Raw genomic sequence first — 42,332 nt, forward strand, 5'->3', positions numbered from 1 at the left:
ATGCAGGTGTAATGCGGACAACTTAACGGTACATGGGCTAACCTAAATATCGAGTCGATAAATCCTTGAAGCGCTCTCAATGGCCTAGAAAAAACTCGTTTCACCATGAGTGCTGTCGTGATAGCTAAATCACTGAACCGACGCGGCCTCCCGCGCTTATTCTGTTTACTTTGCGCCCACCCGCTTATTGCTTCTTCATCAATCCAAAAGGTCAGAGAGCCACGGTTAATGAGTGATTGGTTGTTTTATAACGAGGCTTGGGCATAGAGCTACGAGGAGGGTGGAGGTAGCTGATCAGATCGTAGGTTCTTGATTTAGCTACATTGAATTACGCAACAAAGCCTTATCGACCACAGCTCCACCCCAGGCACTGATTTATTTTACCTTTCACTTTTCGATGACTTTGCTCAACTATATTGTTCAGATATTTAATTTGACACACTTCAATCAAGTTGAGTATTTTTCCCATCAGCCAGAGTTGAACATTGACATTATGCAACGCTAACGCGTTGGCACCACTCTTATCGCTAACCACTTTTCCTGGTAAACCATTATAGCAGATTGCCTTGGTAAAGAAGGCGCGAGCCGCTTTCTCATCACGGCGTTTGCAGAGTGAAAAATCAATGAAATGACCGTGCTTCTAACGACTCGAGAGTAATATTTCCACTGACCTTTGACGTTAATGTACGTCTCGTCCATTCACCACGAAGAAGCGACTGGCTTCTTTATTTACGTGCCTGGTGCTCAAGCAGGGGAGCGTATTTAATGACCCAACGGTTCAATGTTGAGTGGTCAACACTGAGGCCGCGCTTAGCTAACAGCTCTTCAATTTCATGGTAGCTCAGTTTGTAGGAAATATAGTAACGAACGGACTGCAGTATGATCAGAACCTACCACCCTTGTTCGCGACAAACCCCCTAGGAGAAGGCAATGCCAACCTCACTTGAGAAGAAGAGATTTGAGTTCCATAATAAGATCGTTTGCGGGATAATTATCGATTAAAGAACAAAAGTCTTCTTCTAATTGAAGATATTTAAAAGCACGATGTCTCAAATTCCGTCTATCTTCTTCACCAAGCCACTTACTTTGGATAAAGGTACACTTTAATTCCAGCTTTAGGTCATCCATATGCTGTCCTTCTTGCCCAGTTAAAGTTTGATATTCCTCTTGTCAGCATCAGCAACTTTTTTAATTTTGACTTTAAATCCAACAGGCGACATGGTGAACGCGAACTGTTCGAACACATCTTCAGGAGCTTGCTGAGGCTCTAACGTAAATTCATTAAATAAAGAATGAAACGCCAATTTTATTTCCATAATAGCGAGTGAACGACCCGGACAAAGCCTTGCCCCCCCGCCAAATGGTTGAAGGTTCGAAAATGACGCCCCTTTTTTATTTATCCAACGATTAGGATCGAACGACATTGGATCTTCAAACAAATCGGGATCAAAACCGTTAGCATGCAGTATTACGAAAACAGGCGTGCCTTTTTTTATGTCAAAATCACCAAGATAAGTATCTTTTGTCGACTCTAGGTAAAGCTGAGGAGCCACAGGTTTAAGGCGCATCGCTTCATACATAATTGCTGTCATGTAGGGAACCCGAGGGATCGGCCACTCTAATACAGAAGCTTCTCCCAGATCAGCCAGTTCACTTTGTAAAGCTTGCTCGCTACCTTGGTTTCCACTCACAAGAAACGCCATCCAAGCAAGAGTGTTTGCTGTGGTATCTTCCCCTGCTAATAACAGAGTAATGGCGTTCGCTAGAATATCTCGATCAGTCAGTGATGTATCCAATTCTTGTTCCAGCAGCATTATTTGAAGCATATTTTCTGGCGACTCTCTAAGTTCAGGACACTCAGCCAAACGCGTGCGCTGCTTATCAATACAAGTCGACACAAAATGACCGATCTCTTCTAAACTTGCATCGAACTGAGTATCTTTCTTGGTTTTGAAAAATCGCCATAAAGGAATAGGAGACTTAGAGCGCTGGCTAATCACAGGAAAGACATGTCGTAAACTTTCTCCAAGAGGAGTGTCTGATTGCTCAATCGAATTAAAGTCTTCACCAAAAGCCAACAATGATGTGACATCTACTGTGTATTTTTTGAATTCGCTAACTAAATCAACGACAGTTCCTGATTCTGATAACTTTTCAAAGTGCTTTCTTAAACGTTCGGTAATCACACTTAACTTAGGGTAAAAATGTTTAAGGTGGCTAGGCTGGAACATAGGCTCAGTCAACTTTCTCTGATGTTTCCAACGATCACCTTCTGCAGAAAAAATACCGTTAAGCCCTGCTTCTTCAAACACACTTTCAATGCTTTTCAAACGGCGAAAGTCATCTGGCCTCGATTTTAAAATCGCCTTAATCTGAGAGGGTTCAGAGAGAACCATTACATCCTTCATTCCCAGTTTCAAACGAAAATAAGCACCATATTCATTCACCCAAGACAGCATCTGTTGATGAACATTGGGTTTCTTCAAATAACTCACATGCCCCAAAATCCCCGATTTAGGAGGCATTGGAAGCTGTTCAATTTTCTGCATTTGTATTACCTTAACTTGATCTGAATGCTATGAATAGGAGGTGCTGAGAGCGGCTTAGCATGCTTGTTATCGTAATACGAAACTTTGGTTGTGATACAACGCTAGCGCGTGTAAACAATGTGAGTACCGTATTGTGTGAACTAAAGAACTCTTGTCGCTCAGAGCGAGTGACTGCGGTGTCGGTAGATCTTATAGATAGATTGGATACCGATTGGCAGCATAGTAAAGATACCAATAAGCATCACACTTCCATAAATGTCTTTTGAGCTAAAAATTTCGCCATGCAAAGTGGCGACATCAAGGTTGTCTTTGAACAAGAAGCAAAGGATGTATTTTGACATTATGGTAACGTAAATGATTGAGGGCAGGTATAAGTAACCATGGGGCGGGATTTGCTTCAAATGTACTTTATCGTTGTAGCACCATAATGAGAAAGGCAAATAAAAGGTAAATACGCATAAAAACCACCCAAAGAAATTACTTAACGGAACGCCAAAATACACACCACGATCGGTCCAGACCCACAGCGATTTGATGAGCGAATTCACAGGATCCATAACGACATCCCATGAAACCATTACAAATGAGGCAGTAAGAGAGATGATGATTGCTTTACTTTTCGTTTGTATCGGTTTATCAAACTGATTAAGAAGGATGGTTGATATAAACCAAGAGACATAACCCAAACTGAAGTAGGTCGGCATGATTGCTAATGGGACGTCAAATATTTTAATTCCTAGTCGGTCAGAATAATAATAGTGACCGAAAGGAAATCCACTTGAAATACTAACGCTTTCGTAGAAAACACTGACAACGAAGACTAATAGAAAGAAACATGACATTTTCTTTATACCGCAATAGACACTACCGTGTAATATTGCAAACGGGAACAAAATTAGTGGAGTAAATACGCTCGATATATGTAAGTCGGTATAACCTCGAAGAAATGAATAAACAATATAAATAATGGTGATTGCAAGCAAGAATAAAGGTGCTCTAGGCTTCATATACTACTCTTATTTTTGAAACTAAAAGTCATGATAACGATTAGGCAAGATGAATAATAGTGCTAATCAATTGATATCAAATAGACGATAATAATAAAGCGGGGCAGAATATCATGAAAAGTTTGTTGCCTGGTCTAATCAGTGGCTTTGATGTAATGTGATCTGTACCATTAATACGGTTGTGTCGCAAAGTTATGACGAAGTACAAGTGTACAGATCTTCAGATGCAATTAGGCTGCTAGGGCGTAAAATTGCTCCCAAGCAGATAAGCCTTCAGGATTATCGAGCTGTTCACTTTTAATTATCGACCACAGTTCCACGCCTGCCAGGGTGGAACTAGCTCCCTCATCTGATTTCCCATCAGCCAGAGTTAAACATTGACATTATGTAACGCTAACGCGTTGGCACCACTCTTATCGCTAACCACTTTTCCTAGTAAACCCTTATAGCAGATTGCCTTGGCAAAGAAGGCGCGAGCCGTTTTCTCATCACGGCGTTTTCAGAGTAAAAAATCAATGAAATGACCGTGCTTCTCAACGACTCGATAGTAATATTTCCACTGACATTTGACGTTAATGTATGTCTCGTCCATTCGCCACGCAGACGCGACTGGCTTCTTTATTTACGTGCCTGGTGCTCAAGCAGGGGAGCGTATTTAATGATCCAACGGTTCAATGTTGAGTGGTCAACACTGATGCCGTGCTCAGCTAACACCTCTTTAATTTCACGGTAGCTCAGCTTGTAGGAAACATAGTAACGAACGGACTGTAGTCTGATCTCAGAAGGAAAGTGACGGCCAGTAAACTTAATAGTCATAATGTTAAAGCTGAAGAATGTTGAGGGGTGATCATAACCTACCCCCTTGTTTGCGACACAACCCCTGTTTCTTGTGATTAAAATTTGCCGCCACTATATCGCCATTCGGGTACTGGAAGTAAGCATAACTCCATGATTTTTCGTTACATTAAGTTAGCTTTGAGATTATAGGTTATAACTGAAATTTAAAAGAGAATAGAAATAAAAAGGAACACTAAATAGTGTTCCTTTTTTGGTTTTAGTGATTGGCATTTTATGCGTTAACTATTTGGATCAATGTCCGGTAACCCATCGATATCGTTGTGGTGGTGGTGCTCATCATCTTGGTTATGGTTGATGTTTGCATCATGGTGTTCCAGCGCGTCTGACATATCCAAGTGCGCTTGGTCATGTGTTGCTGCATCTGGTTGGTCGACTTGTGCAAGTACGATATCCATATCCGCAGGTTGATCGTGAACCGTTGTCGATGTCGCATCGGGTTTAATGCCCAATGCATCCAGATAAGCGGCTGCACCATGGTGACTGCTTTTCTGATCGGGTTCTTGATGGGTCTGCTGGGTTAAATCTAGATTGCTATCATCGCTTAGTGTGACCGTAAAGTCGGCTTGCGAAGCCATGTCTGGCTCGTCATGTTGAACAGGAGGCGGTGGCGGTGGAGCAGGGTGCGATGTATGGACTAAAGGTGTGATCGTCATATCAATCACTTCAGTTCCAACTGTCAGCTTTCCACTATTTCCTGGCCCATGACTGAGTATCTGGATGTTCACATGGGCGACCACTTCATCTTGATTTGACCCTTGTAATGCTACTTCAAATTTATCTTCGTGTTGACCGATACCTGAAGCGCTGCCATGTGGGCCCGTATGAACCTGAGCTTGCTCTTGGTAATGTAAGTGGCCGGTTTGAGGGTCAATGGTTAATGTTCCATATTGCCCATGGTGGCTGGTGACATATTGTCCATTAGGTAAATGGATTCGCCAACCGCTTTGTGCTGTTGGTACCGGAGTTAACGATGGTAATAGTGGTGGCACCCCAAGTGTGCCAGACACTTGGTGGCTTCCCGATGGCGGTCTGACAATAATTGGTTCAGGAATAGCGCTTGCAGCAAAACCTTGGCTACCTGCGGTATTACCGTGTTCGTCAGTCATTGTTGCTTGTACATTAGAACCCGGATGAACTTCAATTTGTATTCCGTGCTGTAGAGTATGAGCATCTAATACATGATCCTGACCGTTAACGACAAGATGCTCACCGATTTTGGCATCACCAGGAGGCGTAACGGTTGCAGTGATCGTGTTTGCTTGTCCTCGGGCGATTTCAGCTTTGCTGTATAAGTTGTCTGCCCCTGCGTTTTCAAAGGTAATCGTAGGAACGCTAACCTGTGTATCGACTTGGTAAGTAACATCTGCAGTGGCATGAGCGCTATTACCTGCGCTATCTGTTACCGCTACTGATGCCTCTATTTTTTGGTCAGCATCGGCAATGAGTTCACTTCCAGGTACGGCAATTGAATAGTGTCCTTTTGCATCGACCACGCCAGTATGCTGTGTCCCATTTACATCTAAAGTCACAATGTCGCCTGCATTATAATCGCCAGAAACGGATCCGGTGATGTCAATGGAGCTGTTGGATTCTTGAGCATTAATCACATTGTCGGCGGTAATTGGGTCTGTTTGAATACCGACGTGTACTTGTGTATCTATATGGACGGAAAGAAGCGAAGATATTGTTGATAGCCCAGATGAAGGAGTTAATGCCTTAGCGGATAGATTATGATTGCCATCGGTTAAGCTATCGACCACTACGCTATATTGACCTGAAGCATTAGATACCGCATGTCCAATAGGTTTTGAACCATCGTATATCGTCACTTGAGAATATGGAATATCGGTGTGTCCGGTAATTGTTGGAGTGGCATCATTAGTCAGATTGTCAGTGTTAGACGAACCTGAATCACTTGTTGACGCGAGATCCAGAGTAACGGTGTTCGTTGGCGCGACGTTAGTGCCTGAAGGCAAGGTTGGTTGCGTCGTAGTTACCACAGGTTGGTGCAGAACAGTCGTCGAGGTGACTAAGCTACCCGTTGGTGACATGGTGACATGTCCCGAGGCATCAAAGGTGATGAATTTCGAATCTTCCGTATGGCCGTCACTGACTTTTACTTCGAATACATCGACACCATGATAGGAGTTGGTGGCAGAGTTATAACTCATTCCTGTGATAGACGTATTTGGTGTGTAGACGTAGTCACCAGTATTTGGATCGACGGACAGTGAACCGAATTGCCCTGTTGAACTGACAATAGAGAAGGTATGAGAGTCAGTAACATCTACATCAGTCTCTGTTAATGTACCTGCTGTTGATGATGTTTGGTTAACGCCGAGAATCGGTGCGTCATTGGTTCCGGTAATGGTAACCACGATATCATGGTGCGTGCCATCTGCAGATTGAACCGTGATGGTTTCAGTGTCTGTCTGACCTTCGCCAAGCTGTTGAACGATTGGGTGTTTGTTGTAAAGGTCGTAAGTCCAGTGACCATTACTATCAATGTGTGCATGCCCATAACCTTTACTTCCTACTATCCCAGCACCACCTTGAACGGCAATAAAGCCTGTAGTTCCATCTGGATCGCTAGATGTCAACGTACCTGACGCTTGAAGTGTCATGTCTTCTTGAGCTACCCCTGTGGAATCGCCTCCGAATGTTGCTGGGTCGGCGGCATTAGCAATGTTAATGAATATTGACCCTTCTTTTGAATCAGCTTGGCCATCGTTTGCGGTAAATTGCACCGCACCCAGCCCGCTGACACCAGAACTAAAATAGTTGTGAGTTGGGGTGAAGATGAGTGATGAAACGTCGGAGGCGCTGACGTCATCACCAACATTCACTGTGGCGCCATTCAGCGATAACACGCCATGAGCGACATTGGTAATCGTGATGTGGTTTAACGCATCTCCATCAATATCAGAATATTTAAAGTCTGCGGTGGTGAACGCATGAGGCTTATCTTCTAAAGAACTAATAAAACTCGATCCAACGATAGGTGCATCATTGACTGCATTGACATCCACTACCATCGTTGCGCTTGCCGAATTTTTATGGCCATCATTCGCAGTAAATGTAAATTGCGCATAGTTGGCGCCGTTTTCATTATTGCTCGGCGTGAAAGTTAAATGGCCTGCGTCTAAGTCAGCCTTGCTGATTTGCTGGTTGGCGGTTACGGCGTTACCGTTTAAAAGTAATAATCCATGACTCGGTAAGCTGCTAATAGTCACGAACTGTAACGCATCGCCATCTTGATCACTGTAACCAAATTCACTGGTCGTAATGGTTCTGGTGATGTCTTCATTTGTAGAAACGGTTTGCCCTGTCACCGTTGGCGCATGTTGTAGAGGAGGGGTGACTTCAATAGAGAGAGAGTTTTGAGAAGAGTCTCCTATTGGGTTACCGCCATCATCGCCGACGCGATAAACCATACTTGGCACTTTACCTGTAAAGCCAGCTTCCGGGGTGAAGGTATAATGACCATTCGCTTCGATCGCGAGTGTACCGATACCGGCCATAGTATGTGGTTGCCCCGGCCTTACCGCGACATAACCTGACACCGGGTCTTTTATTTGAATATCTTGCAACACCAGATGTGCGTTGGAATCGGTGTCTGTTGCTGCACCACTCAATCCTTGATCCGTCCCAGAGCCAGTAAGTAGATTCCCTTCAACTGGACCACTATGTTGAACACCAGAATCACTGAGGCTGTGTAGAACAGGATCATCGGTGGTCCCATTAATCGTGACGGTTATTGAATGCTTGGTACCGTCTTTTGATGTGACTTCAATGCTATCTGTGAGTGTTTGTCCATTGTCTAAGTCTTGAATCTGCGTACTCTTGTTGTCTGCTTTATAAACCCATGTCCCAGTACTAGTGATGTCGAAATGACCATAGGTTCCATCCAGAGATATTTTCGGTTGCCCCTTAAGATCTAATGCAGCTTCGCCATGACCATCAGCGTCAGATACAATCAGGTGCCCATGGCAAGAAAGGGCATCTGGAATAGTTGCTGACCCCGTGATATGCGCGTTGTGGTGAATGTTTGTATCTTCTTTTATGCTGCTGGAGTCACCGGCAAATGTGGCGGCATCATTAACTGCTGCAAGGGTTGTGATTGCTCCTGTATGAGTCGTTCCGCCATGCGCATCTGTGACGTCATAGCTAAAATGAACTTGGCCGTTATAGTCTTTGGTTGGAGTAAAAGTGTAGGTGCCGTCTTTGTTATCGACTACAGAGCCGTGATCGACTAACAGATTCTCAATGGAAAGCTTACCTGCGTCATTGGCATCCACGTCGACAGTATTGGCTAATAAATCAGCTTTGGTGAAAGTAAGAGCTGTATCTTCTGTGCCTGTGGAAAGTGTTACTTCAGAACTGATATAAGGTCTATCATTATCACCATGAATGGTAATGACTATGTCTTGCGCAGTACCATCTTTAGAATAAATGGTAATCGTATCTGTTAATTCTTGCCCATCGCCTAATTGATCGATCTTTGTGGCTATGTTTTGTTGGTTACTACCAACGGTAACCTTATAATGCCAATTACCATCGGCATTTAGTATTAATTGACCATAAGTGCCATGGTAGGAGTAGCCTATGCCTTTTGTATCAAATTGTGCTTCGCCAGTGTCTGGGTCAATAATCTCTAACTTGCCATCAGTATATAAAGGGTCATTGGTTAATTTAGCCATCCCAAGCTGTGCGTAGTTTGGTGACCGATCATGATAGGTACCATGCCCTTCATCGACATCGCCCGTTGTCGTTCCAGTGATTACTGCTGTGTCACCAACTGCATCAATATGAAGAGTGTTAGTAGCCTCTTGTGAGTCATCATGCCCATCGTTAACAGTATATTTAAACTGAACATCGCCATTAAAATCTTGCGCAGGAACGAACTGAAGTTTACTGATGTCAGCTGTAGGGATGTGTTGCCCCGCTGTAACATCGTGTCCATCAAGCACAAATTTACCTTGTGTTGCTGGTGGTAGATCTGTGATTGCAACTGAATGTAGCGTATCGCCACTATCAACATCCGTAAATCCAAACTGACTCGCTTGCATTTGATAATGCGTGTCTTCAGTGCCGTTACTTAACGCAACTTGGGTAACGGTTGGCGCATCATTGGTGCCTACAACGTCTATGTGCAACTCGTATGCCGTTCCATCATAACTATGAACACGGTAGATAACGGTTTCAGTTTGCCCTTGAGCAAGGTGTTGCAAATTGGCATTATTAACGCTGTACCCCCAATTGCCCATGCTATCAATACGTAACATGCCACCAAACGGATCGTGAACTGCTGATTCACCAAACTGGCTGTATTGGAATTTATTCTCCCCGCTATCTGGATCCACAACTTGTAGTCTTCCATTCGCGAGCTCAGTTGTAACCCCTGCATTGTGGCTGCTGTGTGAACCATCTTCAGTGACGTGGTCAGTTGTTACTTCTGAAATGATGGCGCCGTCTGGGGTAGCGGTGAGTGTGGTAGACGCCCCTGTATGAGTCGTTCCGCCATGCGCATCTGTCACATCATAGCTAAAATGAACTTGGCCGTTATAGTCTTTGGTTGGAGTAAAAGTGTAGGTGCCGTCTTTGTTATCGACTACAGAGCCGTGATCGACTAACAGATTCTCAATGGAAAGCTTACCTGCGTCATTGGCATCCACGTCTATAGTGTTTGCTAAGAGTTCGGTGGCCGTGATGGTTTGCGCGAGGTCTTCTTTACCGCTGTTGAGCTGCACTTCTGAAGAGCAGTATGGACGGTCGTTGTCGCCATGAATGGTGATAACAATATCATGAGTGGTACCGTCTTTACTTTGTATCGTTATCGTATCAGTGAGAGTCTCATTTGCACCAAGTTGATCAATCGTCGATCCTACATTTGTTGTTAATCCACCATTTACATCAGCAGTGCCGGTCGCAACACCATAAAACCATTTACCATCTGTATTAAGAATCAAATGGCCATAATTTCCATGATAGGTATAACCAATACCTTTAGAATCAAAACTATTCTCGCCGGTATCTGGATCGATGATTGTTAGTTGCCCCTCAACATGAATCATACTATTAGTTAAATGCGCCATACCTGATTGGGCAAAGTCTGGCGACATATCAGGGTTTCTGTTTTCATAAACATCGCCAGTATCCACACCTGATATAACGGCTTTATCTCCCACCGCATCAATATGAAATGTGTTGGTAGCCTCTTGTGAGTCAACATGCCCATCGTTAACAGTATATTTAAACTGAACATCGCCATTAAAATCTTGCGCAGGAACGAACTGAAGCTTACTGATGTCAGCTGTAGGGATGTGTTGCCCCGCTGTAACATCGTGTCCATCAAGCACAAACTTACCTTGTGTTGCTGGTGGTAGATCTGTGATTGCTATGGAATGTAGCGTATCGCCTGTGTCGATATCACTGAATCCAAACTGACTAGATTGCATTTGGTAATGTGTATCTTCAGTGCCATGTGCAAGTGTCGTCGCAGTTATGGTCGGTTGATCATTGGTGCCTGTCACCGTTATTGTTATATCGTGAGCAGTGTGGTCTGCAGAATAAACACGATATACAACTTTTTCTACCTCACCTTCAGCTAATGATTGCAAGCGACTATTGGCGACTTCATATCCCCAAGCGCCACTTGGTGTAATGCGTAAAAAACCACCAAAGGGATCGTGAATCGCCTGTTCTCCTAATAACAGATTGACCTGAAAATGGTCTTGCCCTGCATCAGGATCTGTCACACTCAGCAAACCCGATGCAACGACAGGCTGTAATGAACTGTGACCCACATTATGATCTTCAATAATCGTTCCGGTATCACTACCGCTTATAACCGCTTTATCAGCAACTGCACTTAAACTGCTGGTAGCTCCAGTATGAGTGACACCGCCATGTGCATCTTTGACATCATAGGTGAAATGAACTTTACCGTTATAGTCTTTTTCTGGTGTGAAAGTGTATGTACCATTTTGGTTATCTAAAATCGAGCCGTGATCTGGATGAAGGTTTGCTACTGTAAGCAGTCCAGAGTCATTTTTATCGACATCTATTGAATTTTGTAACAGTTGTGCAGCTGTAATGGTTTGTCTCGTATCTTCAGTACCTGCGTTGAGTTGTACTTCTGAAGAGCAATAAGGCCTGTCGTTACTACCATTGATAGTGATGACTATATTATGTGGTGTTCCATCTTTTGTGTGAACGGTGATAGTGTCTGTGAGTGTTTCACCCTCACCTAACTTATCGATAGCGGAGCCTCTGGTCGTGGGCCTTCCACCAATGTGACTGAGACTTCCAGCATCGGCAAAGTAATTCCAATCTCCATTGGGATTTAAAATTAAGTCACCATATGTACCGTGATAGTTATACCCCACATTATCAGCAAAGCCAGACTGACCAGAGTCAGGATCAACCACAGATAAATGTCCATTAGCGTTCAGAGTACTAACTCGAAGTGTCGCCATACCTGGTTGAGCATGATCTGGTGACATATTATCTCCAGCCGCTTTCTCAGTGACACTTGCAGTATCTACTCCACCGACCACAGCATTATCATTAGTGCCGTTCACCGTAATGGTGACTTGATGAGGTGTGCCATCGGCTGAATGAACGGTAATGGTATCAGTAGCGGTTGCGCCATTACCTAACGCTTGAACTGCTGGGTTAGTGTTATCTAAGTCGTAGGTCCAAGCGCCATTATCTGTTAGATGTAATGTACCTAAGGAGCCTTGGATATCAGTATTAGCAAAGTGTGCTTCACCGCTATCGGTATCAGTAATGGTTAATGTGCCAGTAGTTTGTAGTTGTGTCTCTTCTGTTACTGCGCCAGCACTTGCACCGCCAATTACAGCCGTATCATTGGTGCCATTTACTGTGATAGTCACTTGATGTGGCGTGCCATCAGCAGAATGAACAGTGATGGTATCGGTAGCGGTTGCTCCTTTGCCTAGCGCTTGAACGTTAGGGTTTGTATTGTCAAGAGCGTACGTCCAAGAACCAGAATCTGTCAGGTGCAGCGTCCCCATGTTGCCTACGATATCTGTGTTGGAGAAGTGTGCTTCGCCGGTATCTACGTCAGTGACAGTCAACGTACCAGAGGTTTGAAGTTGAGATTCTTCAGTCACTGCACCAGAGTTTGTACCGCCAAAGATGGCCTTGTCGTTAGTGCCATTAACCGTAATAGTAATTTGATGCGGCGTACCATCTGCTGAGTTGACAGTAATAGTATCAGTCGCTGTCGCGCCTTTACCTAAGGCTTGAACTTGTGGATTCGTATTATCTAAATCGTAAGTCCAAGTGCCGGTATCAGTTAAATGTAAAGTGCCTAATGTGCCTGCAATATCAGTGTTGGAGAAGTGTGCTTCACCAGTATCTACGTCAGTGACAGTCAGTGTACCTGACGTCTGAAGTTGAGATTCTTCAGTCACTGCACCAGAGTTTGTACCGCCAATGATGGCCTTGTCGTTAGTGCCATTAACCGTAATAGTAATTTGATGTGGTGTGCCGTCAGCAGAATGAACAGTAATGGTATCGGTAGCGGTTGTTCCTTTACCTAACGCTTGAACGGTTGGGTTGGTGTTATCTAAGTCGTAAGTCCATGTCCCCGAATTAGTGAGGTGTAAGGTGCCTAAAGTCCCAGCAATATCGGTATTGGAGAAGTGTGCTTGACCGGCATCAACATCAGTCACAGTCAGTGAGCCAGAGGTTTGAAGTTGAGATTCTTCGGTGACCGCGCCAGCACTTGTTCCGCTTATCACGGCTTTGTCATTGGTACCATTAATAGTAATTTTGATCGTCGACGGTGTGCCATCAATAGACGATACAGTGAAGGTCTCTTCGACCTTATCGCCGACATTCAATTGGTTAAACGCGCTGTTGGCGGTGAATGTCCAATGCCCATTAGCATCAATAGTCAGGTCGCCGTTGGTGCCAGTAAGCGAATCGGGTGTGAAAGTGTTATCTGGGTTATCCACGTCAGTACTGGTTAGTGTGCCTGAGGTGGTTACCGCTTTGTCGGTTTCATAGATGGCAACGGTCGCACTGCTGACAGTAGCTGCGTCATTAGTGCCATTTACTGTGATAGTCACTTGATGCGGCGTGCCATCAGCAGAATGAACGGTGATGGTATCAGTAGCTGTCGAGCCCTTACCTAATGCTTGAACGGTCGGGTTAGTGTTATCAAGATCGTACGTCCAAGAACCAGTATCGGTCAGATGAAGCGTACCAAACGAGCCTGCAATATCGGTACTTCCTGTGGATGAAGTAGCGAAGTGCGCTTCACCGGTATCCACATCCGTAACAGTCAGTATGCCCGAGGTCTGAAGTTGGGACTCTTCGGTTACCGCGCCGGCACTGGTTCCACTTATCACGGCTTTATCATTGGTGCCGTTAACGGTAATTGCAATTTGATGAGGAGTGCCGTCGGCGGAGTGGATGGTTATGATGTCTGTTGTCGCAGAGCCTTGACCAAGAGCCTGAACTTGTGGATTTTTATTATCTAGATCGTAGGTCCAATCGCCATTGTCTTTAAGGTGTAAAGTACCCAGTGTCCCCTTGAGGTCGGAATTAGAAAAATGCGCCTCTTTTGAGTCGATATCGGTGATGTTGAGTTGGCCTGAAACCGTTAGGTCTTTATCTTCAGTAACTTGGCTTGAGCCATTACTTGTCCCGATAGCGAAAAACGAACTTGGTGAATTTGCTGTACTACTCGTGATTACTGCATGGTCGTTGGTGCCATTGATCGTAACCATAACTTGATGCGCTGTACCATCAGCTGAGTGAACAGTGACGATGTCTGTCGCAGTTGAGCCTTGGCCAAGTCTTTGAACTACTGGGTTATTGTTGTCTAAACTGTATGTCCACGCACCGTCTTTGGTGATGCTTAGCGTACCGAAATTACTAGTCACTTGTGAGGCTTGAAAGTGGTCCTCTCCAAGATCAGAGTCCGTGACCGAAAGCTGCCCTTGAACTTGTGTCGTTAAATCTTCAGTTAACGTGCCAGCATCCACACCCGTAATTACTGCATTGTCGTCGTTCCCGCCAATCGTCATATCGATGGTTTGCGGTGTGCCATCTTTGGTGTGAATTGTGAAACTTTCATGCAGTGAAGTGGCTGCGGTTAAAGCTTGAACATTAGAGAGCGAGTTATCAACTTGATACTGCCAATGTCCATCAGCATCGATAGTTAATGAACCATATTTACCTGAGATAACTTCCGGTGTAACCGAACTTTCATTTTGGTCAGGGTCTATGACATCGATTTTGCCGTTCGCATGTAACAAGCCTTGTGAATCAATATTGTGATCTTCTGTTACGACACCTGTTAAGTCTCCAGAAATACTTGGCGTGTCTTGCTTACCTGTTACCGGTATCTGAACAATGATGCTCGAGCCATTAGATAGGTGTAACGCAAAATGGTCAGTACCTGGTTGGTGCTGATTTAACAGGATGTATTGAGGAGAATTTGGATTCAATACGAATGTGTATTGACCATTTGCATCAACATGAAGCTCTCCGTACGTACCTTTTATGACTTCTGGCATAAAGGTGACGGGTAAAGCGGGCGTCGTAGGCGCATTCGAATGAATCGGCTGACCGTTACTTCCTGAGGAGATAGTCGGCATCGATACCGAAGGAATGTAATGGACTTGCGGGTGAGAAAGCGTCGATAAATGATGAGAAGGAACCAAGTGAGAGCTCGAACCATGGGCGGCATGACTTGCACTTAAGGTGGAGTTTACGTCGCTGTCGCTCGTCTGAGCTTCTTGGAGAGCAACCGCTGATGAGTCCGCCTTGTTATGGTCACCGGTGACATCTTTTTCGGTCACGTTATTTGCGGTTACTTGATCTGCTGCGTCGCTGGAATTGTCTATACTTTCTGCAGCAGCGTGTTTAGCCAATGATGGCAAAATCATCATGAGTGACTGAAAAAGTGGGATATTCACTTTTAGATGTGAATGCAGTCTGCGCTTCTTTTTTTGTGTTGGTTTCTTTTGTTCTAGCTTGTTACTTTTCTTATTTTTGATTTCTGTATTTTTCTTGTTTGCTTCGACGTTTTTTTTGTTAGCCATTTTTATCATCCGTGAATCGTGGTTGCACTGTCTTAAGTAAAATACACAGATAGAGGTTTCGCTAGCTAATTGGATAATTTTTAAAGAAAAAACTGCAAAGTCGAAGAATTATCTCATTTTGATGAAAGAGAGGATGAATACTTTTTCAACGGTCAGGTAAATATCGGCACAATGGCATTGACCTTACCCTAAGGGGAACGTTTATAGTTGCGTTGTAAATTCAAAGGTAAACTATGACAAACACATTCCGAAAAACTTGGATTATTGTTTTCAGCATCATTGCGATGTTGATGTCTAGCTATGCCTCAAGCTCCTCAGCCTTGATGACTGAAGTAATGATGATGGAAATGGGGTCGAGCAAGTCGGCTTGTTACCACAGCGATACTTCGGTTAATGATTCAATGGCAGGGTGTCATGTGATGAGTGAAGAAGTACACGCTGAAGACTCTAACATGAGTGCCCATGCTTTGATGGCTCAATTCGATATGTCTTCAATGAGCGAAGACGGCAGTCCGATGATGGGTAACCATTGTTCGAGTGCCGATTGCTGTGCCTCAATGTGTTCTGCAAGTCCCTATCCAATCCAGGCTGTTCAAGCCGTTGATCAACTTTCCTTTTCATTAGCTCGTTTTCAATCGGTCACGATTGGCCAGAAAGTCGCACGCGCTCAATCTTTGCTACGCCCACCTTCCGCATAAATCTATATCTAAAAATACAGCTCTATCAGTTAGATAAACCTGATAAGCCATTCTTTTTTATGCGCTAATTAGCGCTAGATATGGACATTCACTGTGAATATGAAACCAACAACCTCTGTGTTTGTCATGAACACGAGCTTAGTGGTTGCTGCTGCCTTGCCCATAGCCTTGTTTTCAATTGCTACGCTCGCGGCTACCACGGCGTCAGCTTCAAATGCTCAATACATTTCAGCACATGATCAAGCAAGCTCGACGCAGCAACTCAATACACTGATTGAGATTGCTTTAAGCGAAGATGGAAATCGCAAACAGTACTTTGCTCAGTCTCAAGCGATGCGAGAAACGGGCATTGCCAGCTCGACCTTAATGGACCCAAAATTGAAAGTTGGATTTGGCGGTTTGCCTGTCGATAGCTTTCAATTTGACGAAGACCCGATGACCAATATATCGGTAGGGCTGATGCAGCAGTTTGAGCGTGGCGATACGCTTAACCTTCAACAGAAAAAGGCAGGCCAACAGGCAGATGCTTTAGCTTTGCAGGTGCAAGCAAGAGAATTGACGGTTGCGAATAGCATGACGCAGCTTTGGCTTGAGTTAGGTTATCAGCAAAAGGCTGAGTCGGTGATACGTCAAAATCGTCGTTTGTTGGTTGAGCTTGAAAACTATGTACAAACCAATTACTCGATTGGTAAAAGTGAAGCGCAAGATCTGCTTAATGCTCAGCTCCAAGTGAGCAAGCTTGATGAGAAACTTCAGGCAAACCAGCAGGTTCAGCGTCGTCTAATCTCTCAGCTTTCTGAATGGTTGGGTTCTGATTGGCTAGGCTCTCAGGTTCTTGATTCTCAGGGCACACTGAATGCAACTAACCAAATCGATTGGTCGTTGTTGGAAAGCAAATTAGCGACCAATATCGATTCATCCAAGCACTACCAGCTACTGACTGACCATCCTTTGGTTAAGATCTCCGATGTCAGTATTTCCTCCAATCAAACTCAGGTTGAGTTAGCAGAGCAAGCTTATACGCCACAGTTTGGGGTCGAAGTGATGTATGCACACCGTCAAGCCAACAACATGGCGGGTGAACCTGCTTCTGATCTGGTGAGTGCTTATCTGACAGTCGACATCCCGCTGTTTACAGGGAACCGACAAGATAAAAACTTATCGGCTGCTCAGTATCAAGTTGGTGCGGCTAAATCTCAAAAAGACACCTTACTTTCCCAAATGAACGCACAAGTGAACGCATTGCTGGTGGACAGATCAAATCTGATCCAGCGATTAGAGCGCTATCAAACGTCTTTGCTTCCTCAAACCGCAGCACGAATCAGTGCGGTTGAGAGGGGCTATCAAAACAATACCGCTCAGTTTAACGATGTCATTTTAGCAACGACCGATGAGTTGGTGCTTAAGTTAGAGCAACAACGTTTGATCACCGATCTCAACATCGTTAACAGCAAACTGGCGGCGTTAGTCAGTGGCTTTGAATACCAAGTAAACCAACCACAACTCAACTCAAGCGCAACTAAACACATAGCCAATCAATAAGGGAATAGACAATGAGTACAGTAAAAGTAGCAACAATCGCTTTATTGGTCGGTGGTGCATTGGGTTTTAGTGTGAATCACTTTGTCGTTGGGTCAGCACATAACATGTCAGCAATGGCAACGAGTACAGGCGCCGAAGTAAGTAAACAAACCAAGGATGAACCTCTGTATTGGGTTGCGCCGATGGACCCAAATTATCAGCGAGACAAGCCGGGTCAGTCACCTATGGGGATGGATTTAATCCCTGTTTACGCGGATGACTCAAGTGGTGTTAAAGATGAGCCCGGTACCGTGTTCATTGATTCGTCGGTAGAAAATAATCTGGGTGTCAAAACAGCGAAAGTTAAGTTCGAAGCGCTATCACCGCGCATTGAAACGGTTGGCTACGTGGCATTTGATGAAAGTGCGCTATGGCAAACCAACGTGCGTGTTTCTGGTTGGGTGGAAAAACTCTCTATCAACGCTGTGGGTGAGAAGGTAAACAAAGGTGATGTGCTTTTCACACTCTATTCTCCAGAGCTTGTTAAAGCACAAGAAGAGTTGATCAGTGCTTATAAAACGGGTCGTCAAGGTTTGATCAAGGGCTCGACTGAACGCTTAATTACCTTGGGTGTTGATAAGACTCAAATCCGCGCTATTACGCGTAAAGGCAAAGCCTCACAAACCATTGAAGTCAAAGCGCCAGCCGATGGTGTCATCGCAAGCCTGAATATCCGAGAAGGTGGTTATCTTTCACCTGCACAAGCGGTGATCAGTGCTGGTCCATTAGGCGAAGTATGGGTTGATGCTGAGGTGTTTGAGCGTCAAGCGCACTGGATCTCGTCAGGCAGCAATGCGGTGATGACGCTAGATGCCATTCCTGGCAAAGAGTGGTTGGGTAATGTCGATTACGTGTACCCAATCCTTGACCCAAAAACTCGAACCTTACGCGTTCGTTTGAAGTTCTCCAATCCAAATGGCGAGCTTAAGCCAAATATGTTTGCCAATATTGCGCTGAAACCCATTAGTGATGAAGCGGTTCTTACTATCCCAAGATCTTCGGTTATTCACTCCGGTGGTATGACTCGAGTGGTGATGTCAGAAGGTTCTGGCAAGTATCGCTCTGCTCGTATTGAGGTTGGTCGTGAAGCTGGCGAAAAAATAGAGGTGCTTCAAGGGCTAGAGCAAGGTGAGAACATTGTCACTTCTGCGCACTTCATGTTGGATTCTGAATCGAGCCAATCTGCTGATCTGTCACGAATCAATGGTTTTGAAGAAGAAGCCGAAACCGTATGGGCAAACGGTGAAATTTCCGATGTTATGCAAGGCAGCCGTATGGTGACGATTAACCATCAGCCAGTTCCTGAATGGGATTGGCCGGGCATGGTGATGAACTTCACCTTTGCGGAAGGCTTAGACATGAGTGACGTGCAACGTGGTAAGGCAATTGACTTTGAGATGAGAAAGACAGAGTCAGGGCAGTACGAGGTTGTGGATTACAAGGTCAACAAACACAAAATCGCTGGCGAAGTTTGGGTAACGGGTGACATCACCATGTTGATGGCAGATTTTGGCATGATCACCGCAAAACATCAGCCTGTCCCTGAGTGGAATTGGAAAGCGGGTGAAATGAATTTCCAAGCCAGTGATGAGCTTGATTTATCTGAGTTTGCCGAGGGTCAAACCATTCGGTTTCTAGTGGCGAAGCAGGGTTCTGATTATGTACTCAAATCTCTCGAACCGACGAATAGCACGGGTGAGGGCGAACTATGATCAATGCAATCATTCGCTGGTCTATTAGCAACCGCTTTTTAGTGCTGGTTGCCACTGTAGCCATCGTATTTGGCGGCTTATACAGCGTAAAGAATACACCGGTCGATGCTATTCCTGATCTGTCTGATGTTCAGGTAATTATCAAAACCAGTTATCCGGGGCAAGCGCCACAAGTGGTTGAGGATCAGGTGACTTATCCATTGACCACCGCCATGTTAGCCGTACCGGGTGCTGAAACGGTTCGTGGTTACTCGTTCTTTGGTGATTCCTATGTCTATATCATCTTCAATGACGATACTGATATGTACTGGGCACGTTCACGAGTGTTGGAGTACCTAAGCCAAGTTGCACCTAACTTACCTTCGAGTGCTAAGCCAACACTAGGGCCAGATGCAACCGGTGTGGGCTGGGTTTACAGCTACGTGTTGCAAGATAAAACTGGTCAGCACGACTTAGCGGAACTTCGTAGTTTGCAAGATTGGTTCTTGAAGTATGAGTTGCAAACCGTAGAAGGCGTGTCTGAAGTGGCGACCGTTGGCGGCATGGTGAAGCAGTACCAAGTACAGATTGATCCTGCCAAGTTACGTGCTTATGACCTAACGCTTCAGCAAGTCAACAAGGCAATCCAAGATGGTAATCAAGAAACAGGGGCGTCTGTTGTTGAGATTGCCGAAGCCGAGCATATGGTTCGTACAACCGGTTACCTCACAAGCATTGAAGACATTCAATCTCTGCCGCTAAAAGTGACCGACAAAGGTACTCCGTTGCTATTAGGTGACATTGCTGACATTAATCTTGGCCCGCAAATGCGTCGTGGTATCTCGGAGCTCAACGGTGAGGGTGAAGCGGTTGGCGGCGTTATCGTGATGCGCTTTGGTGAAAATGCCAGTGAAGTGATCGACTCGGTGAAATCCAAGCTCGCTGAACTGCAAGCTGGCTTGCCTGATGGTGTCGAGATTGTCGCGACTTATGACCGCTCTACTTTGATTGATTCAGCCGTTGAAAACCTTTGGAAGAAGCTGGCTGAAGAGTTCATCGTGGTCGCCGTCGTGTGTGCGCTGTTCTTGTTCCATATCCGCTCATCACTGGTTATCGCACTAAGTCTGCCTGTTGGTATTTTAGGTGCATTCATTGTGATGCATTGGCAGGGTATTAACGCCAATATCATGTCTCTTGGCGGGATCGCGATTGCGATTGGCGCCATGGTGGATGGTGCCATCGTGATGATCGAGAACGTTCATAAACACATTGAACGGACTCCGCTCACTGACAAAAACCGTTGGCAGGTGATTGGTAAGGCAGCAGAAGAAGTCGGCGCACCACTGTTCTTCTCCCTGATTATCATTACCTTGAGTTTTGTGCCTGTGTTCGCGCTAGAAGGGCAAGAGGGCAAGATGTTCTCGCCACTTGCGTTTACCAAGACGTATGCGATGGCGGCAGCGGCGGGTTTGGCTATCACGCTGGTGCCTGTGCTAATGGGTTACTTCATTCGCGGTAACGTGCTACCTGAACACAAAAACCCAGTAAACCGCAGCCTAGTGGCGATGTACAAACCGCTTCTGAACCTCAGCCTAAAATATCCAAAGGTGATGATTGTTATTGCACTTGGCTTAATGGCGTCTGCTTATTACCCAACCAGTAAGCTTGGCAGCGAGTTCATCCCTCCTTTGGACGAAGGGGATTTGATGTACATGCCAACCACGTATCCGGGCATCTCAATAGGTAAGGCTCGTGAGTTGTTGCAACAAACCAACAAGCTCATCAAAACCATTCCAGAAGTCGAAACCACGTGGGGCAAAATTGGTCGAGCAGAGACGGCAACCGATCCTGCGCCACTGACCATGATTGAAACGGTTATTCAGCTTAAACCGCGAGAACAGTGGCGTGACGGTGTCACTACGGAGTCTCTGCGTAAAGAGTTTGATGATCTGATTCAATTCCCCGGTTTGACCAACGCTTGGGTCATGCCAATCAAAACACGTATCGACATGTTGGCGACGGGTATTAAAACGCCAATTGGTATCAAAATCGCAGGCCCAGATCTGAGCGTGATTGAGGATATTGGCTCTCAACTTGAACCCATCCTCAATAGCGTGAGTGGTACTGCTTCTGTCTACGCTGAGCGTGTTGCGGGTGGTCGTTATGTGACGATAGACATCAAACGTCGTTCTGCTGCGCGATATGGCTTGAGCATTAAAGAAGTGCAACATGTTATTTCGACTGCGGTTGGTGGCATGAACGTGGGCGAAACCGTTGAGGGGCTAGAGCGTTACCCAATCAATGTCCGTTATCCGCAAAGCTATCGTGATTCTGTCGTTAAGTTGCAGAACCTGCCGTTAGTGACACCAAACGGAGCGCGAATTGCTTTGTCTGATGTTGCAGACATTCGCTATGAAGATGGACCGCCAATGATTAAGACGGAGAACGCGCGTCCTAATGGTTGGGTGTTCGTTGACATCGAAGGTCGCGACCTTGGTTCTTATGTGGCAGAGGCGCAAAAAATCGTTACAGATCAAATCGTCTTGCCTGCCGGATATTCACTGGCATGGTCTGGTCAATACGAATACATGGAGCGCGCCAAAGAACGTTTAAGTGTCGTTGTGCCAATTACCATCGCCATCATCATGTTATTGCTCTACCTCAGCTTCCGCCGTGTCGGTGAGGTGATGATGATTATGCTGACATTGCCACTCGCGATGGTTGGTGGCCTATGGCTGATGCATGTCCTCAATTACAACTTCTCGATTGCGGTGGGTGTGGGCTTTATCGCCCTTGCCGGGGTAGCTGTTGAGATAGGCGTCATTATGTTGGTCTACCTAAATCAAGCATGGCACTACAAAAAATTGGATGCGGAGCAGAACCAGCAAGCACTTCAGAGTGAAGACTTAACGGATGCGATTCGTGAGGGTGCAGGACTGCGTGTTCGCCCAGTGATGATGACAGTACTTACGGTGATTATTGGCCTCATTCCAATTATGTATGGCGAGGGTACGGGCTCTGAAGTGATGCAGCGAATTGCCGCGCCGATGATAGGCGGAATGGCGTCTGCACTGTTGCTTACCCTACTGGTGTTGCCTGCAATCTTTAAGCTCTGGAAACAGCGTGAGATTACGCATAACCAAAACGAGACAAACAAATAACTTATTGATTATTAGCCCTTACTTGCCAAAAAAGAGTGAGTAAGGGCGCACCACATGAACATGTGAAACTAACAAAAAAACAGAATTAAGCTAAGGAACGATCATGAAAAAGACACTTATTGCGATTGCACTGATGTTAACTACTGCAACGGCTTTTACTGAAATGGACCATTCGAATATGGACCACTCAAATATGGATCACTCGATGATGAAGAGTGGAGAGATGAATCATTCAAAAATGGATCACAGCATGATGAAGGATGGAAAGATGGACCATTCGAAGATGATGAATATGGATGGAATGATGAATATGGAAGGCATGTCTGAAGTGGGTATGCCTGCGACAGGCGCAAAGCCGGATAAAGTGGTTCATGTTCTGTTAAGTGACGATATGAAAATCACATTTAAGAACAAGGTTGATATTGAGCCGAACGACGTGGTGCAGTTCGTTGTGATGAACACGGGCAAGATTGATCACGAATTCTCGATTGGTTCTGCTTCAGAGCAATTAGAGCTCCGTGAAATGATGAAAAACATGGGTAATCACGCTCATGACTCGGGTAGCACAGTGACAGTTAAGCCGGGCAAAGCGAAGCAATTGTTGTGGCATTTCCATGGTGATAATAACGTAGAGTTCGCGTGCAATATTCCTGGTCACGCTGAAGCGGGTATGGCGAAGTCGATAACGCTTTAGGCATTATCTAATAGAGCTAGAAATAGCTGCTGGGAAAGTACTAAAAACAGAAAGCTAAAAGATAAGTCTTAGCTCATCGCGCTAGTTGAGACTTATCTTTCTTGGCCATTACTGTAATAGGATCGATGTTTCCAGTAGGTGGTGTGCTTCGCCGCTCAGGTGCGGTAGCTCTGCCATGATCTTTTTAAACTTGTCGTCGATTGATTCTGCTTCATTCAGCGATCGAAAAGCCAGTACAGCTTGTTCAGGCTCGCTGTTCACATAACCTTTCAATGTATCTAGCTGAATTTTATTGGCATTTTCAACTTTTGCTAAAGCGACATTAATTGCTTCGATGTTTATTGTTAACTCATTGCTTTTAAACATTTTTAATTATTTTTTGTTGTTGCTAATGCGCGCACATTACCACAACTGTTTTTTCGGATATTGACCAAGATTATTAAATTGGAACAATTTTGAAAATCGTTAAAAGCTAGACTGCAATATGTAATGGGAAAGGTTTAAGAAATTCGAAGCGATTTAAGGAGTTAATAGCGCTAGCTGCTTAATTAGCGTTGGTTGGTTAGACTTAACAAAATGGGTTTAAGCTATATGGATTAATGCTTATAGGTTTAACGAGCGGAGAAGTTTTTTGAATAGGGTATCGCTGGAAGAAAACACGTAACAAAACATAAGGAGGAATTGGAGCGTGCAGCGGGAATCGAACCCGCATCATCAGCTTGGAAGGCTGAGGTAATAGCCATTATACGATGCACGCACACTGTCTTAAGAGTAAGACTGAAACATCAAGAAGACTGGAGCGTACAGCGGGAATCGAACCCGCATCATCAGCTTGGAAGGCTGAGGTAATAGCCATTATACGATGTACGCACATCGTCTTAACGAGTTTGATAATGCCACATCTAACTGAAAACGAAACCTTTTTCTTTCATTTTTATTCTAAGTGCTCGCATAACCACCACTCCGCTAGTTTTTCCACCATGTTCGGCGCTTTTAGAGTGAATAAAATGTGACTAAACTCTCGTTAAACGTAGGGCGAGAAACAACAAAGAACCCTCCACTCTTTCTAAGACCCATTCAGTTGGATTTATAAACCTATTTTAGTGGTGTTTTCTCATCATAAAATCAACATAAATACAGGCAATTTAACCGTTAACATAAACTGATTTTCATTCGTATTTTGATGCCCAATAATAACAATCTGGATGCATTGTTTTAACTTGCCAGTCTGCCAAAGTATTCATCAAGCGAATCCGAAGCGGGTGGAGTTATAGGCTCCTCTAAGCGTTCGAAGGAAAAAGTAACGAATTTAGTTGATAATTCATGCAAAACTCTCGTCATTACGTCTATCGTTTGGTACATTTGCCGCACATTTTGTCTCCCCTAAAATTCCCATGCCTTCTCAGTTCCGAATTAACAAAATTGTTGAAATTGGTGACACTCTTCATCGCAGTGGTTGTGCTCCTTACAAGCTAGAGAAATACACCCAATTCTATGCAAAAAAGCATGGTGTTGATGTGATGATCCAAGCAACGCCAACCGCGATTAATTATCAATTTCCAGACGATAACAACGCCGTTATTCTTAAGCGTCTAAAGCCTGCTTCGATTAACTTGAGTTTGTTGGCCAATACCATCATTCGTATTAACCAACCGAGCAGTGAGCCTGTGCCAGAGCCTGTCGGTTACTCTAAACTTGTGACGGCACTGGCCAATATGGGTATTCCGCCAGCGTATCTGATGCTAATTGGCAGTACGTTAGAAGCGGTTGGCTTTTCTGCATTACTGGGTTTGATGGTTTGGGTATGTCAGCAAGTTCTTCATTCACGTCGCGCTATTGCGGTTGAATTCATCTCGGCACTATTAACGGGTATCTTCGTGGCATTTTTGGCAAGCACAGGGTTGCCGATCCCGGTGTGGGCGTTATGTATCGCTTCGATTGTCTTGTTTGTCCCCGGGTTATCCATAGCCAACGCACTAGAATGTTTGGCGTTTAATGATCTCGTCTCTGGTACCAGTTTGTTAGGGCAGAGCGCATTAACCCTGATAAAGCTGTTTGTCGGGATTATTATGGGGCTCAACATTGGTGAAGCGATATGGGGACAAGCGGTCTCCATTGACTATACGAATGCGGTTCCGACATGGATGCACATATCTGGTTTGGTGTTGATCTCGGTGTCGATTGGTGTGATGTTCAATGCGCGTCCTAAAGACATCTTACTTGGCTTGCCAGTGGCAGTTCTGGGTATGTGGGGGCCGTTCTATCTAGGCTTTGATAGTGGTTGGGTGGTAGGTACATGGGTAACCACCGTTTTGATTACTTTATACGGTACTTGGATTGCTAAGAAGATGGAGCTAACGGGCTCTATTTATATCGTGCAAGGGATCATCATTTTGGTTCCGGGTAGCCGAGTATTAGTAAGTGCCAGCCAGTCGGTGTTTGAACAATCGATTTTGCCTATTCCGAGTATTGGTTTATCGGCGTTATTCATGTTCTCTGCAATCGTGGCTGGGCAAATCACCGCTTACTCGATTTACTCACCAAAAGTCGAACGTTAAGCCGTTCCGCTTTTCAAATCTTTAAACAAACACAGCTTAGCGGCTGTGTTTGTTCGTTTCAGGTACTGATCTTTTTTACGACAATTAGCTCTCCGTAAAACTTGTTAGATTTATGCTCGCTAAGCCTGACAAGAGTCATTAAAATGGGGACAAATTCTATTTAAATGAAGTCTTAACGTATGTCTTTACCTCCTTGCCCGCAATGCCAATCTGAATATGTCTACCCAGACCAAAACAACCTAATCTGCCCTGAGTGTGCCTACGAATGGAACCCTGAAGAAGAGCGTTTAGAAAGAGAAGCTGCGCGTGTTAAGGACGTGAATGGCGTTGTATTGGAAAGTGGCGATAAAGTTACCTTCATTAAAGATCTAAAAATTAAAGGCAGTTCTTCTGTACTGAAAATCGGCACTAAAGCGGTAATCAGACGAATCAATGAAGGCAAAGATCATCAGTTAGATTGCAAGCTTGATGGTGGTGGTGAAATGCTCGTTACAGCGAAGTACGTTAAGAAGCAGTAGCGGCCAATGGTACTGATCTATCATTGCCGTTCAATAATTCTGACTGAGACATTGTCGTAAATCTTCAATAAGTTTACGTGGCTTCTCGGCATACTGATTCGCATATTAAACCGCAATAATTTCAGAGAATTAAGATGATCAGAGAATACCGTCCAACCGATATGGAAACCGTTTTAGATATTTGGTTAACCGCCTCGGTCAAGGCGCATGATTTTGTGGCTCCTGAGTTCTGGGAGTCGCAAGTGGGTAATATGCGCGACATATACATCCCTGCATCAATAACTTACGTGTATCAAATAGACGGTGAGGTTCGTGGCTTTTATTCGCTTTATGAAGGGATTTTAGCTGCGATCTTTGTGAGCCCGCAGCATCAAGGTTGTGGGGTTGGTAAGCAACTTATCCAACACGCGAAGCTTGAATGCCCGAATCTGTCTTTGAATGTGTATAAAGAGAATCAAGCGACCATTGAGTTCTACTTGTCTCAAGGTTTCTCTATTGTGAGCGAACAAGTTGATGAACATACAGGGCATCAAGAATACACCATGCACTTAGCTTAGACTTGATCGCTAAATCCGAAAGAGCAGTAACTAGGAATCGAAACTATATGGACATGGTCAAAGCTGATATTTCGTACTCAAGTGCCTTTTATCACTATGTGAATGCTTGCTCTGAGGATGGGTTAGAAATTTATACAGGTATTTCTGACAGTAGTGATACGTATTTAAAAAGGCGAGTCGCTTATTCAAAAGGTGAGGAACTGCCAGAAGGTTGGACGCCTGCTTCTACTTATTTTTGTGTCGAGTCTGGACGTATTCTTGGAGTGATAAGAGTTCGTCATGGCACCAGTCCGTACATTCACGATGTCATAGGACATATCGGCTACGAGACTTTGCCACAAGCGAGAGGGCGGGGTATCGCAAGTCATATGTTGTCTTGGGTTCAACGGCACGTATTGTCCGAAAGCGCTATTATTACGTGTGAGAGGGGCAATATAGCTTCGCAAAAGGTGATTGAGAAGTGCGGTGGACAATTCCTGAATACCTTTTACTCGGAGCAAGATAAACACGAAGTCTTACGTTACCAACTAGAACCAAAATGAACATTTAAGCGTGGCATTTTTGGGTTTTATCGGGGTTACTATGTCCCGGTTTAAACGAAAATGAAGCCATAGCCAATTATTGTTGGAGATATTTTGAAGTATTCGACAAGACCCGCTCAGTCATCAGATTATGAATTTCTGTTCGAGCTGAAAAAGGCGGCTGAATTTGAGCCAATCAAAGCTGTTTTTGGCTGGGATGAGCAAATTCAACGAGATATACACGCCGAAGAGTGGGCAGAAGAACGACCTGAAATCATTGAATATCAAAGCAAAGCGATTGGCAGTGTGTTGCTGCAAGACAAAGGCGACCACTTCTATTTTTGCCGATTCTTCTTGCTGCCTGAGTATCATGGAAAGGGAATTGGTAGCCAAGTACTGAAAGACTTCTTAACTAAGGCTGATTGCTTAACTAAGGCTGACAGCCTCAATAAACCCGTCGAACTATGCTATTTACAAGGTAATCGAGTTGGAGATTTGTATCTGAGGTTTGGATTTGAAATTACTTCGCAGAATGACCAGTTTGTTTATATGTGGCGGTCACCTGGCCAACATAGCAGATGTTAGATATAGCCTTTTAAAGTTATAGAACAAATAGTTTTATATCAATGTAACTAAGTCTTAATCGCTATGTCTTGTGGCGGCACACCGAAGGTTTTCTTAAAAGCATTGGTGAAATTAGAAGGGTGCTGATAACCCGCTTCATAGGCGGCCTCGGTGATTGAAACCAACCCTCGTTCTAAATGCTGGCGTGCGATCTCTAATCGTCTCAAACGGATGTAACCGTTGATTGTCATGTTGTATGACTGCTTAAAACGCCTTTGAATATTAGATACACTCATCGAAAAATGCTCAGCAAGCATTTTTAGGCTCAGCTCTTGGTCGAGATGAATTTCAATAAAGCAGATTACAGCCTCAATTCGTTCGTCATAACTTTGATGTTCAATGTTAGTTACACGTGTCGCTGGTTTTATTATTTTTGGTTTAGTTTGGTGAGCCAGACAGCAAGTTTGTGGTAGTTGATGCATCGAATTCTCAAGGATCTGTTGAGTTAAGGATTCTATATGCAACTTCTGATGGAAGTTATTGGGTGAAGAGCAAGTCGTCAATTCTTGTGTCAGCTTCCAGATTTCTTCCGTCACTTCTAATTGGAAGTTGGCATTATGTGTATTGATGAAGTTTCGGCATTTACACTCTTCGGTTACTCGAGATTCGAACCATTTTGGTTTGACTAAGATGTTAATCTTATTGAGTTTATTGCTTGCTGTCATCACTCGACGGAAATTGGCGGGTTTAGTGAGGTTGACCACCACACCTTGAGGTTGATGAGTGGCATCGAGATCAAATTCGAGATCATCGTAACCAAATGACAGCTTACCTTCCAAAAGAATGGTGATCAGAACTGAAGCGTGAGCGGTAGAGATTATCTTAGTATCGACGAGCTCAATACAGCGGCCACCGTGGACAAATATTAGTTCATTATATTGATAAGAAAGAAATTTCCCCTCAGCCAGTGATGTCTGTGTAGTTTGACCTTGTGTGACAATAATCTGCTTTTCTGTTTGCTCCAACTTTTTAGTCAGAGTGACTTTGCCAATTTTAGCTCGTTTAGACGTTACTTCACTCATTTGACCGTTCCTCATAACAGCTGTGCGTTTTTGCATAAGCAAATCATCTGTGCATTTATAGGTTACAACTCTATCATGATTGATAATTATTATCATTTACATCTAGGATTGAATCTATGGAAAGCCCAGTCAGATCAACAATTAAGCTTTCAGCCCTCTATATCGCAATTGCCAGCACGTTTAGTAGCTCTGTTATTGCCGAAGAAAGTACATCGCACTTCGATGAAGTTGTGGTTTGGGGAACGAAAGTCTCAAGCAACACTGAATCGATCATTGCAGATGACATGTCACTGAAGCAAGCTGACCATATGTCAGATTTGCTGCGCGAAATCCCCGGTGTTGATGTTGGGGGAACGCACTCGATCAACCAGCGAATTACGATTCGCGGCCTAAGCGAAACTGACTTAGACATTCGATTAGATGGCGCTTCTCAGCACGCCAACATGTTCCATCATATTGGTAATTTGACTCTTAACCCTGACATATTGAAATCAGCGGATATCCAAGTAGGTAACAACTCGGTGACGCAAAATGGGTTAGGCGGTTCAGTGCTGTTTGAAACCAAAGATGCCAAAGATCTACTTCGCTACGACGAGACTTTTGGCGCTCGTGTTTATGGCGGGTATGCCACGAATGCAAGCCAGCAAGGTTCACTTACTGTGTATGGTTTGTTGTCAGATAACGTCGATGCCATGCTTTACAGTCATTACATGAGCCGTGACAATTTTGAAGATGGTGATGGTACTGAAACCTTTGGCTCAGAAGGGGATGTATACAATATTCTAGGTAAGATTGGTTTTGAGCCAAGTGACTTACACCGTTTTGAACTCTCTTATGATATGTACCGTGATAACGGTGATTACAGTCCACGCCCTGATATGTCCGGTGGTACGAACGTGGGTTTGTCTAAAAACATCCTCATTCCCACCGATTACAACCGTGACACCATCACGGCCAGCTATGAGCTGCGTGGTGAAAGTCATCAAGGTAACGTGACTCTATACAACACGGAAACTGAGATTCAGCGAGATGAAAGTGTTATGGCACCACGTTGGCCTTCTAATCGCTTATCCAAAAACACGGCTAAAAACCAAAACTTTGGTCTCAACGCAAAGTTCCAATCCGATTATCGCCTGATGTCGTTTGATAACATCGCGACTTATGGCTTTGACTATATGGACAAGTCATCGAGCAGCTATTACGGCAGCAGCAAGTTTATGGACGAGTCAGCAATCTCTACAGCCCTTTTTGTTGAAGATCAGTTCTACTTTACTCAAGCATTCTCGGTCACGGCAGGGCTTCGTTTTGATGATTACCAACGTAAAGCAGAAGTTGGTAGCGAAGATTTTGACGATGTAACTTGGTCGTTGGCCACTCAATGGGATGTTACTCAAGATTGGACGCTGTTCGCGAGTACACGTTCGTTGTTCAAAGGCCCAGAGTTGATGGAGAGCTTTATTGCTTACCAAGATGTCGCTTATTTGGCTAACGATCTGAAGGCTGAGACAGGGCAGAACACGCAAGGTGGTGTCCGTTTCGATAAGCGCTTGGATAATCACTTTATTGGTGCCAACCTGACAGTATTCCAAACTAATATTGATGACTATATTGCCGAAAAGTATCAACGTGCAAGTAAGAGTTATTTGATTTATAACCTAGGTGACGTTGAGATAAAGGGCTTCGAGGCGAGCCTATCTTATGGCTACGAGATGTTTAACAGTAAGCTGTCCTATGCGCTTTCAGAGACTAAAAATAAAGACACAGGCGGTGCAGTCGCAGGTGGCAATGGTCGAAGTATTGATATGGGTGACAGCATTACGCTGACACTCGATTATCAGTCTGAAGCGCTTGAGACTATCTTTGGTTGGAATTCGATGTTTGTTAAAGACGAAGACAACGTATTCGATGGTCAGCCGATCAAAGAAGGCTATGACGTTCATAACCTGTTTGCTCAGTGGGTGCCATCGAATCTTGATGGATTGTCTGTCACCTTTGGTATCGATAACGTGTTTGATGAGCAATACACCTCACACGCTTCTCGTTCAGGTACGGCAAGAGGCTTTACCTTGGATGACTATGAACCAGGCCGTAACTACAAGCTTTCTGCTGCTTATCAGTTCTAGAGAAGGCTTTAGCGTTTAGGTTTGGTTAGCGCAATAAACTGGCGGTCGTAGAGATCCGGAAGGGGTATTGCTCGAAATTGAAGTTATCCGTTTAAGTCATTCTAGTGAAAAGAAAAGCGCCTCTCGAGCAAGGAATCGAGAGGCGCTTTCGCCTTATTTGTTATTGTGGGAATCACTCAATAGGCAAAGACAGCACACCACAATTGAGTTCTACTTGGCTCAGCCATTCTGTTGGAATCGCTCCGTCTTCTTCGTAGAAACACGCCGCTAATACCGCGCCAATCACAATCGCACGCCCGCAGCTGTCACCGCCACATAAGATATTGTCTCGAATACCTTGTTTATAGCTCTGAGCACCCGCAATGATGCGAATTAGCAAGGGAAATGCGGCACTCAGTTCACAATGCAATCCAAACTTCTTCGCGGCATCTGTTATTGAAAGCTCAGGTTCAGCCAATGCTTCATCGATTTGATCATGTATAAATCTGCTGCAAGTTTGTCGCACCATTTCTACGGACTGTAATGGTGAGTTGCCTTGAATCGCTGCTTGAATCAACAGGGTGATGGCTTGCGCCCATTCCACGGCTTTGTCGTTGTTGTTGGTCACTCGTACCGCGCTCTCTACCATCGCTGGTAAGGTGTGAGAGGTATAAGTACAGGCTACTAATGGAATGATCTTTGAAACTGCGGGGAGCTGCGTATCGTCTGCGCCACAGGCAGTAATCGGGGCGCCCTCTAGTTCTAATTGATGGATGTTCAGCAAGCTCATGCGCGTCGCTTTATCAATGTAGCCTTGCCAACTACCACCGAAATCAAACCATTTGCGGAAATGTTGAATATAGCTCGCTTCATCGTATTTTTGGTTGTCGACTAAACTATCGACCATCGCCAATAACTGAGCACCGTATTGCGAGTGCTCACCGGACGTTTTTCCTTGGTGCGCAAAGTAGCCTTTGTCTTGATAATCGAACTGATTCGGTGAGCGAAATTCTGGCTCGAAACCAGCCACGTGTAAGATCCTCTCTTGGTCATACAGCCAGTGCAACCCCATGGAAGCGGCGTCTCCAACCAATGCGCCGACAACGGCGTAAAAAGCTCTTTCTTTATGATTGTCCATGTTGAGTGATGTCCTTGAGAAGAATCAACGTAGTTCGATATGTTAAGTATAGTGATTAAACGAGTTTTTTGCTGTGTTTCTAAGAGGGAATATGAAGGGATAAATCCCGATTGGTCAATAGCTTAAACCAATCAGGTGAACTTGATAAGGGAAAGGAATGGTCGGGCGAGTCGGTACTATTAATTAATGACGTTACTGATGGTTAAGGTAAGCACTAGAACGTTGTTCAATCACTTTGAACAGACGCGAAAGCGCAAAGCATAAAGCAAAATATACGAAGCCTACAATCAGCCAGATCTCGAAGACCAACCCCGATGAGTTTGCCATCTCAGTACCAACAAACGTCATCTCTTGGATCGAAATCAGAGACACAATCGACGTGTCTTTAACCAAGGAGATTGCTTGGCCTGCCAATGGTGGGGTGATGGCAGTTAATACTTGTGGGCCAACCACAAATCGATACTTAGACAATGCAGACAAGCCAAGCGAATCGGCCGCTTCCCATTGGCCTTTAGGAATACCTTCTAAACCCGCTCGAATCACTTCCGCAATATAAGCAGAAGAGAGCAAGCCAATACAGATAACACCAGACGCTAAGTTTTCCCAAAGGTTAGCTGGGCCGAACAGGAAACCTTGAACAGCGTTAATCTCGCCATTATGTTCACGTAAGATACTTTCTAAACCAAGTAATGGAATCAGTTGGTTAGAAACGAAGAAATAGAAGATGAAGACAAACACCAGTGGCGGAATATTTCGAACCAACTGGATAAAAATCAGTGCAGGCGTTCTGAAGAAAGCAATCTTGGAGTGCCTTGCAACACCGAGTAATGTCCCAAAAGAAAGAGCTAACACCATGCTCCAGACACTCAAGCGCAGTGTAGCGATCAAACCTTGAAAAAAGTAGGGAATACTGCCTTGAGAAGGTGGAATGAAAATTAGGGTAAACGCATCTTCCCAGCGCCACTGGTAGTTGATACCAACAGCAGAACGATAATAAAGCCAGCCTGCAAACACACAAATGACAGCGAGTAACACGCCATCTAAAAGGTTAAGGCGTTGATACCAAGGCTTCATATAAACGTTGGGCTTAGGTGTTGTTAATGCGCTAGTACTACTCACGTCATTCCTGTTTAAACAATAATAATTAGTAGGCTGTCTTGTTGAGTTTTAGATCATCAATAAAGCGAATCAAGTTGCCGATGAGAAGGCAGTGCAGACAACGCACTGCCTCGATTCACTAGCAAAAGTTCTGATTACTGACCTTGAGCAATCTGGTCTTGCCAATCTAGAGTAGAGAACCAGTACTCGTAACGCTCTTTCAACCAACCATCTTCAGTACGTGCTTTGATCCATTCGTTGAAGAATTCTGCCTTGTCAGTTTCACCTAGGCGAACTGCAAATGCTTCGTTACCTTTTGATAGACGCTCTTCAAATGGAATAAATAGCGTGTCTGCGTTTTTGATCGTTTCGTGTTCTGGTTTCGGGCTAGACGCGATAACCGCGTGTGCGTTGCCGTTCAATACTTCTTGGAATGCTTGAGCATCGTCATCGAACTGTAGAACTTTCGCTTTAGGGAAGGTTTCACGAGCGACTTGAACCGTGAATGCTCCACGACGTGCTGCAATTTTTACGCGGCGAGAATCAAAATCAGAGATCTGAGTAAAACCTTCCGCTAGCTCTTTGTTAGCCGCCAGTTGAACGCCAGAGTGCGAGTAAGGTTCAGTGAACAATACGCTTTTGGCACGAGCTTCAGTGATAGACATACCGCCGATGATTACATCAAATTTTTTCGATAATAGAGAAGGGATAATACCGTCCCATGCCGTAGGTACAAATTCGACTTTCCAACCAGAATCTTCGGCAAGGCGTTTCGCCACGTCGATTTCAAAGCCAACGAGATCGCCTTGTTTGTTACGCATCGCCCAAGGAACAAATGTCGACATACCAACGCGCAGTGAGCCACGTTCGTTGATTTTATCGAGGTTAGGCGTTTCAGAAGCAAGTGCAGGCAAACTTACGGCAAGCGCAAGTAGGGCTGTAATCGCGGTTTTAAATAGCTTCATGCTGATAAATCCTTATTGTGTTCGCCAGTTAGCCCCGAGCTTATGCTCAAGCCAAGCAGCAACGGCAGAAAGTGAAAGTGTAAGAGCAAGATAAATGATCGCCACAGAGAACCAAATCTCGAATGGCATCGCGGTTTCAGAAACAATGTTTCTGGCTTCAGTCGTCAGGTCAAAAATAGCCATGACACTCACAATTGAAGAGTTTTTAATAAGAGAGATCACTTCATTGGTCAAAGGTGGCAAGGTGCGTTGCACCACCTGAGGAAGAATCACATCCCAGTAAGTATAGGTCTTTGATAAGCCCAAGGATTGAGCTGCTTCAAATTGTCCTCTCGCAATACCATTTAAACCGGCACGAAATATCTCGGCGGTATAAGCGCCTTGGAAAAGTGCCAAGGCTAAAACGGCAGTGCTAAAGCGATCGAGCCCTAATACGGGGCCAAATACAAAATAGAGCAAATAAATTTGTACTAATAACGGCGTGTTACGAATCAACTCAACATAGCTGGTGGCTAAGGTGCGTCCAACCACAGAATTTGAGTTCCTCAATAGCGCCGTCGTTAAACCAATGATCAGCGTAGCAACCAAAGAAATCAGAGAGATATTGATGGTAACCAGTAGCCCTTCAACTAATTCTGCAGGCCACCATTCACCATCTTCATAGAAAGCAATATAGTCCGGCACACGCTCCCATTGCCAGCTGTATCCCATGGTTTGTGCGCCAGAGTCGAGAATCCAAACAACAGCAGCCACCAGTACAACAATCTGTACCAAAGCAGATAGGGCGGGTTTAATAATTCGAATCAACATCAATAAGTCAGGATCTGATTTAGGAACGCTTGAGTACGTTCATGTTGAGGGTTTTCAAAGAGCGCTTGTGGCGTATTCGATTCCACAATTTGTCCTTCATCCATGAAGATAACGCGGTCGGCCACTTGTTTCGCAAAGCCCATTTCGTGGGTCACACACACCATGGTGATACCTTCGCTCGCCAGTTCAACCATCACGTCGAGCACTTCGTTGATCATCTCCGGATCAAGCGCTGAAGTCGGTTCATCAAAAAGCAGTAATTCAGGCTTCATGCACAGCGAACGGGCGATAGCTACACGTTGTTGCTGACCGCCAGAAAGTTGTACTGGGTATTTGTTGGCTTGTTCAGCGATGTGTACGCGCTCGAGATAGTGCATTGCAAGCTTCTCGGCTTCTCGTTTGCTTTTTTTCAGCGTACGTATTGGAGACAGAGTTAGGTTCTCAAGCACAGTAAGATGGGGGAATAAATGAAAGTGCTGAAACACCATTCCGACTTGGCCCGGTGTGTTGAATTTACTCGGAAGTACTTGTTCTAACACGCAAAGCTCGCCACTTTCGAACGGTTCTAGCTGATTGATACAACGGATTAAAGTTGATTTACCCGAACCTGATGGCCCGCAAATCACCAGTATCTCTCCTTGTTCAATCTTTAAATCGATATCCTTTAGGGCATGAAAATCACCATACCACTTGTTAAGTGACTTAAACTTAACCATTTCCTTGAGATTGTTCAAATCGTTGTTCATACCTAATAAAGAGACAGGTTTACCTTAACAATATAGAAATATGATTGCACATTAAATTAAGGACTTATGAGAATTTAATAGCATCTTGTAGGGCAAATTAAAAAGCAGCGCCTGATTTGGACGCTGCTTGAGGATATACGCAAGGGCAAAGAATTTGGTTCAGTTTCACGGAATAAATTCTTAGATTATGGTGATTTTCTTTAGAACCTTGTTTTTCTTGCTCTAATTTTGACCGCTATTGAATCGCAGACTCTAGAATCTCACGTGTTTTCTCAGGTGTGATTGCTTGGTTTTCGCCAAGCTCTAGGTAACCGTGTGATTCAAGTTGAGCAACAACGTTGTCGATTGCTGCCGCTTTAGTTGCTTCGTAACCGTCGAACATAGTTGCAACGTCTAGGCTGTGGTAGAAGGCTTCGATTGCAGCAATAGTGCGCTCGGCTAAATCAGCACCCGCTTCTAGGCCAAATACGTTGCGACCCATTTGCTCTAGCTTGCCACGCTTCGCTTCGATTTGATTACGAAGTAGTGAAGGTTGAACAATCGCAAGAGAACGTGCGTGGTCTACGTGCCATAGTGCTGTGAATTCGTGGCCAATCATATGTGTTGCCCAATCTTGAGGAACGCCAGTACCAATCAGGCCGTTAAGCGCTTGGTTTGCAGTCCACATTAGGTTTGCACGCCATGCGTCGTTGTCACGCTCGTCGTATTGCTTACCCAGTACAAGTAGGTTCTTAAGCAGTGTTTCTGCGTAACCGTCTTGAACCATCGCGTCTGTTGGCATTGTGATGTATTGCTCACATACGTGAACCCACGCATCAACTAGACCGTTGATCAGTTGGCGCTCTGGCAGAGACTTCATTACGTCTGGGTCCATAACCGCGAACTTAGGTTGTACTGCAGGGTTCATGAACGCCAGTTTCTCTTGAGTCTCTTTACGAGTGATTACAGCACCCATGTTAGATTCAGAACCTGTCGCAGGGAGTGTCAGTACAGCACCAATAGGGGTTGCTTCAGTAACTTGGTGTTTGCCCGCTAGGATATCCCAACCGTCGCCGTCGTATTTAGCTGCCGCAGCAACGTATTTAGAACCGTCGATTACTGAACCACCGCCAACAGCGATAATGAACTCTACGTTTTCTTCTTTAACAAGAGCGACGGCTTTATCTAGCGTCTCTTTGGTTGGGTTAGCTTCAACACCAGCGAACTCAATCCAAGCGTGATCCTTTAGAGAAGCGACAACTTGGTCGTAAACACCGTTGCTTTTGATTGAACCGCCACCGTAGATGACTAGTACTTTCTTCGAAGTATCAACCGCTTGGCTGATAGCGTTGATTTGGCCTTGGCCGAAGTGGATAACTGTAGGGTTAACATAAGTGAATTGCATTAGAGATTCCTTGTGTAAAGCTCAATTTGTTATTTTATTTGATTGCTCAATTTCTATATTTGCATATTAGTACAGTAATCTAGGGTGATGAAGAGCTGATTCTCCAAATAAATTGCCTATTTCTACAAAATTGATATTCTTTCTCTGCTTTAGCTTACTTACTCTTAGCACTTGGAATGGAAAGTCGCCACTTATGAAAACACTCGCGCAGTTGTTACAGTCTTATGTAGAACACAAAGGTTGGGATGATCTCGAAGGGATCAGAGAAACTGAAATTGGCGGTGTGTGGTTGTATAGAAGCAGTGGCGGGAATCAACGTCAGCCATTCACTTACCAGTCGGGTATTATCATGCTCGGGCAGGGCAAAAAGAACATCTATATTGGCGACAGACCCGTTACTTACGCTGCTGGTGATTATCTTGTGGTAGGCGTGCCAATGCCATTGGAGTGTGAAGCCTTACCTGTAAATGGCGAACCATTGCTTGGTTTGTCGATAAGCATCGATTCTCAGCGCTTGCACAGCTTAGTCAAAAAGCTGGAAGACCAAGGCTTTCTAGAGAGCTACTGCAACAAGCACAAGCAGAATTCGAGCGGCTTAGAATCGACGCCAATGGAAGAGCAAATGCTGGAGAGCTTTACTCGATTGGTCAAAACTCTACATTGTGACATTGAAGCCAATATATTGGGCGATGCCATGGTCAGCGAAATTGTCTACCGCGCCCTAACCGGTTCAGAAGGGCGTGTGCTGTTTGATTTAGCTCATCATGACGGCCATTACGCACGTGTCGCTAAAGCGCTGTCTAAAGTGCATGAAGAGTACGACCAAACCATCACTGTTCAATCGCTTGCCGACGAAGCCAACATGAGCGTGTCTGCCTTCCACAATGCATTCCGTAATGTCACCTTTGAATCTCCTCTTCAATATTTGAAGAAGGTAAGACTCAACAAAGCCAAAGAACTGATTCAGCTAGAAGGCCTTCGCATCAGCGATGCTGCTCGCCGAGTCGGCTACTCCAGTCCATCTCAATTCAGTCGTGAATTTAAGCGCCATTTCAATACCACGCCGAGAGCGGTTTAGTTCTTCTTTCAACGAAACTATCTGTTGATAGCTATGGTGTTGAGAGCTATGGTGCCAAAAGCTATGGTGTCGATTGCTCATCGTTGACGCCATCGTGATTCCTGAAAGTCCCATGTCTTGGCTGAACAACCATACTTCTCATGTCATCATCCCTGAGTCTCATATTTGTTGAATTATATGAGTAAATGTATCTAATTATAGGCATTGTCAGATTGTAGGTATTTGATTCTCGAATATATTATTAACGTACTTATATAAAATAATCTCTCGAAAATAATTAATTAAATAGCCTAAGAGTTTATGCACGGGTATAAGGGGTAAAGTTACTAACCTAGCTAGTAATGGAGTTTTAGTGTGAACAACCTATCAAATATCATCTAAATTTTGTAAATTACCCATCGAATTATCTGAGAGAGTATTCAGGATTATTGAATAGACTTAAAATTAAAGAGAATTTAGCAGTTGATAAAGCCTAATGTGACGGATAATTAGTCGCTTGATGACTAATTATCCTGTAACTTGCTGATTTATAGTCAACTGAGAGTCTGATGTATATCACGTTTACCCTAAAATAATTCACTTAACATGGCGCTACTTTAATCATTCTTTCCAATACGATTGTTAAATATAAATACGTATTCCTATATTATTAAAAGGATAATTCCGATGAGTAGCGATATCATTAAAATTTCAAGAAATACTGAAAATGCACCAATTAATTCTGTATCTACACAAACGGTCGCTTTTTCTCATTATAATAACTTTTCTGCTCAACTGCCTGTTGACCCTAAAACAGGTGAAATAGTTATTGGAGATATTAAAGATCAAGCAGCACAATGCTTAAATAATATTAAGGCCATTGTTGAAAGCATCGACCATGTTATGGATGATGTTGTGAAGATTAATGTTTTCGTTAAGAATATTTCTGATATCGATGCTATCGATGAAGTTTACGCAAGCTTCTTCAACAACAGCCTGCCGACACGTACAGTCGTGGGTGTAGCTGCGCTACCGAACAGTGACGCTTTAGTTCAAATGGATGCTCTTATTTCAAACGGCGAAGGTACTAAACCACAAGCACCTTGCGCACTAGTTAAGGTCTCAAGAAATACAGACAATGCGCCTCAAAGTGCTGTATCGACGCAGACAGCGGCTTTTTCTCACTACAACAACCTTTCGGCTCAATTGCCTATCGATGTAAATACAGGTGAGTTGATTTCAGGTGGTATCACAGAGCAAACGACACAATGTTTAGCAAACATTAAAACGATTCTAGAGAGTATCGGTCATGTCATGAATGATGTGGTTAAAACCACTATCTACCTTAAAAATGTTGAAGATGCAGAAAAGGTAAATGAAGTTTGCGCTAAGTTCTTCCCAAGTTATGTACCAGCGCGAACGGTTGTTAATGCTGCTGAACTACCAATGGGCGCTTTAATTCAAATTGATACATCCGTTTCACATGGCGACGGTACACCGCCGCAATTACCAGAAGACACTCGCTTGTTGGTTATTGAAGCTAATAATACTGTCGATGCCCCTTTCATGGCTTATTCGCACACCGTTGCTTTCTCTCACTACAATCATATTTCTGGTCAACTACCTTTAGACCCGAAAACTAATGAAGTGGTTGCTGGTGGTGTAAAAGAGCAAGCGGAACAATGTTTGAAAAATATTAAGGCGATCATTGAAAGTGTTGGTCATAGTATGGACGATACAGTGAAAATCAATATTCAGCTTAAAAATGTTTCAGACATTGATACAGTGAACGAGGTCTACACAACATTCTTTAATGCTGAATTACCGGCAAGAACGGTGGTTGGGGTTTCAGAGATTTCTATGAATGCTCTAATTCAAATTGATGCAGTCGTTTCTAACTGCGAAGGTACACCACCACAAGATGTTATTGCTTAAACATAATTAAACCCACTTCAAACTAAGCGGTCAGATTGTCGGTGATGATCTGATCTGCTCCTTCTTTAAATTGTCGGCTTGTGCCGAACACTCTCATACCGTTAGAAATAGTTAGTTAAACGTTTAGCTAGCCTGAGCCCGAAGAAATGATCAATACTGGTGATTCGAACTACTGCTTGTCGAGTAGATATCGAAGATTTTGAACTGTATTGGAGATGCTTTTGAAAAAGTCATTAATTGTACTGGCGTTAGTTACTACATCTTGTTTCGCTGTTGATGATGAAGACCCTTGTAACGTTGAACGTGGAGGGGTTACTGCGGGTTATCTGTGTGTCGAAGAGAAAATGAAAGTAGCAAACATCGATCTCAATAAAACATATCAAGAAGCCATTATGCGAATAGTCGAGGAAGAAGCCGAATTGCAAAAAATCGAGTTTCACATCGTTCTAGAAGAACCTTTCCGAAGAGCTCAACAAGCTTGGTTGAAATACAGAGACGCAGATTGTGAATTTATAGGTCAAGCGTATACGCCTTCCGTTTGGGCCGGGGTTCAAATCGAAGAGTGTAAGCTAAGAATGATTTTAGAGCGTATCGAGTATTTTGAAGGTATCTATTCAGTTCCAGATTGAAGAAGCTTAAACTTGATTCTGGGTAATTAAGTTGGGGTTCATAGAAGCGATGTACCAAGAACCGAAAATAGAATTAGAATGTGAGAAAGAAAATTAAGTGTATGCAATTTCGAGTTATTTTATTGTTGTGCCTAGCGATAGTGGGGTGTTCATCTAATCAAGAGCTAACACCTGATCCGACAACTATCACGCTTTTTTATGGTGAGACGTCGATCTCGGCGGGTGTGTTAGAAGATAAAACATTTAATTCGGTTCTAGCCGATAGAAGAGAGAGTGTTACTCTCTCGGGCTCACTATCAAAGCAAAACTCAGGTTACTTAGTTGATATCTTAGTGATCAGAGAAAATAGAGCACCACGTTCAAAGCGCCAATTAAACACCTTACTTCTTATGAAGCCGGGAGAATTAGTGGATGTTGGCGGTGTGAACAATGATGTGTTCAGAGTCATTCTAGAGTAACAATCCCGAAGTAATCAATTAATGTGAAATTTTTCTTTACCTCAACCTAACTTCAAGTCTTAAGCTTCTCTTACCCAATAAGAAGGAGCTTATTATGCAAAATAACTACGTAAAAGAACTCGCCGTTAAAACTTACCAAGAAGAACTTCAGAAAGAGTACGTTAAATCTAAAGCTAGACCATTCCACGGCCCGAGTTTTATCGGCGGCGTACTGTTGTCAGTCGTGTTGGTTGGGTTGTTTTATTGACTTGAAAGCGTACAGGCCATTGAGATAACTTACTGCAGGATACTAATAGCCTAATTGTTGTGAAAGCTAAAATAATCAGAGGTATCGAGATAAACATAGTAACCTTAATTGCGTTATCTTCTACCGATGATTTGGCAAACTCACAGTAATACTGGCCAAATATATCCAGTGACTACCCATTCGACAGTAAATTAGTGTAATTACACTAAACTATTCATTGCAGATTGCCTTGACCAGCCTTTATGTAGCTTTACTACCTCAGTGCTGATTTGTACTGGATGATTCTGCTAATACCTACAACAACGTTAGCTGTTGACGACTTTACGTCGCTATGAACTATGACTCTTCGTTAGTTTTCCTAGCATCAATTATTGTTCAGTTAATTATGCAGAACGACTCCCTCTTTTATTTAGTTTTATCCATCAAAATGTCCTGCTCTCCTTTCAATGGAGATTTCCCATCTATTCAGATAGTTGAGGTTAGGATTAGGTGTTTGCGTTAGGACTTAACTTACCCTCTAGCGTGCATTTGATTAAATTTATGGTTTGTTTCACTTCCAAACAGATTGGTTTCATCAAGGGTATGGGCTTTGTTGCGTAATTAAATTTAAAGATAGAACAACCCCGTTTCGCGTATTTCT

At 44.0% G+C, this 42,332-nt stretch carries 27 protein-coding genes, 2 tRNA genes and 3 pseudogenes; 16 read left to right on the forward strand and 16 right to left on the reverse strand.

Annotated features, from left to right (window positions below):
• The 6 genes and pseudogenes from ACED53_RS15055 to ACED53_RS15080 all read right to left on the reverse strand — a co-directional run.
• Positions 1–265 (reverse strand): annotated as a pseudogene (locus ACED53_RS15055) (transposase); the annotation flags it as partial.
• Between the two features lie 78 nt (positions 266–343).
• Positions 344–887 (reverse strand): annotated as a pseudogene (locus tag ACED53_RS15060) (IS6 family transposase).
• 261 nt (positions 888–1,148) lie between these two features.
• Complete coding sequence (locus ACED53_RS15065; protein ID WP_017100289.1) at positions 1,149–2,549, reverse strand: cytochrome P450; 1,401 nt, start codon at positions 2,547–2,549, stop codon at positions 1,149–1,151.
• A 158-nt stretch (positions 2,550–2,707) separates the two neighbouring features.
• Positions 2,708–3,556: a carotenoid biosynthesis protein gene (locus ACED53_RS15070; RefSeq protein WP_017104230.1), complete on the reverse strand. Its 849-nt coding sequence runs from the start codon at positions 3,554–3,556 to the stop codon at positions 2,708–2,710.
• A 230-nt stretch (positions 3,557–3,786) separates the two neighbouring features.
• A pseudogene (locus ACED53_RS15075) lies at positions 3,787–4,372 on the reverse strand (IS6 family transposase).
• Between the two features lie 260 nt (positions 4,373–4,632).
• On the reverse strand, positions 4,633–15,498 hold the full coding sequence (locus tag ACED53_RS15080; RefSeq protein WP_157939739.1) for a VCBS domain-containing protein: 10,866 nt from the start codon (positions 15,496–15,498) through the stop codon (positions 4,633–4,635).
• A gap of 233 nt (positions 15,499–15,731) precedes the next feature.
• On the opposite strand from ACED53_RS15080, the gene ACED53_RS15085 reads away from it, so the two are divergent.
• The 5 genes from ACED53_RS15085 to ACED53_RS15105 all read left to right on the forward strand — a co-directional run bounded on the left by ACED53_RS15085 (position 15,732) and on the right by ACED53_RS15105 (position 23,323).
• Positions 15,732–16,196: a hypothetical protein gene (locus tag ACED53_RS15085; protein ID WP_017059270.1), complete on the forward strand. Its 465-nt coding sequence runs from the start codon at positions 15,732–15,734 to the stop codon at positions 16,194–16,196.
• Between the two features lie 99 nt (positions 16,197–16,295).
• Positions 16,296–17,738, forward strand: a complete 1,443-nt coding sequence (locus ACED53_RS15090) for a TolC family protein (RefSeq protein ID WP_029225536.1) — start codon at positions 16,296–16,298, stop codon at positions 17,736–17,738.
• Positions 17,739–17,749: 11 nt separating this feature from the next.
• A complete protein-coding gene (locus ACED53_RS15095; RefSeq protein WP_017101373.1) occupies positions 17,750–19,489 on the forward strand; it encodes an efflux RND transporter periplasmic adaptor subunit in 1,740 nt (579 codons plus the stop codon).
• Positions 19,486–22,629: an efflux RND transporter permease subunit gene (locus tag ACED53_RS15100; protein WP_017101372.1), complete on the forward strand. Its 3,144-nt coding sequence runs from the start codon at positions 19,486–19,488 to the stop codon at positions 22,627–22,629. Before ACED53_RS15095 ends, ACED53_RS15100 begins: the two co-directional genes overlap by 4 nt.
• Before the next feature lie 103 nt (positions 22,630–22,732).
• The gene (locus ACED53_RS15105; protein ID WP_017101371.1) at positions 22,733–23,323 is read left to right on the forward strand and encodes a cupredoxin family protein; all 591 of its coding nucleotides are present in this window, start codon (positions 22,733–22,735) and stop codon (positions 23,321–23,323) included.
• Between the two features lie 108 nt (positions 23,324–23,431).
• Here the strand turns inward: ACED53_RS15105 and ACED53_RS15110 are convergent, their stop codons facing one another.
• The 3 genes from ACED53_RS15110 to ACED53_RS15120 all read right to left on the reverse strand — a co-directional run bounded on the left by ACED53_RS15110 (position 23,432) and on the right by ACED53_RS15120 (position 24,193).
• Positions 23,432–23,689: a hypothetical protein gene (locus ACED53_RS15110; protein ID WP_004731488.1), complete on the reverse strand. Its 258-nt coding sequence runs from the start codon at positions 23,687–23,689 to the stop codon at positions 23,432–23,434.
• A gap of 316 nt (positions 23,690–24,005) precedes the next feature.
• A tRNA-Gly gene (locus ACED53_RS15115) sits at positions 24,006–24,080 on the reverse strand.
• A 38-nt stretch (positions 24,081–24,118) separates the two neighbouring features.
• Positions 24,119–24,193 (reverse strand) — tRNA-Gly (locus ACED53_RS15120).
• Positions 24,194–24,717: 524 nt separating this feature from the next.
• Here ACED53_RS15120 and ACED53_RS15125 point away from each other — a divergent pair.
• The 5 genes from ACED53_RS15125 (at position 24,718) to ACED53_RS15145 (ending at position 28,062) form a co-directional block, all read left to right on the forward strand.
• Complete coding sequence (locus tag ACED53_RS15125; protein WP_009845522.1) at positions 24,718–25,881, forward strand: threonine/serine exporter family protein; 1,164 nt, start codon at positions 24,718–24,720, stop codon at positions 25,879–25,881.
• A gap of 179 nt (positions 25,882–26,060) precedes the next feature.
• Positions 26,061–26,399 carry a zinc ribbon domain-containing protein YjdM gene (locus ACED53_RS15130; RefSeq protein ID WP_004731484.1) on the forward strand — a complete coding sequence of 113 codons (339 nt, stop codon included), beginning with the start codon at positions 26,061–26,063 and terminating at the stop codon, positions 26,397–26,399.
• 134 nt (positions 26,400–26,533) lie between these two features.
• A complete protein-coding gene (locus ACED53_RS15135) occupies positions 26,534–26,956 on the forward strand; it encodes an N-acetyltransferase (protein WP_017101370.1) in 423 nt (140 codons plus the stop codon).
• 47 nt (positions 26,957–27,003) lie between these two features.
• Entirely contained in the window at positions 27,004–27,498 is a 495-nt protein-coding gene (locus ACED53_RS15140) for a GNAT family N-acetyltransferase (RefSeq protein WP_017101369.1), read from the forward strand.
• A gap of 93 nt (positions 27,499–27,591) precedes the next feature.
• Positions 27,592–28,062, forward strand: coding sequence for a GNAT family N-acetyltransferase (locus ACED53_RS15145; protein ID WP_017101368.1), 471 nt, complete (start codon positions 27,592–27,594; stop codon positions 28,060–28,062).
• Between the two features lie 47 nt (positions 28,063–28,109).
• Here the strand turns inward: ACED53_RS15145 and ACED53_RS15150 are convergent, their stop codons facing one another.
• Positions 28,110–29,219, reverse strand: a complete 1,110-nt coding sequence (locus ACED53_RS15150; RefSeq protein WP_017101367.1) for an AraC family transcriptional regulator — start codon at positions 29,217–29,219, stop codon at positions 28,110–28,112.
• A 20-nt stretch (positions 29,220–29,239) separates the two neighbouring features.
• Between ACED53_RS15150 and ACED53_RS15155 the strand changes: the two genes are divergently transcribed.
• Positions 29,240–31,246 carry a TonB-dependent siderophore receptor gene (locus ACED53_RS15155; RefSeq protein WP_017101366.1) on the forward strand — a complete coding sequence of 669 codons (2,007 nt, stop codon included), beginning with the start codon at positions 29,240–29,242 and terminating at the stop codon, positions 31,244–31,246.
• Positions 31,247–31,418: 172 nt separating this feature from the next.
• Here the strand turns inward: ACED53_RS15155 and ACED53_RS15160 are convergent, their stop codons facing one another.
• The 6 genes from ACED53_RS15160 to ACED53_RS15185 form a co-directional block, all read right to left on the reverse strand.
• On the reverse strand, positions 31,419–32,363 hold the full coding sequence (locus ACED53_RS15160) for an ADP-ribosylglycohydrolase family protein (protein WP_009845518.1): 945 nt from the start codon (positions 32,361–32,363) through the stop codon (positions 31,419–31,421).
• Positions 32,364–32,555: 192 nt separating this feature from the next.
• Entirely contained in the window at positions 32,556–33,482 is a 927-nt protein-coding gene (locus ACED53_RS15165; protein ID WP_017101365.1) for an amino acid ABC transporter permease, read from the reverse strand.
• 134 nt (positions 33,483–33,616) lie between these two features.
• Positions 33,617–34,426, reverse strand: a complete 810-nt coding sequence (locus ACED53_RS15170; RefSeq protein WP_012600468.1) for a transporter substrate-binding domain-containing protein — start codon at positions 34,424–34,426, stop codon at positions 33,617–33,619.
• A gap of 12 nt (positions 34,427–34,438) precedes the next feature.
• Positions 34,439–35,236 (reverse strand): amino acid ABC transporter permease, encoded by a 798-nt coding sequence (locus ACED53_RS15175; protein WP_009845515.1) that lies wholly within the window; start codon positions 35,234–35,236, stop codon positions 34,439–34,441.
• Positions 35,236–35,982, reverse strand: a complete 747-nt coding sequence (locus ACED53_RS15180; RefSeq protein ID WP_012600470.1) for an amino acid ABC transporter ATP-binding protein — start codon at positions 35,980–35,982, stop codon at positions 35,236–35,238. Before ACED53_RS15180 ends, ACED53_RS15175 begins: the two co-directional genes overlap by 1 nt.
• Before the next feature lie 235 nt (positions 35,983–36,217).
• Positions 36,218–37,366: an iron-containing alcohol dehydrogenase gene (locus ACED53_RS15185; protein ID WP_017101364.1), complete on the reverse strand. Its 1,149-nt coding sequence runs from the start codon at positions 37,364–37,366 to the stop codon at positions 36,218–36,220.
• Positions 37,367–37,559: 193 nt separating this feature from the next.
• On the opposite strand from ACED53_RS15185, the gene ACED53_RS15190 reads away from it, so the two are divergent.
• From ACED53_RS15190 to ACED53_RS15210, 5 genes are all read left to right on the forward strand, one after another.
• Positions 37,560–38,444, forward strand: coding sequence for an AraC family transcriptional regulator (locus ACED53_RS15190; protein WP_009845512.1), 885 nt, complete (start codon positions 37,560–37,562; stop codon positions 38,442–38,444).
• 666 nt (positions 38,445–39,110) lie between these two features.
• Positions 39,111–40,358: a RidA family protein gene (locus ACED53_RS15195; RefSeq protein WP_017101363.1), complete on the forward strand. Its 1,248-nt coding sequence runs from the start codon at positions 39,111–39,113 to the stop codon at positions 40,356–40,358.
• Between the two features lie 215 nt (positions 40,359–40,573).
• Positions 40,574–40,987, forward strand: a complete 414-nt coding sequence (locus ACED53_RS15200; RefSeq protein WP_017101362.1) for a lysozyme inhibitor LprI family protein — start codon at positions 40,574–40,576, stop codon at positions 40,985–40,987.
• A gap of 101 nt (positions 40,988–41,088) precedes the next feature.
• Positions 41,089–41,445, forward strand: a complete 357-nt coding sequence (locus tag ACED53_RS15205; RefSeq protein ID WP_017101361.1) for a hypothetical protein — start codon at positions 41,089–41,091, stop codon at positions 41,443–41,445.
• A gap of 94 nt (positions 41,446–41,539) precedes the next feature.
• On the forward strand, positions 41,540–41,692 hold the full coding sequence (locus ACED53_RS15210) for a hypothetical protein (RefSeq protein WP_017099010.1): 153 nt from the start codon (positions 41,540–41,542) through the stop codon (positions 41,690–41,692).
• Positions 41,693–42,332 lie beyond the last annotated feature (640 nt).

Source organism: Vibrio sp. 1F169 (assembly GCF_041439605.1).
In the GTDB taxonomy this organism is placed as follows: domain Bacteria; phylum Pseudomonadota; class Gammaproteobacteria; order Enterobacterales; family Vibrionaceae; genus Vibrio; species Vibrio tasmaniensis_A.

Coding starts and splice junctions, on each gene's coding strand:
- ACED53_RS15105 (WP_017101371.1), top strand. CDS start 22,733: ATGAAAAAGACACTTATTGCGATTGCACTGATGTTAACTACTGCAACG.
- ACED53_RS15125 (WP_009845522.1), top strand. CDS start 24,718: ATGCCTTCTCAGTTCCGAATTAACAAAATTGTTGAAATTGGTGACACT.
- ACED53_RS15190 (WP_009845512.1), top strand. CDS start 37,560: ATGAAAACACTCGCGCAGTTGTTACAGTCTTATGTAGAACACAAAGGT.
- ACED53_RS15140 (WP_017101369.1), top strand. CDS start 27,004: ATGGACATGGTCAAAGCTGATATTTCGTACTCAAGTGCCTTTTATCAC.
- ACED53_RS15080 (WP_157939739.1), bottom strand. CDS start 15,498: ATGGCTAACAAAAAAAACGTCGAAGCAAACAAGAAAAATACAGAAATC.
- ACED53_RS15110 (WP_004731488.1), bottom strand. CDS start 23,689: ATGTTTAAAAGCAATGAGTTAACAATAAACATCGAAGCAATTAATGTC.
- ACED53_RS15065 (WP_017100289.1), bottom strand. CDS start 2,549: ATGCAGAAAATTGAACAGCTTCCAATGCCTCCTAAATCGGGGATTTTG.
- ACED53_RS15100 (WP_017101372.1), top strand. CDS start 19,486: ATGATCAATGCAATCATTCGCTGGTCTATTAGCAACCGCTTTTTAGTG.
- ACED53_RS15175 (WP_009845515.1), bottom strand. CDS start 35,236: ATGTTGATTCGAATTATTAAACCCGCCCTATCTGCTTTGGTACAGATT.
- ACED53_RS15200 (WP_017101362.1), top strand. CDS start 40,574: ATGCTTTTGAAAAAGTCATTAATTGTACTGGCGTTAGTTACTACATCT.
- ACED53_RS15210 (WP_017099010.1), top strand. CDS start 41,540: ATGCAAAATAACTACGTAAAAGAACTCGCCGTTAAAACTTACCAAGAA.
- ACED53_RS15180 (WP_012600470.1), bottom strand. CDS start 35,982: ATGAACAACGATTTGAACAATCTCAAGGAAATGGTTAAGTTTAAGTCA.
- ACED53_RS15090 (WP_029225536.1), top strand. CDS start 16,296: ATGAAACCAACAACCTCTGTGTTTGTCATGAACACGAGCTTAGTGGTT.
- ACED53_RS15170 (WP_012600468.1), bottom strand. CDS start 34,426: ATGAAGCTATTTAAAACCGCGATTACAGCCCTACTTGCGCTTGCCGTA.
- ACED53_RS15130 (WP_004731484.1), top strand. CDS start 26,061: ATGTCTTTACCTCCTTGCCCGCAATGCCAATCTGAATATGTCTACCCA.
- ACED53_RS15095 (WP_017101373.1), top strand. CDS start 17,750: ATGAGTACAGTAAAAGTAGCAACAATCGCTTTATTGGTCGGTGGTGCA.
- ACED53_RS15195 (WP_017101363.1), top strand. CDS start 39,111: ATGAGTAGCGATATCATTAAAATTTCAAGAAATACTGAAAATGCACCA.
- ACED53_RS15155 (WP_017101366.1), top strand. CDS start 29,240: ATGGAAAGCCCAGTCAGATCAACAATTAAGCTTTCAGCCCTCTATATC.
- ACED53_RS15070 (WP_017104230.1), bottom strand. CDS start 3,556: ATGAAGCCTAGAGCACCTTTATTCTTGCTTGCAATCACCATTATTTAT.
- ACED53_RS15135 (WP_017101370.1), top strand. CDS start 26,534: ATGATCAGAGAATACCGTCCAACCGATATGGAAACCGTTTTAGATATT.
- ACED53_RS15205 (WP_017101361.1), top strand. CDS start 41,089: ATGCAATTTCGAGTTATTTTATTGTTGTGCCTAGCGATAGTGGGGTGT.
- ACED53_RS15160 (WP_009845518.1), bottom strand. CDS start 32,363: ATGGACAATCATAAAGAAAGAGCTTTTTACGCCGTTGTCGGCGCATTG.
- ACED53_RS15185 (WP_017101364.1), bottom strand. CDS start 37,366: ATGCAATTCACTTATGTTAACCCTACAGTTATCCACTTCGGCCAAGGC.
- ACED53_RS15085 (WP_017059270.1), top strand. CDS start 15,732: ATGACAAACACATTCCGAAAAACTTGGATTATTGTTTTCAGCATCATT.
- ACED53_RS15150 (WP_017101367.1), bottom strand. CDS start 29,219: ATGATAATAATTATCAATCATGATAGAGTTGTAACCTATAAATGCACA.